Genomic DNA, 57,671 nt, shown 5'->3' with positions numbered 1-57,671 from the left:
GCCGGTCGTGCCGCCCCTCACCGCCCGCGACCTGCAGTCGGCCGGTGACCTCGGCCCGCCGCCGTTCCACGTCCGCGGTCCGCTGCGTCAACGAGTCCACCGCCCGCTTGGCCGTCGCGTAGAGCGCCTCGACGGTGGTCGGGTCGTCGGCCTCCAGCGCGGCGGCCCGCTGCTCGTGGTCGGCCTCGTAGCGGCGGGCGCGCGCGAGTGCGTCGGTGGCCGCCGCGGCCAGGGCGTCGTCGGGGTACTCCGCGCGGGCCTCACGGAGCTCGCCCGTGCGTCGGTCGGCCTCGCTGCGGGCGACCGCGAGGGCGGTCCGGGCCGCCACGACGTCCGCTCCTGCCGTCGTCACCGACGCGTCGAGCCGTCGCCACGCCTCCTCGGCGCCGCGCGCCACCCGATGGGCCTCGTCCGCGGCGTCGAGGGTGCGCACCGCCTCGAGACGCAGCGGTTCGAGGTCCTCCGGCTCCGGGTCGCCGGACGCGTCGTCGAGCAGCCCGGCCTCCTCGAACAGGCCGGGCTCGTCCGGGGCGGGCCGTCTCGCACCCCGCCGGCGGGTGGGCGCGGGCTCGGCGGCCTCGGCCGGGATGCGTTCGGCGAGGGTCGCGATCGCGCCCCGGACGTCGTCGAGCGGCCGGCCGCCGAGCTCCCGCTCGACCACGGCCGCGAGCTCGCGTACCCGCGACGCCGCCTCGCCGGCCGCTCGCGACGCGGCACGGGCGGCGGCGACGTCGGCCACGCCGAGGGCGGCGCACGCCTGCTCGCGGGCCGTGCGGGCGTCGGCGACCCGGCGCCGGGCGGCCTCGCCGTCGAGGCCCGGACGCACCGTCATGCGGACCGCGCCCGGTACGTCGATCGTCACCGCGTCGGCCACCGGCAGGGTGGTGCTCTCCCCGTCGGCGACCTCCCGCGTGGTCCCGTCGACGGCCACGGCGGTCCGGTCGCCGAGTCCGGTCACCTCGACCGTCGCGGCGCCCGCCGCGAGCTCGGCCTCGGCCTGGACCACCGCGCGATCCAGGCCCTCCAGACGCTCGACCGCGGCGGCGTCGGCGCACGGCCCGCCCGCCTCCCGCGCGGCCTCCCGGCGCGCCTCCTCGGCGGTCTCGGCCCGTCGCAGCCGTCCCCGCAGGTCGGCCAGCTCCGCCCGGTCGCGGGCGGCGGCGAGCTCCGCGGCCGCGGTGCGGGCGGCCGCGGTCGCCGCGTCGGACGCCGCGAGGGCACGGTCGGCCTCGGTCCGCCGCTCCGCGAGGTCCTCCCGCCGCGCCTGGTCGCCCGCCTCCAGGCCCTCCAGCGTCTCGCGGGCCCTCGCGGCGCGCTGCTCCGCCGTCGCCGCGGCGGCCACGAGCGCCGCCCGCGCGTCCTGCCGCTCGGTGGCGCGGCCCGCCCGCTCGCGCGCGGCCTCGGCCCGCTCCGCGCTGGTGGTGACCTCCTGCTGCCGGGCCTGGAGGGCCGACCACCGGTCCTCCAGCTCCCGCACGCGGGCGTTCTGCGCACGCCGTTCCTCCGCCAGCCCAGTGGCCTCGCGGTCGAGCTCCGCACGCAGGTCGACGTCGCGTTCCACCTCGGACACGGCTGCGGCCGCCGCGTCCGCCTCCGTCCGCGCGGCGGCGACCCGGTCCCCGGCCTCGCGCAGCGGGCCGACCGGCCGACCGTGCCCGCCGTGGTAGCGCCGCACCTCCGCGAGGGCGCGCTCGACGAGGCCCTCCGCGGCCGCGTCGACCGCCGGGCCGACGGTCTCCCCGCCGGCGGCGCGGTCGAGCGCCCGGGTGAGCGCGTCGTGCCCGCCGAGGTCGACCTGCCCGAGCGGGGTGTGCTGCTCGACCCGCAGCGCGAGCCACAGGTCCCGGTCCATGGTCTCGTCGAGGATCGCCAGCAGCCGGTCGTGCGCCTCGCGACCGGCGAGCTGTTCGGTCGTCGGGCCGGTGACGTGCAGCTCGGTCAGCCGTCGCCGCAGCCACCGCTTGCGGTAGACCACGTGGTAGGGCCCGGTGACGAACTCGGCCTCCACCTCGGGCCCGGCGTCGCGACCGGCCGGCGCGGCGCCGCGCACCGGCGCGGCCTTCGAGTCGTCGCGGAAGTCGATGAGCAGGTCGAGCGCGACGACCGTGGACGTCTTGCCCACCTCGTTCTCGCCCTCGAGCACCGTCACACCGGACTCGGCCAGGTGGACCTCGCGGTCGTGCACCCCGCGGAAGTCGCGCAGGCGGATCCGGAGCAGCCTCACCGCGTCACCGCCAGGCGGTGCAGCAGGGCGAGGGCGTCGAGCGCCGCGGGGTCGGCGTCGTCCCGGGCCGCCGCGGCGAGTTCCTGCGCCGCGTCGGCCGCGAAGCCGCTGAGACCGAGCGCCTCGACGTCCGCGTCGTCGGGCCGGGTGACCACGCCCGACAGGTCGACCTCCAGCGCCGCGAGGACCGGCGCGTGGGCCTCGGTGATCTCGTCGAGCCGAGCGCGCTGGCGCAGCGTGAGGGTGCCCTCGACCGCGAGGCGCAGCGCGGTGCGCTCCGGGGCGTCCAGCGCGTCGAGCCGGGCGTCGAGCGCCGCGAGGTCGTCGTCGGAGTCGGCCAGGGCGTGCTCGCGGGTGAAGGCCCAGCGCCCGACACGCACCGGCCGCACCGACGCCGCGCCGTCGGGGCCCACGTCCACCACCAGGACGTTGCCCGGGTCGGTCTCCTCGTGGGAGGTCACCTCCGGGGCGCCCGAGTAGGCGATCCGCGGCTCGCCGTGCAGCTGCCAGGTCGAGTGCCGGTCGCCGAGCGCGACGTAGTGCACGCGCCCGTCGGCCAGCGCCGCGCGGCACTCGGCCGTGCCGATCACGGCCGGGTTCCGCTCGTCGGGGCTCAGCACGTCGACCGCGCCGTGCCCGGCGAGGACCCGGACCACGCCCTCGGGTGCCGGCTCCAGGGCCCGCAGGCGGTCACCCACCAGGTCGGACAGCGGACGCTTGGTGGCCCACGGAGCGGCGACGACCTCCACCCCCGGCGCCACCGGGTGCACCCCAGGGGTGTCCAGCACCGTGACGTGCGGCGGGCAGCGCCGGACGAAGTCGGCCCGACGCGTCACGAGGGAGGCGTCGGCCGGATCGTGGTTCCCGGGCAGGAGCAGCACCGGCACGGGGACCGAGCGCAGCGCCTCGCACGCCCGCCCGACCACGTCCGGCCCGACGAGGTTCGACTCGAAGACGTCCCCGCACACCACGACGAAGGCGGCCCCCTCGTCGCCCGCGACCCGCCCGAGGGCGGCCACCGCGTCGAGCCGGGCCTGCGCGAACCGGGCCTGCGCCTCACCGACCGCCTGCCCGACCCGACCCGCGCCGAGGAACCGCCGGGTCATCCCCAGCTGCCAGTCGGCGGTGTGGACGAAGCGCATGCTCACCTCCCCGCAGGAGCACCGTAGGCCGCGCCGCCGGTGGCCCTCCCACCGACACCCCGCGCCCACCCATGATCAGCAGAGCACAGGGGTCCGACAGTCACGCCGGGGCGTCGAGATCCAGGGTGGCGCCGAGCTGCAGCGCCGCACTCCCGCGGTGCACCGCGACCTACCGGTACTCACCCTCCACGAGGGAGGACTCCGTCAGCTCCACCGAGCGTGGAACGGTTCCACTCCGGTGGCGGTGGCCGACGGAGCCGACCAGGCTCGTCGTCGTGACCTCCCCGATCCGCGTCGAGACCGGCACCGACCCCGCCCTCGCGGTGGTGACGATCGACCACCCACCGCTGAACCTCTACGACGGCGCGATGCACACCGCGCTCGCCGAGGCCGTCACCCAGCTCGAGGCCGAGCGCCCCCGGGCCGCGCTGTTCCGCGCCGAGGGCAAGGTCGTCAGCGGCGGGGTGGACGTCCGTGACTCCTTCCTGCCGCTCGCGCAGGACGCCGACGTCGAGGGCGGGACCCGCTACTTCGCCGAGCTCGTCGAGCTGGGCGAGCGCGTCCACCGGCTGCCGTTCCCGACCGTCTTCGCCGCCCACGGCCTCACCCTCACCTGGGCCTTCGAGCTCGCCCTCGCGTGCGACCTGATCGTCGCCGCCGAGTCGGCGAGCTTCGGCCTCATCGAGGCCACGGTCGGCCTCACCCCGGCCATGGGCGGCACCCAACGGCTCGCGCAGCGCTGCGGCCAGGGCCGCGCGAAGTACTTCGTCATGACGGCGGGTCGCTTCGGCGCCGCGGAGATGGAGCGCTGGGGCGGGGTCGACCGGGTGGTTCCCGACGACGAGCTCGACGGCTCCGCGCGCACGCTCGCCCGGGAGCTCGCGGCCGGCCCGACCGTGGCCCACGCGGCGACCAAGGAGATCCTCGCGTCGCTCGCCGACGGCGGACTCGACACCGCGAACGCCCGCACCGCAGGGATCGCGGGGAAGCTCTTCGCCACCGAGGACCTGCGCGGCGCGATGGACTCCTTCGTCGAGCGGGGCCACGGGAAGGCCACCTTCCGGGGAGCCTGACGGCGCGCAGCGCACCTCTAGGTCAGCGGCAGCACGCTGATCGGCTCGAGGTTCCCCTCCCGGGTGGAGCGCTCGAACCGGACGCGGGCGCTGCGCCCGGTCAGCTCGAGCGTCGCGATCGCGTTGCCGAAGTACGGCCCGCCGATCGCGTCCCACTCGACCGGCTCGGGCGGCACGCCCCAGCGCCGCCCGATCCGCCGGGCGACACGGGTCGCCGTCCGCGTCCAGCCCGCCGCGAACACGTACTCCATGAACCAGGGCACGGCGTTGCGCACCGGGGACGCGGTGAGCTGGTAGACGTGCGACCGGGTGGGCGTCGGGAACGTCGCCCGGGCCGCGTAGCAGTGGTGGACGTCGCCGGAGAGCACGCACACCGTGGCCGGGCCGGCCGAGGACGCCGCGGCGCGCTCGACGAGGCGGGCGAGCCGGTCGAACGACGCCCGGAACGCGGGCCAGTGCTCGAGGTCGACCGCCTGCCGGAGCCACTCCGCCACCCGGCTGCCCCGCGTGGCGGAGCGTTCGTCCATCGACTGGACCTGGCTGATCGCGGGCGGCATCAGCCAGGGGATCGACGAGCCGATCAGCACGTGGTCGAGGTCGGGCGAGGCCGCCTCCTCCTCGAGCCACGTGAAGGTGTCGTCGTTGATCATGAGGCGCTCGTCGTCGTTGAGCACCCGGCCGCAGCGGGAGTCGACCATGAGCAGCCGGGTGGAGCCGAGGTCCCAGCGGTAGCTCCAGCGGATGCCCGCGGGCTGCCCGACGGCGGCGTCGGCGCGGGCGGCGAACTCCTCGAGCACCGGGTAGGCGTCGCCCTCGCACGCCATGACCTTGCGGTACACGTCGTCGGACTCGAGCGTCGCGGGGTCCATGTTGCCCAGGTGCTGGTAGACCCAGTACGAGGCGAGGCCCGCGCGGATGCGGGTCGGCCACCAGTCGAGCTGCGCCATCTGCTCGCGCCACGCCTGGGAGGTGTTCCAGTCGTCGCGGACGTCGTGGTCGTCGAAGATCATCGCGACGGGGGCGGTGGACAGCAGCCAGCGGACCTCCGGGTCGCGCCACGTCTCGGCGTAGAGGTGGGCGTACTCGGGATAGTCCAGGATCTCGGACCCGTCTCCCACTGCGTCGTTCCCGTCGCCGCGGCGCTCGCGGATCCACTGCTGCGTGCGGGGCGTCGTCTCGTCGGCGTAGACCTGGTCGCCGAGCAGCGCGATGACGTCGGGCAGTTCGGCGGCCGCGGCGTCGTCGTCCGGGGCGGCCACGACGCGCCGGAGCAGACGCGCGGCGTAGGCGTCGAGGGCGTCGACCCCGAGCGTGGCCTCGAGCTCGGGGTCCCCGGTCGGGGGGTACCGGCAGGAGCCGAACACGACGCGCTGGGTGCGCTCGGGGTCCACCGAGCGCGTCCGGATCCGCGAGGGCGGGAAGCCGTCCACCGGCCAGATGCGCTCGCCGTCGAGGCGCACCTCGTAGGAGTACACGCGACCCGGCTCGAGGTCGCGGACCACCACGAGCGCGTAGTGCTCGCCGCACACCGTGAAGGTCGGCGCGCCGACGCCGAGGACCTCCACCGTGCCCGGGTGGTCCACCTCCACCCACACCGTCGCCGTCGTGCTCCCGACGTGGCGCAGGAGCGGTCCCAGGACGAGTGGCGTGCTGTCGGTCACCCCGACAGCCTGCCTCACGACGGGTCGGTGAGCCGCTCCAACCGCCGCTGGACCTCGTCGAGGCGCGCCTGCAGGAGGGTGACCTCGGCGGAGAGCAGCGGGAGCTCGGCCTCCGGCGGGAGGTCGGGGGACCCGTCGTCGGGCAGGGGCGCCAGCGGCGCGAGGACCGAACGCTCCGTCCCCTCGTCGACGGTCACGGGGACGCCCGCGAGGCGGGTCAGGCGGTCGAGGGAGAGCACGGCGCGCCGGCCGGCGCACTCCCGGCACACGGCCTCCAGCCGGCGCCACCCGACGATCCCGCCCCCGACGTCGTCGAGCGCCGCGGCGGACCGCCCGCAACGGCACCGCCCGAGACGGATCGAGCGCACCGTCTGCCGCTGGTAGCGCAGACCCAGTTCGTAGGAGACGTAGCGGCCGGAGGCGAGGACCTCGAGCAGCACGCTCCGCTCGTACTGCTCGTCGCAGGCGAGGGCACGGGCCTGCTCGGCGTCGTGGAAGCAGTAGAAGCCGCAGTCGCACCACGTCGACGGGCACCGGTGGCGGGGCGACTGCACGCACACCGCCTCGGCCACCGTCCCGTAGACCTGGCTGCGGCCCAGCGCGACCCCGTTGAACCCGACCGCGGTCCCGTCCGCGGACAGCATCGGGTACGCGATCTTCCAGCCGGGCAGGGCGGGGCGGGTGCCCGGCCCGGTCCCGTCGGCGGGCTCGGTGCGCCCGCGCCGCGCGAGCGGGCGCAGCTCAGCCCCCGGTGGCGATCGGGTCCGGGGCCGTCTCGACGACGGGTTCGGCCGCCACCGCGACCGGCTCCGGCGTCTCGACCTCGGAGGGTGCGGGCGCGGGCGGGTCCTCGGCGATGCCGGCGGAGAGTCGACGTCCCAGGCGCATGTCTGCCTCCACTGCTCGGGTGCCACCGATGGTCGGCCGACGGTGTGCCGATGTAAAGCGCGGACCCGCGATCGCAACCGAGCCGGAGCCCGGCCCGGACCCGGGGAGCAGGTCCGGGCCGGAGCCGTGCGCTACTCGGCGGCGAGACCGAGGTCGTCCAGGACGGCGCCGACCTCGGCCTCGGTGTCGGCGACGGTGTGGTCCAGGTACTGCGCGACCGGCGTGAGCTCGGCGGCGTTCGCGGCCGGCGCGGCCACGCCGAGGGCGAGGGCCGGCCCGACGAGGGCGGCGAGGCCGAGGCGCAGGGAGCGGGAGGAAGGCATGGGGGAGTCCCTTCGAGGACGGTGCACTGCTCTGACCGACACGCGGCGGTGGGTGTCGATCGGCGCAACGAGGCCCTCCCGGCACGAACACGGCGATCGGGGCAGTCGTAACACGAAGATCATCGGGAAACGTGTCGAAACTGCCGTCACGACCACGTCGTGCCAGCTCGGCGGCGGTACGGGGGAGCGGGTGCCCGGTGATCTCCGCCTGACCGCGGGGAAACGTCCCGGTCATGCGTTCCACGGCGTCGCGGTGGGGCAGGTCGGGCTCGAACCGACGACCTGACGGATTATGAGTCCGCTGCTCTGACCAGCTGAGCTACTGCCCCCGTGCGATCCGCCCGGGAGACCCGCAGCACGCGACCGCGTCGAGCACCCTATCGGGCGACCGGGGACGGGCCGCCCGGCCCGCGCCGGTCGACGCGGACGCGGCGGGTCCCGACGTCGGGTCACCCGGACGGAGCAGCCTCGGAGGCGGACCGACGCGCCACACGTTCGGGTGGTCACGGTCTCGTCCCGGACCCGTTGCGGTCTGCGCCGATGCCCTCGGAATGCTGGTCCACCGGAGTGACGTCGGCTTGCGTCCCGCTCCGATTCTTACGCAGGATCACATCCGAGAACGAGACAATACGAAGATCGGGGGAATCATGAGGGACCGCCGCCGTGGTGATCCGGGGTCGACGCGGATCAAGGTCCCGGCCCGGACGGCCGTCGAGGAGGGCATGACCGTCTCCATCGACCACCTCGCCGTCCCGAGCAGCCGCGAGCCCGCGTCCGGCTCGTTCCCGGCCGTGACGCCGGGCGTCCCCGGTGCGGTCGCCGCGCTCAGGCGCGCCCTCGCCGACGGGAGCGTCCACCACCACGGCACGACGCCCGTCGTCGCCGTCGTGCGCGTCTGGGCCGCGGGGGGCGACCTCGACGCGCAGCGCCGCGCCTGCCCCACCTGCGCCGCCTGACACGAGGGGGCAGGCTCCGGGGGTGTGATCCCCGAGCCCGCCCTCCCCGCGCGTCCGACCCCGCTGGCAGCCCGCCTCCGGGAGCTCGTCGCGGAGGCCCCCGAGGCGCCGGCGGTCTCCGACGGCGACACCCGGCTCACCCGCGACGAGCTCGACCGGCGGACCGACCGGCTCGCCCGCATCCTCGCCGCGCGCGGGGTCGCCCGCGGCGACCTCGTGGCGATCGCCCTGCCGAACACCGTGCACCACGTCGCGACCAGCGTCGCCGCGTGGAAGCTCGGGGCGGTGCCGTTGCCGCTCTCGGCCCGCCTGCCCGCCGCGGAACGGGAGGCGGTCCTCGCGGTCGCGCGACCCGCCGTCGTGATCGAGGAGCCCCTCGAGCCGTCGACGACCGACGACACCCCGCTGCCCGACGTCGTCGGTCCGTCCTGGAAGGCCCCGACCTCCGGCGGGTCGACCGGGACCCCGAAGGTCATCGTGGCCGGCCAGGCCGCGTGCACCGAGCACGTGCTGGCCCGCGCCGACGGCCTGCGGATCGACCGGGACGGGACCTTCCTCACGACCGCCCCGCTGCACCACAACGCGCCCTACATGTTCAGCCTCATGGCGCTCCTGCAGGGCCACCACGTCCTGCTGATGCAGCGCTTCGACGCCGCGCGGACGCTCGAGCTGGTCGCCGAGCACGGCGTCACCTGGCTCTACCTCGTCCCCACGATGATGTCGCGGATCCTCAAGGCCGTTCCCGACGACGCCTGGGGCGGGCTGGGGAGCCTGCGCACGGCCCTGCACGTGGGGGCGCCGTGCCCGCCGGAGGTCAAACGCGCCTGGCTCGCGCGGCTGCCGCGCCCGGAGATCCTGCTCGAGCTGTACTCCGGCACCGAGTCGCAGGCGAGCGCGATGATCGACGGGCGCGACTGGCTCGCGCACCCGGGCTCGGTCGGGCGCGTGACCCGCGGGCGGATGCGGATCACCGACGACGAGGGTCGCGAGGTCCCGCCGGGCGTCGTCGGCGAGATCTGGATGCGGCCCGAGGACGCCCCGACCTACCGCTACCTCGGCGCCGAGCCCCGCGCCCGCGACGGCTGGGAGTCCCTCGGCGACCTCGGCTCGTTCGACGAGGAGGGCTACCTGTACCTCGCCGACCGGCGGGCGGACATGGTCGTCGTCGGCGGCGCGAACGTGTACCCCGCGGAGGTGGAGGCCGTCCTGCTCGGCCACCGGGCGGTCGACGACGCGGTGGTGGTCGGGGTGCCCGACGAGGATCTGGGCCGCGTCGTGCACGCCGTGGTCCGCGCCGATCCGTCGACCGAGACCGCGCTGCGCGCCCACGTCGCGGAGCGGCTGAGCCGGCACAAGCGACCGACCGGCTACACGTTCGTCGACCACCCGCTGCGGGACGACACCGGCAAGGTCAGGCGCGCTGCCGTCGCAGCCGCAGTTCCAGATCGGTCGCCGTGACCGGCGGGCTCCAGTAGTAGCCCTGCCCGAAGCGGCACCCGATCCGCCGCAGCGCGTCGGCCTCACCCGCCGTCTGGACCCCCTCGGCGATCGGCACGAGGTCGAACGCGTGGGCCATGACGAGGATCGCGGTGGTGATCCGCATCTGCTGCTCGTCGACGTCGAGGTCGCTGACCAGCGAGCGGTCGATCTTCACCTCGTCGACGAAGGCCCGCCGGGCGTAGCCGAGCGAGGAGCTCCCGGTGCCGAAGTCGTCGATCGCGACCCCGACGCCCGCGGCCCGCAGCCCCTCGAGCGCCTCGCGGGTGAGGGCGTCGTCCCCGAGCAGCCGGTGCTCGGTGATCTCCACGGTCACGTCCTGCGGCGCGAGCCCGTGCCGGCGGGTGCAGTCCACGACGTCCTCGACGAAGCGCGGTGCCCGCAGCTCGACCGGGGAGACGTTCACGTGGACGGTGAACGGGGCGTCGCCGAGCACGTCCGCCCGCCAGCGCGCGACCTGCGCGGCCGCCGTCTCGAGCACCCAGAGGTCGAGGGCGGTGATGAGGCCGGTGTCCTCGGCGACCGAGAGGAACGTGTCCGGCGTGAGGAACCCGCGCTCGGGGTGCCGCCAGCGGGTGAGCGCCTCGACCGCGACGACGTGGTCGGTCTCCAGGTCGACGATCGGCTGGTAGAGCACCACCAGCTGGCCGGTGAACAGGGCCGAGCGCAGCTCGTCGGCGAGCCGGGTGCGGGCCTGGGCCTCGCGACGCATGGCGGGCGCGAACACGCTGACCCCGCCGCGCGAGCGCGCCTTCGCGTGGTACATCGCGGTGTCGGCGTCGCGCAGGAAGTCGTCGGTGGCCCCGCCGGGGCGGGTGCCGAGCCGGACCCCGACGCTCGCGCTCACCCAGCAGGTCCGCCCCTGCACGACGACGGGTGCGGCCAGGACGGTGCGGATGCGCTCGGCGATGTCGAGGGCCTGCTCGGGCGTGGCGTCGTGGACGAGGATGGCGAACTCGTCCCCGCCGAGACGGGCCACGGTGTCGGTCTCGCGCACCACCGCGCGCAGCCGCTCGGCCACGGCGACGAGCAGCGCGTCGCCGACCTCGTGGCCGAAGCTGTCGTTGACCGCCTTGAACCCGTCCAGGTCGAGCACCAGCACGGCCGGGACGGCGGACGCCCGCTCGACCTCGCGCAGCCGCTCGTGCAGCAGCGTGCGGTTGGCGAGGCCCGTCAGGGGGTCGGAGTGCGCGAGCCGTTCCAGTGCCGCGTGCGCGTCGGCGAGCTCCCGGGTGCGCTCGACGACGCGGCCCTCGAGGTCGTGGGTGAGGCCCTGCAGCTCCTCGGCGAGCATGTTGAGGCCGACGACGATCGCGTCGATCTCGTCGGACTGGTGCGACGGCTCGAGGCGGGCGTCGAGCCGGCCCGCCGCGAGTTCGACGACGAAGCCCGCCAGCTCGTCGAGCCGACGGGCCAGGTCCTCACCCGCGTGCGCGGTCATCGAGCAACCAGTCGAGGGCGGCGGCCTCGTCGGTGAAGAACCGGGTCGGGACCGCGGGCGGGTCGACGAACAGCGAGAAGTTCGCGATCGTGCGGTCGACCGCGGAGCGGCCCACCATGGCGATCCGGGTGACCGAGCACTCGCGGCCGAAGACCTCGCGCGCCGCGCGGGTGGTGGGCGCCGAGCCCATGACGATCATGGGGCGCCGCGCGGGGCCGTTGAGCTCGTCCACCGCCGCCATGGCCTGCTCGGCGATGTCGCCGGTGATCCGCAGGCCCCCGACCCACTCCAGTCGCACCACCCCGAGCGCGTCCACGTGCAGCGACTCGAAGTACCCGAGGGTCGGATCACTGCTCACGGCCCCGAGGATACGGCAACACTGCGATGAACGGGCTAATGTGGTTAACCCTTTCGGTCTACTCGCGGGTGCGTCGAGCCTCGGCTCCGGTCTCCTCCGCGTACGCGGGGTCGTCACCGGCCACCCGCCCGACGAACTCGTCCGAGTCCCCCGTCCCGGTGGTCGACATCTCGTCCCGGCGGCTCTCGGCGTCCGGGTGCTCGCCACCGGTGGCGCGGCTGCTCGCCACCCGCGGGTCCTGCGGCACGTCCTGCTCCGACGGCTCGCCCGCGGCGGGCGGCCCCAGCGGGCCGTCCTCGCCCTTGACCTTGTCGGCGGCCTTCGAGATCGCGTCCTTGATGCCCATGACCGGGGGTGCCCCGGATCGGTCTCAGGCCAACAGGGGACCCAGCTCCGCCGCATGCGCCCGCAGGACCTCGACGAGGTCGTCGTTCGGTGCGGCCACCCGCGCCGCGGGACCGGTGAGCGCGAGGCCCGCCACGAGCCGGCCGTCCCCGGGTGCACGCACCCCGACGGCCAGGCACCCGTGCTCGGCGCGGAACTCCCCGCACTGCCGGGCCAGCCCGGTCGCCCGGACCTCCGCGAGCCGTCCGGCCAGCTCCCGCGGGTCCACGACGGTGTGCGGGGTGAGCCGCGCGGCCCCGGTCGCGGGCTCGTCGTCGTGCTCGGCGAGCAGCAGGCGCCCGAGGGAGCTCGCGTGCAGGTGGCGGGAGAGCTCGCCGGCGTCGACGGGCGGGTGGTCGGGGTCCGGGTCGAGGAACACCAGCCGGTGCCCGAGGTAGCCCGCGAGGTGCGCGCCCCAGCGGACCCGGGAACGCAGCCGCTCCATCACCGCGCGGGCCGCGGTCGGCGTGGTCACGGGGGTCGGCGCGAGGTTCGCCGCGCGGCGCCCGAGCGCGAAGCCGCGCAGGTCGGGCAGCCGCACGAGGTACTCCTCGGCGACGAGGAGGTTGAGCAGCCGGTAGGTCGTCGCGGGCGGGATGCGCAGCTCGGCGGAGATGTCCTTCGCGGTGGTGCCGATCCCGGCCGCCGCGACCGCCTCGAGGATCGCCAGCGCGCTGCGCACGGCCTGGGGCTGGCGTCCGGTGATCGTCCGCGCCGCCTCCGTGGGGCTCATCGCGCGCGGTCCGCGGGGTGCAGGTCGGCCGCGGTCGTCTCGTCGTAGACGCCCATCCCGTCCAGCTGCGCGGCGTGCGTGCGGCGCAGCGCCACCCACCCCGCCCCGGCCGCGAGCACGACGATCCCGACGGTCACCGGCAGCAGCGGCCCGGCCGACCGCCACAGGGCCACGACGATCACGACGGCGAGCACCGGCACCGCGCACCAGGACGTCACGACGACCGCGGGCGTGAGCTCGCCGATCCGGCGCAGGAAGCGCGGGGCGGCGAGGCAGACCAGCAGGTAGGCGGCCAGGAAGCCGACCGTCGCGACGGCGAGCAGGCCCCCGAGCAGGTCCTGCGGCGCCACGCCGGCCAGCGTCCCGACGACCGGTGGCAGCGCCAGGAGCGGCACGCTCAGTCCCACGGCGGCCGCCGGCGTGAGGTGGCGGCGGTGCGTGCGGCCCAGCACGGCCGGGGCGACGCCCTCGCGGGCCAGGGAGAACAGCACCCGCACCAGCGTGTTCAGCGCGGCGAGCGTGCACGCGCCGAACGAGGCGATGATGCCCGCGTCGAGCAGCACCGGCGCCCACGTGCCGATCACGGCCGCGCCGGGCCCGCCGTCGGGGCCGACCACCGTCAGTGCCGGGAGCACGGCCGGCGCCGCGAGGTGGACGACCATCGCGACCAGGTAGAGCAGCGCCGCGCCGCCCGCCGTCACGGCGACCGCGCGGGGCACGCTGGCGAACGGGCGCCGGGCCTCGACCCCGAGCGCGGTGGCCGAGTCGAAGCCGATGAACGCCGCGACGGCCGGCAGGACCCCGGCGGCGACGCCCGTGAGCCCGCCGGGCGGCAGCGGGGGCGGCGGGGGACCGGCCGGGGCCCGGACCGCGAGCGTCACGAGCACGACCAGGATCAGCGCGATCGACGCGCCCTCGACGACGAGCATGACCCGTCCCGCGAGCCGGACCCCGCGCACCGCCAGGGCGGCGATCGCGGCGCTGAGCACGACGACGACCGCCACGCCCACCGCGGTCGTGTCCACCGGCCACAGGCGTTCGACCAGCGCCCGGGCGTACCAGGACGCGCCGACCAGCGCCGCCGCCACGAGCAGGGCGTAGCCGAGCACCATGGACACCGCGCAGGCGTACGCGCCGCCCGGTCCGAGGCCCTTGGCGGTGAAGCTGTAGAGCCCGCCCGCGGCGGCCATCCGGCGGGCGAACACCGCGATCGAGGCGACGACGAGCCCGACCAGCACCGCGGCGATCGCCACCGACCACGGCGCGTCGCGCCCGGCCGCCGCCGTCACGAGCAGCGGCACCGCGGCCATCGCCCCGGCCGGCGCGGTGGTGGCGACGGACTGCGCGAGCACCCCGAGCGGCCCCAGCTCGCGCCGCCGCAGACCGGCCACGGGCGACCGGGCCCGCACCCCGGGCACGCCTCGCGTCGATCGCACGGCCGTACCGTAGGCCCAGCACGGGACCGGGGGAACGGTCGCGAACGAGAATCCGTTCCCGACGATTCTCGTTCGGGACGCCGGGGCGGCCTCCCGTTCCCCGTTCGGAGAATGCGGAGTTCCGCCGCGCGATGTCCGCGGGAATGCGCCGGGGCGTGCTCCCGCAGTTCCGTACCCGTCCTTGACCGCGCGCCCGCGGTCTCGCCAGCGTGACCCGCGACATATCCGTCGTCGGAACAGGAGCGCGCGATGGGCGCACCGGCAGGTCGGTTGTCCGGAACCCTCGGGGCCGGGTCGATCGTGTTCATGGTCGTCGCCGCGGCGGCCCCGCTCACCGTCATCGCGGGAGCCGTCCCGCTCGGGATCGGGGCGGGCAACGGCGCGGCGTTCCCCGCGATGTTCGTGCTCTGCGCGGTGGTGCTCGCGTTCTTCGCGGTCGGCTTCTGCGCGATGAGCCCGCACGTCCCCGACGCCGGCGCCTTCTTCACCTACATCCGCGCCGGGCTCGGCCGTCCGCTCGGGCTCGGCGCCGCGTTCCTCGCGCTCGCCACCTACGCCGCGGTGCAGGCCGCCGTGTTCGGGTACGTCGGCGCGGCGCTGGACGAGCTGGTCACCGGCTTCGGCGGCCCGAGCGTGCCGTGGTGGGGGTGGACCTTCCTGCTGATGGCCCTCGTCGCGGTCCTCGGCTACCGCCACATCGAGCTCTCGAGCCGGGTGCTGGGGGTGCTGCTGGTCGCCGAGATCGCCGTGGTGCTGGTCCTCGACGTCGTCGTCGCGGCCTCCGGCGGCGGCCCCGAGGGCCTCTCGACGGCCTTCCTGCAGCCCGCGCAGATCGGCTCGGGCGCCGTGGGCATCGCGGTGATGTTCGCGATCGCGAGCTTCATCGGCTTCGAGGCGACCGCGGTGTTCCGCGACGAGGCCCGCGACCCCGACCGCACCATCCCGCGCGCCACCTACCTCGCGCTCGCCGTGGTCGGCGTGTTCTACGCGCTGTCGAGCTGGGCGCTGGTCTCGGCGTGGGGCGACACCGCGGTGGTCACCGAGGCCGCCACGAACCCGGGCACGATCCTCGTCTCCACGGTGGACGCCTGGCTCGGCCCGGTCGCGGGCCACGTCGTCGCCGTCCTGCTCGTGACCAGCATCTTCGCGGCGATCCTGTCCTTCCACAACGTCGCCGCCCGGTACTGGTACGCCCTCGGCGGCCACCGCGCGCTGCCGGAGGCCTGCGGGCGGACCCACGCCCGCCACGGCTCGCCGCACGTCGCCTCGCTCGCGCAGTCCGGCCTGTCCTTCGTGATCATCGCGGTCTGCGTGGTCGCCGGTCTCGACCCGGTGGCCCAGGTGTTCGCGTGGGCGGCCGGCGTCGCGACGCTCGGGCTGCTCGTGCTCATGGTCGTCACCTGCGTGGCGGTCCTCGTCTTCTTCGCCCGCACCCGGGCCGACCGCCGGCTCTGGCACACCCGGGTCGCGCCGACCCTGGGCCTCGTCGGGCTCGCGGTCTGCCTGGTGCTGACGATCGCGAACTTCCCGACCCTCATCGGCGGGTCCACCGGCCTCGCCCTCGCCCTCGGCGGCGTGCTCGCGCTGGTCACCGCGGTCGGGATCGTCGTGGCGCTGGTCCGCCGCGACCCCGCCCCGGCCCCCGCACCCGCCGTCGTGACCCCCGACCCGACGTCCGAGAAGGAGCTCGCATGACCGCCACCGTCGCCACGGTGACCCACCCGCTGGAGATGCCGACCGAGGCCGAGTACGCGGCCGTGCGGGAGGTGCTCGTCGAGGCCGGCCTGCTCACCGACCGCGTCCGCTACTGCTTCGCTGACCTCGAGGAGCCCGCCAAGGCCGATGTCCTCGCCTTCACCGCGGGCGACGTCGTCGAGCGACGGTTCCGCGTGGTGCTGCTCGACCTCGACTCCGGCCGGTCCTGGGACACCGTCGTCTCCGCGACCCGCCGCGAGGTCGTCTCCGGCCGCGAGCTGGACCCGGCGCGCGACGGCCAGCCGCCGATCATCGACTCCGAGTTCGAGCCGATGGACGACATCCTGCGCGCCGACGCCCGCTGGACCGACGCGCTCGCGGCCCGCGGCATCGACCCGATGACGGTGCGGGCCGTGCCGCTCTCGGCCGGGGTCTACGACTATCCCGACGAGGTCGGGCGCCGGATGGCGCGCGCGTTCGGCTTCCGGCAGGACGGTCCGGACGACCACCCGTGGGCCCACCCGATCGACGGGCTCGTCGCCTACGTCGACCTCACCAGCCGCACCGTCGACCGCGTCATCGACCAGCAGCACGTCGCCGTGCCGGACGTGTCGGGCAACTTCCAGGACCCCGCCGTGCAGGGCCCGCCGCTGGACTCGCTGAAGCCGATCGAGATCACCCAGCCCGAGGGGCGCAGCTTCACCGTCGAGGGCAACCACGTGCGCTGGGGCAAGTGGGACCTGCGCTACGGGTTCAACGAGCGCGAGGGCCTGACCCTGCACCAGGTCGCGTTCGACGGCCGCCCGATCGTCTACCGGGCGAGCGTCGCCGAGATGGTGGTGCCCTACGCCGATCCCGCCCCCGTGCGGTTCTGGCAGAACTACTTCGACTGCGGCGAGTACATGTTCGCGCGGTACGCGGATTCGCTGCGGCTCGGGTGCGACTGCCTCGGCGACATCCACTACACCGACGCCGTGATCGCGGGCGACGACGGGAATCCCCGCACGATCACGAATGCGATCTGCATGCACGAGGAGGACTACGGGGTGCTGTGGAAGCATTCCGACCTGTTCTTCACGCAGGCCTCCGAGGTCCGTCGGCAGCGCCGGCTCGTCATCTCGTTCTTCGTGCCGATCGGCAACTACGACTACGGGTTCTACTGGTACCTCTACCTCGACGGCACGATCCAGCTCGAGGTGAAGGCGACCGGCATGGTGTTCGCCTCGGCGACGCCGGGGGACTACGCGGCCGAGGTCGCCCCCGGTCTCGGCGCGCCGTTCCACCAGCACCTGTTCTGCGCCCGGCTCGACATGACCGTCGACGGCGTGCACAACGCGGTCGACGAGGTCGAGGCCGAGCGGGTGCCGATGGGGGAGGGCAACCCGTACGGCAACGCCTTCCGGCGCAAGGTCACGCGCCTGTCCACCGAGCAGGGCGCGCAGCGGGACAACGACGGGTCGGTGGTGCGGACCTGGCACATCGTCAACCCGGAGAAGCGCAACGCCGTCGGGCGGCCGGTGGGCTACGCGCTGCACCCGGAGAACAAGGCGACGCTGCTCGCCGACGAGCGCTCCTCGATCCACGCCCGTGCCGGGTTCTCCACCCACAACCTCTGGGTGACGCCCTACGCGGCCGACGAGCGCTATCCCGCCGGGGACTTCGTCAACCAGAACCCGGGCGGGGACGGGCTGCCGCGCTGGACGCAGGCCGACCGGGACGTGGACGGCGGCGACATCGTCGTCTGGCACACGTTCGGCACGACGCACTTCCCGCGCCCGGAGGACTGGCCGGTGATGCCGGTCGAGTACACCGGCTTCACCCTCAAGCCGGTGGGGTTCTTCGACGCCAACCCCGCGCTCGACGTGCCGGGTGCGCGGGGCGCATGTGAGCACTAAGGGTCGCTATAGCGACCCTTAGTGCTCACCTGCGGAGCACCTAGTGGGCCATCGTCGGTCCGTCCGACGGCGCCGGCTTCCCGTGTCGCAGCATCAGGGCGAGCGGGACGCCGAGCGCCGTCAGGATCGCGGTGACGTAGAGCAGGTCGTTCATGGCGGTGACGAACGACAGGCTCTGCAGCCGGGAGTACATCTGGTACTCCATCATCATCCCGCCGGCGCCCGCGCTCCCGTCCGGCATCGAGGCCAGCCCGGTGCGGTCGGCGGAGGCCTGCGCCTGCTGGATCGTCATCATCGCGGTCATGGCGGCGAGGCCGATCGCCGACGAGGCGCGCTGGACCAGCGTGTTCACCGCGCTGCCGTTCTCGGAGAGGAACGAGGGCAGCGAGCCCAGCCCGCCCGTCATGATCGGCATCATCGCGAGCCCGATCCCGGCGGCGCGGGCGGCGAGCAGCAGCTCCAGGTGGCCGTGCGAGACGTCGATCGTCATGCCCGCGAGCTCCCACGTCGTCCACGCGACGATCGCGAGGCCGAGCGCGGCGGGGACGCGGGCGCCGATCTTGTCGTAGATGAAGCCCGCGGCCGGCATCACGAAGGCCATCACCAGCGCCTGCGGCAGCAGGAGCAGGCCGGTCTCGAAGGCCCCCAGGCCCTGGTACTGCTGCAGGAAGACCGGGATGTAGAAGAGCACCCCGAACAGGCCCATCGAGATGATCGCGATGAGCAGCAGCGAGTTGGTGAACGGCCAGTGCGCGAACACCCGCAGGTCGAGCAGCGGCTCGTCGACCTCGAGCTCGATCACCACGAACAGCGCGAGGGCCAGCACGCCGACGGTCAGCAGGATCAGCGTCGGGTAGGACGTCCAGCCCCACTTCGGGCCCTCGTGCAGGGCGAGCAGCATGGAGAAGAGGCCGACCGCGACCGCCGCGAACCCGGGGACGTCGAGCTTCTTGCCCTGCGTCCGGGAGAAGGTCGGCAGGAAGAAGATCGCCGCGAGCACGCCGACCACGCCGATCGGCACATTGATGAAGAAGATCAGCCGCCAGTTGACGTACTCGACGAGGTAGCCGCCGAGGGTCGGGCCGATCGCGGGCGCGAAGATGATGCCCAGGCCGTAGATGCCCATCGCGGCACCCAGCTTGTCCTTCGGCACGATCTTGTAGAGCGCGGCGAGGGCGACCACCGGGATCACGCCGCCGGGGATCGCCTGCAGGATGCGGAACGCGATGATCGAGTTGATGTCCCACGCGAACCCGCACAGCGTGGAGAAGATCGCGAAGAAGATCATCGCGATCGTGTAGACGCGGCCGAGCCCGTAGCGGATGCCCAGCCAGGCGCTCGCGGGGACGACGACGCCCTCGGCGAGCGAGTACGCCGTCGACACCCACTGCATCTCGTCGGTGGTCGCGCCGAAGTCGTTCTGCATCGTCGTGATCGCGACGTTGACGATGCTGATGTCGAGCACCGACATGAACATCCCGGCGACGAGCACCAGGAGCGGGATGATCCACGGGTTCCCGCCGCCGGTCCCCGTGCCCGTTCCCGACGACGGGTCGGGGCGGGTCGGGGAGGCCGGCTCCGGGGAGGCCGCGGGCCGCGCCGGCGCCGATGTGGTGGTCGCCGTCGCCGTCGCGCGCGGGGCGTCCTCGACGGTCGCGGTCCGGGCGTCGAGGCCGGTGTCGGTCGACATGCCGCCTCCTGCGTCAGCGATCTCGGTCGGGGGCCACTGTTCGTGGTACCCGCTCCATCGCGAATGTGGCAGTGAGTGTCAGCAAGTATCGCCGAGAGCTACATCACCGGATGCGGCCGAACGAGTAGTCCCCGAACAGGTTGCCCAGCTTCACGGACTGTCCCGTCTCGGGCGCGGTCCACATCTTGCCGCCGCCCGCGTAGATCGCGACGTGGTAGATGCTGTTCTCCCCGCCCATGAACACGAGGTCGCCGGGCTGGGCCTGGCTCTGCGAGATGTGCTGGGCCTTGTCGTACTGCTGCTGGGCCGTGCGGGGCAGGCTGATGCCCATCTTCCCGAACACGTACTTGGTGAGCCCGGAGCAGTCGAAGCCGCTCGGCGTGGTGCCGCCCCACTCGTAGGGCACGCCCTTGAACTCCGAGGCCTGCGCGACGATGCGCTCGCCGAGCGAGCCGAGGCTCGCCGGGGCGGCCGCGGCACTCTTCTTCTCGGCGGCCTGCTTCTTCGTGGTGGCGGCCTTCTCCTGCGTGGCCTTGTCCTGTGCGGCCTTCTCCTGCGCGGCCGCGGCCTTCTGCGCCGGGGACACCGACTTGACGGCGGGCGCGGCCGCCGGGGCGGCGGCCAGCGACACCGGCGCGACGGTGGCGGCGCGGGGCGCCGGGACCGCCGCGGCGTCGGGGGAGGAGACGGAGAGCAGGTTGGTGCCCGTGCTCGCGACGTCGGTGTCGGACAGCGACGGGAAGGTGCCCGTCGAGCCGGCGACGGCCGCGGCGCTCGCCGTGACCAGCGCGGCGGCGATACCGGCCCGGGTGAGCGAGCCGGTGGTGGTGCGCAGCGGGCGCAGCGACGGATCGACGGTGTCGTGCCCCGGCGCGGTGCGGGGAGCGCGGCGACGGGCCGGGGTGGCCTCGAGGGCGACCGCACCGAGCGGGGCGGTGACCGGACTGCCGGCGACGGCGGCGTGACGTCCCATGGGGAGAACTCCTGGCCGGACACGGTGGTTCGGGGTCCACCGCTCCCGTCCTGCGGCCGCTCGGGCGGACCTCGGGCCGCTGGGGATCGGCTCGGGGGACCGCACGCGGTCGTCCCTCGCTCGTCGCCCGGGGAGCGGGTCACCGGGACGGGTCGGTGACCCGGGCGAGGAGCGCGGTGGCCCACCGGGTGGCGAGCCGGTCGAGACCGTACCGAGACCTTTCCGTGACCTGCAGCCCGCGCGATCCCGGTCGCGGGGCTCCCGTTCGTCGCCCGGTCGCCGCAGGAGGTGACCGTCCGGCGCCGACCCGCCGACACCCGTCGTCGGGAAGTGGGGGTTAACTGGGCCGCGTGGAGCAGGAATCCGGCGAACGGCCCCGTCGTGCTTCGCCGGGTCGCGTCGCTCCTGCCCCGTCTGTCCGGTTCCGTCCGTCGCGCCGGGGGGTCGTCGGGCCGCGCCGAGCGGCAGGCGTGGGGCCCGGGTCTACCGTCGCGGGCGTGAGCGACCCGAACACCGTCACCATCGAGATCGTCGAGCGTGTCGACGACGCCCTGCTGGAGGCGGTCCGGCGCCTGCTGCCGCAGCTGTCGCGCTCGGCGGCCTTCGACGAGCAGACGATCGCCTGGGTGGTGCAGCACGAGGCGTGCACGCTGTTCACGGCGTCCGTCGACGGGACGGTGGTCGGGGCGCTGACGCTCGTGACCTACCCGCTGCCGACCGGGCTGCGGGCGCACGTGGACGACGTGGTCGTCGACGACGCGGCGCGGGGGCGCGGGGTCGGCGAGACGCTGGTGCGGGCGGCGCTCGACCGGGCCGTCGAGGTCGGCGCGCGCACCGTCGACCTCACGTCACGCCCGTCGCGTGAGGCCGCGATCCGGCTCTACGAGCGGTGCGGGTTCGTGCGGCGTGACTCCACCCTCTTCCGGTGGACGCCGCCCGAGGCGGGGTAGTCCGTCGTCGTGAACGATCTCCCCGCGGCGGACGCGCAGGACTGGGGCGGGCGACTGCCCCGCAACGAGTCGATCGACCTGGACGACGACCAGCAGGCCGCCGCCGAGCGGGTCCGGCAACGCCAGAAGGTCTGGGCCGAGCGGTCCGGGTTCGCGGCCACCGACGACCAGGGCGGGCTCATCGGCCCGTTCAACGCCTTCGTGCTGCGTCCGGGGCAGGGCGCCGGGTTCAACCAGTGGGTCGCGAACGACCAGCGGAACTCCTCGCTGCCCGCGCCGATCCGGGAGGTCGTGATCCTCACCGTCGGCGTCGCCTGGAACGCGGCGTACGAGATCTACGCGCACGTGGCGGTCGCCCGGTCGGTCGGGCTCTCCGAGACCGTGATCAAGGGGCTGCGCACCGGGTCGGTGGAGGGCTTCACCGGCGCCGAGCTCGCCGCCCACCGCTTCACCGCCGAACTCGTGCGCGAGCACCGGGTGGCCGACGCGACCTACGCCGCGGCCGCGGCCGCGTTCGGGCGGGACGGGGTGCTCGACATGGTCCACCTCATCGGCATGTACCTCGCGACGTCGGCGCTGCTCAACGCCTTCGAGGTGCCCGCCCCGGAGATCCCGCCGGCCCCGTGAGCGACCCCTACGTCGAGCATGGCGCGGCCTACGCGGCGCACAACGCCGTCGCGCCGTACAACGCGCTCTACGAGCGCCCGGCGCTGCTCGAACTCGCCGGCGACGTGGCCGGGCTCGACGTCCTCGACCTCGGGTGCGGGCCGGGGGTCACGACGGCGGCGCTGGTCGGGCGGGGTGCGCGCGTCACCGGCGTCGACGGGAGCGCCCCGCTGGTGGCGCACGCCCAGGGGCTCTCCGACGCCGCCTTCGTGGTGCACGACCTGGCCGCGCCGCTGCCGTTCCCTCCCACGACCTTCGACCTCGTCGTGTCGGGCCTGGTGCTGCACTACCTGCCGGACTGGTCGGCGGTGCTCGGCGAGGTGGCCCGGGTCCTGCGCCCGGGCGGGCGGCTCGTGGCGAGCGTCCACCACCCGCTCACCGACGTCGACATCCCGAGCCTCGAACCGCACGGCACCTACCTGGAGAGCTATCGGGTGGCGGACACGTGGCGCCTGGGCGACGAGGACGTCGTCGTCCGGTTCTTCCACCACCCGCTCGGCGCGATGACCGCCTGGATCGCGGGGGCGGGGCTCGCCCTGACCGACCTCGTGGAGCCGCGGCCGCAGGCGGTGATGGCCGAGCGCGACCCCGAGGCGTACGCACGGCTCACCGCCCGGCCGGCCTTCCTGCTGCTCGCCGCCCGCCGCGTGGGTTAGGGTCGCCTTACCTTGCCGACTCTGCTGGAGGTCGACGCGCCATGACCAATCCGTTCGACGACGAGGACGGCCGCTTCCGCGTGCTGGTGAACGACGAGGACCAGCACAGCCTGTGGCCGGTGTTCGCCGAGATCCCGAGCGGCTGGACCACCGTGTTCGGCGACGGCCCCGAGGGTGCGGCGCGCTCCGAGTGCCTCGCCTACGTCGAGGAGCACTGGACCGACCTGCGTCCCCGCAGCCTGCGCGAGCGCCTGGCGGCCGACGCGTCCTGACCGCCCCGACCCGTCGTCGGGAAGGGTTCCGGCGACGCGGCACCAGCGGCAGACTCGGCCCGATGGGGACGACCATCGTGGGCGCGCGGGTGTTCGACGGCGAGCGGTCGCTCGGACCGGCGACGGTGGTCGTCGACGACGCCGGGACGATCGGGGCCGTCGAGCCGGGGGAGCGGGAGCCCGCCGAGGGGGAGGTCGACGCCCGCGGGGCGACGCTGCTGCCGGGCCTCATCGACGCGCACGTGCACCTGCGCGGCGCCGGCAACCTGGGCCAGGACCTGCGGCACGGGGTGACCACCGTGCTCGACATGTTCTCGGCCCCGCCGCAGTTCACGGCCATGCTGCGGCGCCGGGCGGCGTCCCGGGACGACGAGGCCGACGTCCGCAGCTCCGGGCTCATGGCGGGCGCGGTCGACGGCTGGCCCGCCGTCATGCTGCCGCCCGACCCGACCGGGTGGCGCATGCCCGGGCTGTCCGGCCCGGACGACGCCGAGCGCTTCGTCGCCGACCGGGAGCGGGAGGGCTCGGACTACCTCAAGGTGTTCGTGGAGAACGCCGCGGACGTCACGCGGCCCACGCTCGCCCCGGAGACGGTCGCGGCGGTGTGCGGGGCGGCGCGCCGGCGCAGGCTCATGACGGTGGCCCACGCCCCGACGCGGTGGGCCTTCGACACCGCCCGCGCCGCCGGGGTCGACGTCCTGACCCACCTGCCGCTCGACGGTCCGGTGGAGGCGGCGGGCGAGCTGACGGTGGTCCCGACGATGACGATGATGGCCGCGCTCACCTCGCACGAGTCGGTGCGCGACCTGCTCGCCGACCCGCGGCTCACCGCGCGGCTGCCCGACGAGGTGGTGGCCGGGCTCGAGGCGGGCGACCGGGGCGGGCTCCCGACGTCGTCGGCCACGGGCGCCTCCTACGCGCACGCGCAGGACAACCTCGCCCGGCTCCTGGAGGCCGGCGCGACGATCGTGGCGGGCACCGACGCCAACGACGTCCCCGGGCGCCCGGCCGCCGTGCTGCACGGTGCGTCGATGCACCTCGAGCTCGAGCTGCTGGTGCGGGCGGGGATGTCGCCGGCTGACGCCCTCGCCGCCGCGACCTCGCGCGCGGCGGACGTCTTCGCCCTGACCGACCGCGGCCGGGTCGCCCCCGGACGGCGGGCCGACCTGCTGCTCGTCGACGGCGACCCGCTCACCGACGTCACCGCGACCCGCTCGCTGCGCACGGTGTGGCGCCGCGGCGTCGCCCACGACCTGTCCTCGCCCACCCACCCCCATCGCCGGGACGTGGTGGGGCCGGCGCGCCGCTAGGTCTCGTCGGTCTCGCTGTCGCCGAACACCAGGGTCGCCTGCCCGTCGCGCACCGAGGTGACGCGGTAGGTCACGTCGTCCAGGGTGTTCGACCCGCCGGCCGTGGAGGTGATCCGCGAGCCCTCGGAGCTCACGGTCACGGTGCGCGACCCGACGTCGGTGACGGTCATCGTGCCCGCGTCACCGAGGTCGACCACGGTGCCGGGCGTGGCCGTCACGGTGCACTGCGCGTCGGGGCACTCGACGGTGCGTGCCTCGTTCCCGACGGCGGGTGCGGGCTCGGCCGCGCAGGCCGTCCCTCCCAGGCCGACCAGACCCGTCGTCAGGAACAGTGCGAGACGTGGCAGGACCCCCATGGCGGCGGAGTCTGGCACCGCCGGTGTCACCGGGCGGACAGCGACCCGCCCGGTGACACCTGTGGGTTAGCGCGGCGCGGTGGGCAGGACCTGGCGGCCCCACGTGGCATTCGTGACGACCGCGAACGAGGCGTACCAGGCCGCGAGCGCGGTGAGGATGCCGACGAAGCCGCCGACCGTGGCGACCCCGTCGAGGCCGGTGAGGTCACCGACGGCGAGCAGCAGGAACGTCAGGAACAGCAGCGCGAACACGGCGATCAGCGCGCCGGTGGTGCGCAGCGAGGCGATGAGCATGTAGCCGGTGAAGATCGCCCAGCCGAGCAGGAACAGGCCCGCGGCCGTGGTCTGCTGTGCCTCGGGGAGGCCCGGCTCGACGAACTCGACGAACGCCGCGAAGGCGAGCCAGAACGAGCCGTAGGACACGAAGGCGGTCGCACCGAACGTGTTGGCCTTGCGGAACTCGAACAGCCCGGCGATCAGCTGCGCCAGCCCACCGTAGAACAGCGCGAGCGGGAGCACCGTCGGCTCCAGCGCCTCGGGGGCGAGGCCCGCGTTGAACAGGCTCAGGAGGAACGTCGTCAGCGCGAACGCCGCGAGACCGAGCGGGCCCGGGTCGGCGAAGGCCCGGGTCGGATCGGCGGCGTGCTCGTCCATCGTGGATGCGTGCACGGCGGCACGGCTCTCACTGGTCGTGGACATGGTGGTCCTCCCCGTCGGCGTGATGAATCGCCTCCGAGTTCCACCCTGCGTGCAATCTCAATCACATCGGTCGACGCTTGATCGAGAAATCGTGCGGGTACGGACGAAGCGGATCAACCTCCCGAGCGTGATCAACGGCGTCGGGCGATCCCCGCGACGTAGGCCGCCTGTCCCGCGTGCTGGATGTCGTCGTCCACGACGCTGATGATCCGGACCCCGCGCGTCACCGGCGGGTCCCAGGCGTCGTCGATGACCTCGTCGAGATCGTCGTCGGTGAGCGTGCGCAGGTAGTCGACCGTGCGGTCGTGCACGGCGTCGTAGTAGTTGAGGAGCATCTGCCCGTCGGTCACGTGGACGGCCGCGACCTGCTCGGTCGTGTGGCCGTAGCCGATCGACGCGGGGTCGAGGTCGAAGCCGAAGGCGTCCGCCCAGCCCTGCGAGGTGTAGGCCTGCTGGTGGCCGGCGAGGTCGGCGATGTGGTCGTCCTGCACGCGGGTCAGGTGCCAGACGAGCCAGCCGATCGGATTGGCCTCGTCGTCGAGCCGCAGGTTCAGGGCGCGCTCGTCCAGACCCTCCACCGCGCGGTGCACGTCGGAGCGGACCCGGCCGAAGGCGTCCACGAGGACGTCGGTGCTGTTCACGCCCCCCGGTCTACCCGCGGGCGCGCCGACGAGCACGGGTCGATCGTCGATGTCCAGCCCGGTCCACGCATCGAGTGGACCCTCGACCTCCCCCGCGCGTCGGGGTAACGACGCTCCGCACCGCCCCCGAGAGCAGCCCGTGCGACGAGAGGGGACGGTCATGACGACGGGGCAGCGGATGGTCAGGCGCTCGGCGGGAGTGCTCGCGGGGCTGGTGCTCGCGGGCGCGACGGTGGGGATCGGGACGGCTCACGCCGACGACATCGTGTGGGGCTGCCCGTCGGGCTACACGCTCGACGGTGACACCTGCCGGGGCGCGAACGGGTCGACGACCGGCGCGCTCGGCCTGCTCCCGGGCGACCTCGATCCCGTCACGGGGCAGGTGCTGCTCCCGCTGACGACCACGCCGGGGTCGTCGGAGCCGTCGAACCCGCCGTCGTCGGGAACCCCGTCGACCTCGCCGTCGTCGACTCCGCCGTCGTCGACTCCGCCGTCGTCGTCGGAGACCCCGTCGTCCGTGCTGCCGTCTGTGCTGCCGTCCTCCACGTCGCCGGCGCCGCGCCCGACCTCGCCGGCCGTCCCGGCGCCGCGGCCGACCTCGCCGGTGATCCCGCCCGTCGTCGTGCCGTGCCCGCGGCCCGGGACCGCCGCCGTCGTCGGGAACGCGGAGGTGGTGCGGACCGCCGCGGCGGTCGACGCGGCCCGGGCGCGTCTCGCGGCCGACATCCGACGTGGTGCACCGCCGGCCACGATCGCCGCGGACGGGCGGGCCCTCGCCGACGCGATCCGTGCGCACGCCGCGGCCCTGTCGGCGCAGCGGTCGACCTGCCCGACCCGCTGAGTCACCCGCCCGGTCCGGCCCGCCGTCCGGGGGCTGGGCCGGGCGGTGTGCGGCGTGGGATGCTCCGCGCCGTGTTCCCGTCCGTCTCGTGCTGGTGGTCGTCGCCCTCCCGGCGGCCCTGACCCCTGCACGCGGCCGCCTCACCGGCGGCCGACGCGCGACCTCCACGACGCGGACGACGACTGGTCGAGGTGGCCTCTCCCCCCGAGAGGACCTCCCATGACCGTCCAGCCCGTCGCCGCCCGCGACCGCACCGATCTGATGGCGCTGGTCGAGGCCGCCCCGCACCGCTACCGGGTGCTCACCGGTGACCGACCGACCGGGCCGCTCCACCTCGGTCACTTCTTCGGCACCCTGGCGCACCGGGTCCGTCTCCAGGACCTGGGCGTCGAGAGCTACATCGTCATCGCCGACTACCAGGTGGTCACCGATCGCGACGTCGCCGGCGACATCCCGGGCCACGTGCGCGAGATGCTGCTCGACCAGTTCGCCGCCGGGATCGACCCGTCCCGGACGACCCTCTTCACACACAGCGCCGTCCCGGCCCTCAACCAGCTGCTCCTGCCGCTGCTCTCGCTCGTCTCGGTCGCCGAACTGCTGCGGAACCCCACCGTGAAGGCCGAGACCGCGGCGACGGGCGACCGCGCCATGAGTGGGCTCATGCTCACCTATCCCGTCCACCAGGCGGCCGACATCCTGTTCTGCGGCGCGAACCTCGTGCCGGTCGGTCAGGACCAGCTCGCCCACCTCGAGATCACCCGCACCCTCGCGCGGCGCTTCAACGACCGGTACGGCCCGACCGCGCCCGTCTTCGTCCTCCCGGAGCCCCTCGTCGGTCGGGTCCCGACCCTGCTCGGCACCGACGGTCGCAAGATGAGCACCTCGCGCGGCAACGCGATCGAACTCCGCGCCACCGCCGACGAGACGCGCACCCTGATCCGTCGGGCGAGGACCGACGGCGACCGGCGGATCGCGTACGACCCCGTCGGACGGCCGGAGGTCGCCAACCTGCTCGAGCTCGCCATCGACGCCGCCTTCGGCGGTCTCGACGACGTGCTGGCCCGAGGGAACGACCACGCCAACCTCATCGCCGACCAGAAGCTGGAGCAGGTCCGCCGCGCGATGAACATGGCCTACACGTGAAGCCAGGGCCGGTTGTGTCGGGGTTGTCGGGTGGGGTCGAGCCATGTGGGGGGTCGGAACCAGGGCATGTGGTCGGTCATGTGGACGTCCCAGCCGCTGTGGTGGACGAGGTCGTGGTGATACCGGCAGAGGCAGACGAGGTTGTCGGGTTCGGTGTGTCCGCCGTTGGCCCAGTGGATGATGTGGTGGATCTCGGAGTGCCGGGCGCGTCGGCGGCAGCCGGGGAAGGCGCAGTGTCGGTCGCGGCGGGTGATGGCGCGGGCGGTGGCGGTGGGGATCGAGCGGGTTTTGCGGCCGACGTCGAGGACTTCGCCTTTGGAGCCGAGCAGCATGGGGATGATGTCGGCGTCGCAGGCCAACCGCCGCGCGGTGTCGGGGCGGATCCAGGTGGAGTCGCCGAGCAGCGCGAGTGCGGTGCTGGTGTCGGCGAGTTGTTGGCGCAGCGTCTCGTAGTCGAGGGTGACGGTGAGGGTGATGCGTTCCCGGCCGGGTAGCGCCATGGTGTCGACGTCCGGCGGGGTCCACGGCCGCTGTGGTGGCGACTCTCCCGGATCGGCCTCAGCCTCGGACCAGGACTCGGACTCGGGCTCGGGTTCGGGGGTGGCGCCGGAGCCGCTGCCGGCGGCACCGGTTCCGGCGTCCTGCTCGGAGGCGCCGGGGCCGAACATCGACGGCTCGTCGGCCTCGGCCGCAGGCTCGTCCGTGGCGGACGCTGCGGGCGCGGTGTTGTCGCCGTCGCCGTCGCCGTCGGGGAACGACATGGCCGCCTGCCCGGGGCCGGGCTCGGGGTCGGGTTCGTTGAGGCCGGCGTGGTGGCTGGCGGAGATCAGGTCCAACAACCCCGAGGCTTGCCGGGCCGGGAGGGAGCGGTCGGCCTCGTCGCGCGGGTCGTGCCCACGGTTCCCGTCGGCGGATTCCGGGGCTTCCCCGGTGTCGGGGTCGGCGACCACCGAGGACGCCGGAGCAGGCGTGGCGGCCCGGATCGCGTCGTCGAACAACGCCGCGGCGGCCCGTTCGCGGAGTACGAGTTTGGCGTGCAGGTCCCCGTTGCGGCGCTTGGTGTAGCGCAATTCGTTGCCCGAGGCGTCGTCGTCCTTCGGGGCCGCCCCGTCGGGGTCGAGCCGGTCCGCGATCACTCTGGCGGCCGAGAACAGTGCTTTCGGGCTGTGGGTGGTGGCCAGCGCGGCGAGCTGCTCCTCGGCCGTCGCCAGCACCGCCGGCTCCAAGCCGGGGACCGTGCCGAGGCGCTGCATGGTCTTGCGGATGATCTCGACGTGGTGCTCGTCGACCAGCCCGTCCTCGACCACCGCCGCGGTCGCCGGCAGATCCGCGGGGGTGGTGGCTCCGGTGGGGGTGACGGTCTCGCGCAGCGCGTCCGCCTGCCGCTCGAGCAGGCGCACCGTGGTGGGGTCCAGGCGCAGGTGGTCCTCGAGCAGCCGTGACATCCGCCGGTAGCCGGTCTCGTCGAGGACATCGCTGTCACGGATGGCGTTGATCGCCCGGTACAACCGGGCCCCCGCCACCCGTCGGGCCCGGACCGCGGCCGCGCCCTCAGCCAGCAGTGTCAGCGACTCCGCCGACACACCCTCCTCGGAGGACGCCTCGGCGTCCGAGACTCCCGGCACCGCCCACCCAGGCTCCACCGGCTCGATTGGCTCGGTGGCGAGTGGCGGCTCCTCCTCGTCATGGAAGGAGTACTCCGAGATCGGCGCGAGGGCGTCCTCGACCGCCCACGCCGCGAGCTCCTCGTCCGAGAGCGGCACGAACGGCGCATCGTCAGGCAGCGGCAGCCCCGTGTCGGGGTCCCACCCTGCCTCGATCGCCATGCACCCATCATCGAACACCAGTTCGACAAGATCCAGACTCCACTCGGAGCAACTTGATCGCGAACGGAGCAACGTCGCAGGTCAGGACCTCGGCGCGGTTCGTGTCCGAAGGCCTACCGAATCGTCACCTGCGACCTCGGCAGCGTGCCTAGCGTGCGGAGTCATGAGCGCGAACCCGTACGAGGTCTCCTGGGGAGCACCGCCGTGGGTGCGGGACCGGGGCCGGCAGCGTCGGCCCGGCGTGCTCATCGCAGCGATGGTCGTGGGCGCCGCACTGTGCACCGTCCTCGTGGGTCTCGCCGTCCTCGGTGGGAGCCCCACCGCGCGGTCGATCCCGGCCGAGCCCCGCCCCGCGCTGGGCATTCCGCTCACCGGACCCGTGTCGGCGGTGCCCGGCGCGCCGACCCCGGGCGAGGTCCTCGCCGACCTCCTCGCGCGATCCGCGCGGTAGCGCCGCGAGGAACCGTCAGGCCAGCCCGTAGCGCCGCTGCGTCGAGCGGCGCACGAAGCCGAGCGCGCCGATCACGGCCAGTCCGAGCTCGACGCCGCCGAGCACCAGGACTCCCGAGCCGGGTCCGCTCACGCCGGCGGAGAGCTGCGGGTCGAGCGCGCCCGCGCCCTGGCTCCCGGCCACCAGCGCGAGCGCGAGCGTCACCTGCATCCCCAGCGCCGCCGGGAAGGCCAGCCACGGCGTCAACCGTTCCCGACCGAGCACCAGGTCCACCACGGGCAGCAACGAGAGCACCCCGAAGGCGACGAGCAGCAGGATCGCCGGCCCGTCGACCAGCGTCAGCATGCTCAGGGCCGCCCCGTTCTCGTCCCGCGCCACGGGCAGGAACATCCCGACGATGCCCAGGAGGCAGAGCGCGAAGGCGGACCACGGCCGGCTCGTCGGACTGCAGGTGAGGAGCCACCACCGTGCCCGCCAGCGCAACCCGCGGGTGCCCTCCACGACGAATCGGTCGTGGGGCACCCGCTCGAGCGGGGACCGGGGACGGCGACGGACGTCGTCGTTCCCGGCGGACTCGTCGCGGGCGAACTCACCGGCCGACATGGGGGACCTCCCGCGGTGCGCACTCCTGGTCGCGCAGCGGCTACCCCGGGTTCACGAAGATCACGCAGACCACACGCGTCATCACACTCCGGCACCGCTGGTCGCTCCCGGGCCACCCGCTCCGGGGCATCGGCGCCAATAGACCGAGCGCACCAACCGCGTGCTCCTGACGGCCACAGCGTCATCCACCGTCTGCAGCCAGATGCAACCGGACGCGACCGCCGGAAGTGTGATGCGCTTCGGATGGACTAGCCGCTCGCGATGTCGCCACTCTCCGCTACCTTTTGGGGTATGGACGAGCTGGATCGTTCCGCGCGGGTGCTGGTGGCCGGGTCGGGTGGCCTGGTCGGTTCGGCGGTGGTGCGGGCGCTGGGGGCGGCGGGGTTCTCGGATGTGGTGGGGGCCCGGTCGGCGCAGGTGGATCTGCGGGACGCGGAGGCGGCACGGGAGTTCGTGACGGCGACCCGGCCCGACGTCGTGGTGGATGCGGCGGCTCGGGTGGGTGGGATCGCGGCGAACAACGCGCGGCCGGTGGAGTTCCTGCACGACAATCTGCGGATTCAGGCGAACCTGTTGGATGCGGCGCACGCGGCGGGGGCGCAGCGTCTGCTGTTCCTGGGGTCGTCGTGCATCTATCCGAAGTTCGCGGAGCAGCCGATCCGGGAGGATTCGCTGCTGACCGGGGCGTTGGAGCCGACCAATGATGCGTATGCGATCGCGAAGATCGCGGGGATCATGGGTGTGCAGTCGTACCGGCGGGAGTACGACCGGCGGTGGATCTCGGCGATGCCGACGAACCTGTACGGGCCGGGCGACAATTTCGACCTGGAGTCGAGCCATGTGCTGCCGGCGTTGATCCGGAAGTTCCACGAGGCCACCGTCGCCGGGGAACCGAGCGTGACGGTGTGGGGGACGGGGACGCCGCGGCGGGAGTTCCTGCACGTCGATGATCTGGCGGCGGCGTGTGTGCATCTGTTGGAGGCCTACGACGACCCGGCGCCGATCAATGTGGGCACGGGGGAGGACGTGACGATCGCGGAGCTGGCGTCGCTGGTCGCGGCGACCGTGGGCTTCACCGGCGAGATCGTCTACGACACGTCGCGTCCGGACGGGACGCCGCGCAAGGTGCTGGACGTCTCGAAGATCGCGGCGACGGGGTGGAAGCCGCGGATCGGGCTCACCGAGGGCCTGGCCTCGACCTATCGCTGGTACCTGGACAACGTTGTGGAGGGGGCTCGATGAAGCGGGCACTGATCACGGGGATCACGGGGCAGGACGGGTCGTATCTGACCGAGTTGCTGCTGTCGAAGGGCTACGAGGTGCACGGCATCATCCGCCGTTCGAGCACCTTCAACACGGGTCGCATCGAGCACCTGTACCAGGACCCGCACGATCCCGACCAGCGACTGGTGCTGCACTACGGGGACCTGACCGACTCGAGCCGTCTGGTGACGTTGATCGAGAAGGTGCGCCCGGACGAGGTGTATCACCTGGCGGCGCAGTCGCACGTGCGTGTGTCGTTCGACGAGCCGGAGTACACCGGGAACACCACCGGCGTCGGCACCGCCCGCCTCCTGGAAGCCATTCGCATGGTGGGGATCGAGACCCGCTACTACCAGGCGTCGAGCTCGGAGATGTTCGGGGCGACGCCGCCGCCGCAGAACGAGGAGACCCCGTTCTACCCGCGCAGCCCTTATGGGGCGGCGAAGGTCTACGGCTATTGGATGGCGCGGAACTACCGTGAGGCGCACGGGATGTTCGCGGTGAACGGGATCCTGTTCAACCACGAGTCCCCGCGGCGCGGGGAGACGTTCGTGACCCGCAAGATCGCTCGGGCGGCGGCGCGAATTGCGCAGGGCAAGGAGCAGTTCGTCTACCTGGGGAACCTGGACGCGGTCCGGGACTGGGGGTACGCCCCGGAGTACGTGGAGGGCATGTGGCGGATGCTGCAGGCCGACCAGGGCGATGACTACGTGCTCGCGACCGGGACCGCGACCACGGTGCGCGAGTGGGTCGAGTACTGCTTCGGCGCGGTCAACCTCGACTGGGACAAGCACGTCCGCTTCGACGAGACCTACCTGCGCCCGACCGAGGTCGACGCCCTGATCGGGGACGCCACCAAGGCCGAGAAGATCCTGGGCTGGAAGGCACAGACCATGCCCGACCAGCTCGCCCGCATCATGGTCGAAGCCGAACTGAAGGATCTCGACGCCGCCCGATGAAGGGTGGGCTGGGGCTCTTCCTGGGGCGCGTCGGGGGTGTGGCGGGCGCGCTCGTCGTCGGGCAGGTCGTGCTCGGGTTGACCTTCGTGGTCGGCGCGCGCTCGATGTCCCCGACGACCCTCGGTCTCATCGCGACGTGCGCCGCCATCGGTCAGGTGGCGGCGACCGTCGTGGACTTCGGGCTGATCAACTACCTGGTCCGCGAGACGGCCTCGGGACGGATCACGAGCGACCGGGCCCGCGCCCTCACGGCGGCCAAGCGGCCCTGGGCCCTGGCCGTGCTGCTCGTCGTCGGGATCGGGTCGAGTCTCCTTCTCGCCCCGTCGCCCGGCGTGGGACTGATCCTCGCGCTCGTCGGCGCGGGGGTGTGGGAGGCCCAGAACGCGAACGGGCTGCTGCGGGCCCGCGAGCTCTTCGCGAAGGCGTCGACGGGGCAGATCGTCGGTCGCGTCGGCGGCCTCGTCGCGGTCCTCGTGCTCGCCCTCGCCGGGGCCGGCGACTACGCGCTCGCGACCGCCATCCCCCTGTCCTTCCTCCTCGAGGCCGTCCTCGACCGCGTGTTCCTGGGCCGGGCGGTCGAGCGTCACCGCGGGACGGCCGGGGAGATGGTCACCGCGCACCGCGAGTCGGTCGGGTACGGCATGGCGACGCTGGCGGTCTCGGCGCAGCAGCTCGACACCCCCCTGGTGACGGCGGGTGGCGGCGCCTACGAGGGCGGTCTCTACGCCGCGGCCGGACGTCTCATCGGTCCGCTGAACTTCCTGGCCAACTCGGTCGGCCTGGTGGCCGGGCCGTGGCTCGCGCGCGCGGGGACCGACCCGGCGGCGCTGCGGGGCGAGGAACGGCGGGTCCTGCGCGTGAGCCTGGCCCTGTGCGTCGCGCCGCTGCTGCTGGCGGTCGTCGGCCCGCCGGTGATCCCGCTGCTGCTGGGGGAGGAGTACCGCAGCTCCGGCACGGTGTTCGCCGTCCTGGCCGTCGGAGCGGTGATCGTGACCCTCAACCAGCCGTTCGCCGTGATCCTGCAGAACCGCGGGCGGCCGCAGACGGTCGCGGTCGGCATCGCGGTCGGTCTCGGTGTCGGCCTGGTGGCGACCTTCGTGCTCTCGACGCTCGGCGGCGCCGTCTGGGCAGCCGTCGGCTACGTGATCAGCCAGTTCGTCATCTTCGTGCTGCTCGGGCTGGGCGCCCGCCGCGCCCGGCGGGACGGGGTCATGGCCGCGGCTCCGGCCACCACGAGGGACGCCCCCGAGACCTCCTGACCGCGGGGCCGGGTGGCCCCGCGGTCGGCGTTCACGAGGAGGTCGGGGTCGGGCGCACCGCGCGGCGGCGGCGACGCCCGGTGGTCGTGTGCCCGTTGGTGCCGGCGGAACCGTTGCCGGTGGAACCGGTGCTGTGGCCGTTGTTGCCGTTGCCGTTCGTCCGCGGCTCCGGCGCGGCCTCGGCGGCCGTGGGCTCCGGAGCCTGCGACGGCAGCTGCCAGGACGAGGTCACCCGGCGGTGCCCGCGCCGCCGGGACCCGTTCCCGACGGCGGGTGCGGCCGGCTCGGGCGCCTCGCGCTCGGCGGGGGTGGGCGCAGCGGAGGTGGGCGCGGCGGGGGAGGGCTCGGCGGGGGTGGCGATCGGCGCCGACCCGTCGCGGGCGGCGGGGACCGAAGGCGCGGTGGGCACGGAAGGCTCGGTGGGCGCGGCGGAGGCGGTAGGCGTCGTCCCCCGGGCGCCGTTGCGCGCCGGGATGCGGCCGGTGACCGAGCCCGCGGCCGACGGGTCGACGAGCGACGCCGGGCGGGCAGGTGCCGCAGCAGGCTCCTCGTGGGTCGGCTCGTCGACGGCCGGCTCCTCGGCGACCGGCGCGGCGTCGGCAGGTTCGCCCTCGGCAGGCTCGACCCGGGTGGTCTCAGTGGTGGACCCGGAGGCGGCGACCGGCTCGGACGTCGCGGGCTCGGACGTCCCGGGCTCGGACGTCGCAGGCTCGGACGTCGCGGGCTCAGTGACGGCGACCGACTCGGACTCTGCCGGCCTCGACCCCGCCGACTCCGGCACCTCGGGCTCCGACGCCGCGGCGGCCGGGCGCTCGACCGGCGGCTCCGGCGTCGTCCTCGCGGCCGCGGCGGGGAGGGCCTTGCGGGTCTCGACCGGGGTCTCCGGGACGTCCACCGCGAAGGTGAACACCGCGCCCACGGTCTCGGCCTCCACGGTGCGCAGGCCGGCCGCGGCGGCGTCGAGGTCGTCCGGGCGGGCGGACCCGCGGCGCGCGACGACGACCACGCCGTCGGCGAGACGGGCCAGGTCGAGCGTGGCCGGGCTGCCGCTCAGCGGCGAGGCGTCGAGGAGGACCCAGCCGTAGGTCGAGCGCAGTGCGGCCAGCACCGCGGCACCGGCGGCGGAGCCCCACACCTCGCCCGGGCGCTCGACGGCGGACCCGGCGGTGATGACGTCGAAGGACCCGGCGGCGAAGCGCTGCACGCCGACCACCCCGCCCGAGGCCCGCTTCGCACGCAGCGTGTCCGACAGCCCCGGCTCCTCCGGCAGGCCCAGCGCTGCGGCGACGGCCGGACGCTGCAGGTCGGCGTCCACCAGCACGACCGACTCGCCGGCCAGCGCCAGCGCGACCGCGAGGTCCACGGCCACCGTCGTCGTGCCCTGCTCGGAGCGGACGCCGGTGACGACGAGGCAGCGCCGGTCGCCCGCCCCCGCCACGAGCGCGGTGCGCAGGCGCCGCACGGCGGCGGCGCGGTCGCGGGCCCGGGCAGCGGCCCGCCCCCGTCGTCCCGCGACCGGCTCCGCGAGCAGCGCGGGCCGTTCCGGACGACGGGCGAGCGCGGGCACCGAGGCGAGCACCGGGGTGTCGAGCCCCTCGCCCAGGACCTCGGCGGAGTCGACGGCCCGCCGCAGCGCGCGGCGCCCGAGGGCCGCGCCGACCCCCAGCACCACCCCCGCGAGCACGCCGGCGGCCAGCAGCATCGTCGTGCCCGGGCCCGCCGGGTAGACCGGCAGCGTCGGCGGGTAGATCAGCTCGGTCGAGACCACCGGGCGGTTCACGGCCTGGCCGGTCGACTCGATGCTGTTGACCAGGCGCGTGAACGCCGTGGTCACGGCGGTGCCGACGAGCTGGGCGTCCTCGGGCGTGGGCCGGGTGATCCCGACGTTGAGCACGACGGTCTCCGCCACCGCGTCCGCGCTGACCGAGTTCTGGATCTCGTCCGCGGTGGGAGTGCCGCCCAGCAGGGCGGAGGCGTCCGCCGCGACCCGGGGCCCGGTGATCAGCTCGGTGTAGGACTTGACGCGCTCGGTGGAGAGCTGGGCGCCCTGGTAGGACTCGGTCGAGCTCGACGCCGTCTGCTGCGCGGCCACGTAGAACACCGCGTTCGACGTGTAGGTGCGCGGCAGCAGCAGCGCCACGGCGGCGGCGATCGCCACGCAGACGACGACGATGCCGCCGATGAGCAGGCGGTCCTCACGCAGCACGGTCCAGTACTCGCGGGCATTCACGATGCGGCTCCACTGGTGTCGCGGATCCCGAGCCGGCGCTGGAGCCGGCGGGGCAGGAGGTCACCGGGCGCGTGGCGCTCGGCCTCGGTCAGGTCGTCGCAGGCGAGGGCCAGGGCGACGAGGACGAAGACCCACGTCGACGCGGCCGCGGGCTGCGAGAGCAGGAGCGTCGCGAACACCACGAACGCGACGGGGGCGGCCCGCCCGCGGGTCCCGCGGGCCGGGCGGACGAGCAGGAGCGGCACGAGCAGCGCCGCGGTCACGAGCAGGACGAAGGGCAGGCCGTTCACGGCGATGTCGGAGATCAGGTTGATGCCGGCCTGCTTCTCGGTGCCCTGGCCGCCCCAGGGCTTCGTGGTGAGCGCGCGGATGCCGGCCTCGGTGGCGTCCGAGCGCTCGTCGAGCGAGGCCTCGTTGGAGGTCTGCTTGGCCTGCAGCCCGAACACCGGGGCGTAGAGGGCGATCCACGCCGCTCCGACGATGGCCCCCAGCCCGCCCACCTGGCGGAGGAACCCGCCCAACCCGATGCCGCCGCGCGGGCGCAGGAAGCCCTCGACGGCGAGAACCACGACGAAGACGCCGAAGCCCGCCGTCGAGAGGGTGCCGATGAGGCCGGCGAGGATCAGGCCCCGGACGAGCCACGACCGGTAGCCGACGGCCTCGGCGAGGAACCAGCCCGCGGCGCAGTACATGGCCATCCAGCCCGACTCGCGCCCGATGCCGGTCAGCCGCGGCACGTCCATCCCGAACACCGAGGAGGTCGAGTAGCTGACGGTGAACGGGAGGTAGACCGGCTGGGGTCCGACGGTGCCCACCGGGATCATCCCGATCTGCCCCGTGCCGACGCCCGCCACCGCCCACCACAGGGCCGTGACCAGCCACAGCGCACCGATCGCGCACAGCACCAGCACGAAGCCGCGCCCGAGCGCGAGGCGGGCCCGCGGGTCGTTGAGCACGAGCACCGCGGCCACGACCGAGCCGACGGTGAGCGCGAAGTCCTGGAACTGGCTGCGGATGCGGATCAGGTCCTCGACCCACACCGTGTGCAGCACGAGCCACAGGTAGGCGGCGACGAGGAGCGCGAGGAACACCGAGACGGCCCGCACCGGGCGGGTCGGGGCGGTCTCCCGGCGCAGCATGGCCGCGACCCCGGCGGCGAGGGCGACCCCGGCGCCGATCAGGGCCGTGTACTCCCCGAGGGTGCCGGGACGCAGGAGCGGCAGCGTGGCCAGCAGCAGCCCGGCGGGCACGGCGGCGGGGACCCGGGGGGTCGTCGCGCTGCCCCGGGGATTCCGGACGACAGGTGCCCGTCCCGTCGCGAGCGTGGTCACCCGTCGTCACCTCCCCCTGGTGGGCACGGTGGGTCATCTTCCGCCGAACAGACTAACGAACGGGTGAAGAAACGCCCACTTCTCGGGGTGCCCGGTCACAACACGTCGCCGAGCAGCCCCCGGACGAAGTCGGCCGTCCCGAGCCGGGTCCGCGCCCGGCGCGCCGCGGCGGCGCGCCGTTCACGGCTCGTGACCAGGCGGCGGAGCGCGTCGGCGACGCCGGCCGCCGCGTCGGGCCCCGTGACCTCGGCGACCTCGCCGATCCCGGTACCGGTGATCATGCTCGAGGCCCACCCGCGCGCGGGGCCGAGCACCGGGACGCCCCGGGCGGCGGCCTCCGCGACGATCCCGCTCGGCGCGTCGTTGTCGTGCAGCACCGCGACCGCGTCGACCCCGGCGACGGCGGCGTCGAACTCGGCCTCGGTGAGCAGGCGGTCGTCGACGTGGAGCCGGTCGGGGTGCAGGCCGGAGGCGGCGAGCGCGGCGGTGACGTCGGGGTCGCAGCGTCCGGCCAGCACCAGGTGCACGTCGGGGACCTGCTCGAGGGCCGCCAGCAGCAGCGGGACGTTCTTGCGGGCGCTGATCACCCCGAACACGCCGAGGCGGAACGGGGCGTCGGGCTCGCGGGCCGGGGCGCCGCGGTCGTCCGGGACGACGGGATCGCGGACCGGCTCGATGCCGGGGAAGCCGCGTCGGCGCACGACGACGCCGAACGCGTCGGTCAGGAAGCGCACGCGCACCCCGGGCAGCCGGGCGAGCAGCCACGCCAGCGGCGGCTTCAGGGCCATGCCCGGGGTGGTGCGTTCCGACCCGCCGGGCAGCACCGTGCGCATGAGCAGCACCGACACCGCGGGCGGCCGGGTCCGGGCGAGGGCGAGCAGGAGCGGGGCGACGTTCTTGTCGCCGTCCGGCACCACGAGGCGGGCCCCGACGGCGGCCGCGGTCTCCACCGCGACCCGCACCGCCGCGCGGCGCTCGTCCGGGACCTCGACGACCTCGGCGGGGACGTCGGCGAGGTGCTCGGCGAACTCGGGCGAGGTCCGCACGGCGGGCGGGACGAGCAGCAGCGGCCGGGCGTCGGAGCCCGCGGCGGCCACCAGCAGCAGACGCACGTAGCGCAGCCGGTGCCCGAGCGGGTCGAGTTCCAGGACGGCGACCCGCTCGCGCCCGGTCGGTGACGCTCCGTCCGATCTCGGAGGATCTACAGCCATCTGTGCCACATCCCGATGGTCAGCTCCCTCGGTTGAACGATAATCAACCGGTGACGGACACCGTAGGTCACGACGACGGGGACATGAGCATGAAGATCGCGTGGCTCACGGACGCCCAGGCGCCGTACCGCGAACCGCTGTTCTGCGAGCTCGCGGACCGCTGCGACTTCCGGGTGCACTTCCTGTTCGCCGAGGAGCCCGAGCGCCACTTCCGGTTCCGGCCGCACCCGGGCTACTCCTCCGGCGTCCTCCCGTCCGTGCCGATCCCGCTGCCGCGACCCCTCGCGCGCCGGCTCGACTCCTACCAGGCGGCCCTGCGTCCGGGGATCACCCGGCGGGTGCTCGACGCCGCGGACGTCGTCGTGATCCCCACGTGGGCCCAGGTCGCGAGCGCGTGGACGATGCTGCGCGCGCACCGGCGCGGCGTGCCCTACGTGATCTTCTCCGAGTCGACGCTGGAGTCGCGCCAGTTCGACCGCGGCCCGGTGGCGTGGTTGCGGCGGCGTCTGTTCACCCGGGCCGGGGCCGTCGTCGTGCCCGGTCCCTCGGCGCGTGACGCCGCGCTGCACACGGGCGTGGCCCGCGACCGCATCGTCGAGTCGGTCAACTCGATCGACCTGGAGGCCTTCGGGACGCGACCGCGCGCCCTGCGCCGGGCCGCGGGTGCCGGCCGGGGCCCGGCGGCCGCGCGGCACCGCTTCGCGGTGATCGGCCAGCTGATCCCGCGCAAGAACGTCCACACGCTGCTCGACGCGTTCTCCCGGCTCGACGGCGAGCCCACCCTCGACGTCGCCGGGGACGGGGTCGAGCGCGCGGCGCTCGAGGACCAGGCCCGCGCGCTCGGCGTCCTCGACCGGGTGCGGTTCCTGGGCTTCCTCGACGAGCCCGGCGTCGTCGAGGTCCTGGCGCAGGCCCAGACGCTCGTGCTGCCCTCCACCGAGGAGGTCTACGGGTTCACCGCGCTCGAGGCGCAGGTGGCCGGGCTGCAGGTGGTGGTCTCGGCCCGCGCGGGCATCGCCGAGAACCTGACCGGCGTCGAGGGGGCGTGGGTCGTCGAGCCCGACACGGACGGGCTCCTGGGCGGGCTCCGAGCCGCCCGGGAGGCATGGACGGGGTGGACCGAGGACGTCCCGGCCGACGCCGCCTCACCCAAGCGCTCGGCCGACGACGTGCTCGCCGCCGCCGCGCGCGCGACCCGCTAGGGGCCGCACTCAGACCGCGGCGTTCGACCCCACCGCCACCCGGGTCGCGCCCTCGAGGTCGAGGGCGTCGTCGAGGGCGAGACCGGAGATGCGGTTCCCGGTGATCGACCCGCCGTCGACCCCGAGGAAGGCGACGGCCGTGACGTCGGGGGAGCAGCGGAAGTCGTTGCCGGTGACCGTCACCGCGGTCGGCGGGACGACGGGGCGGCCGCCCGCGGAGCTGCCGCGGCCGCCGGCGAGCGCGTTCACCACGGCGATCTCGGCGGTGTTGGCGGTCGCGTCGAAGACGTTGCCGCGTACCACCACGCGGGTGCAGCCCTGGATGATCTGCACGAAGGCGTACTCGGAGAGCCCGCAGGCCGTCATGCGGTTGTCGGTCACGGCGACGTCGGAGGACCAGTCCTCGACGTGCACGGCCTCCATCCGGTAGTTCGTCATCGTGCAGCCGGAGATGGCGACGTCGGCGCAGTAGGCGACCCCCACGGCGAAACCGGGGGAGTCGTTGTCGCGGAAGGTGCACCCGCGCACCCGGACCCGGCGGAAGGAACCGCTCGGGCTGTTGAACTCCAGGTCGGTGTTCGCGTTGCGGGCGAACGTGCACCCGCCGACCTCCACCCCCGTCGTCACGGCCGGGGAGTCGTTGGCCTGGTACAGCCCGTAGGTGAGCCGGTGGAACAGCGAGTCGGTCAGCGTCAGCGCGGTCGAGGTGTCGCCGTCGACGCCGAGCTGGATCCCGTGGCAGAACGAGGCGTACACGTCCGCCGCGCCGGAGAACACGAGGCGGGAGAGCGTGAGGCGGTCGACCTGCCCCACGCGCAGCAGCACCGTCTCGACGTCGCCGGCGCGGGCGAGCTCGAGCCCGTCGAGCGCGCAGTCGGCGCCGCGGACCTCGATGGCGGCCGTCGCCCGGGGCGTCATCCGCAGCACCGAGCGGCCGGGCTCGCCGGCGAACAGGACGCCGGGCGGGACGACGAGGGGCCGGGTCGGCACGAGGTGGTAGGTGCCGGCCGGGACGAACACGGTGTCGCCGGCGCGGGCCTGCGTCATCGCGCGGGCGAAGGCGGCGGCGTCGTCGGTCACGCCGTCGCCGGTCGCGCCGACGGCCCGGACGTCCACCACCGTCCCCTGCCGCCGCGGGGGGCCGGCGGGACGCGGCAGGTCGGGATCGGCGGCGGGCGGACCGGCGCGCCGGGACCCGAACACCGAGGCACAGGCCGCGGTCCCGACGACGGCCGCGCCCGCGGCCGCCGCCGTCGTCAGCACCCGTCGTCGGGACGCAGTCACCGTCCCTTGGCGAACAGGACCTCGGAGACCGTGCGCAGCAGCACCTTCGCGTCGAGCCACAGGGACCAGTTCTCGATGTAGTAGTTGTCGAAGCGCGCCCGGTCGGAGATCGGGGTGTCGCCGCGCAGGCCGGACACCTGCGCGAGCCCGGTGAGACCCGCGGGCACGCGGTGCCGGTGACCGTAGCGCGGATGCTCCGCGGAGAAGCGCTCGACGAAGTGCGGTCGCTCCGGTCGCGGGCCGACGATCGTCATCTCCCCGCGCAGGATGTTGACCAGCTGGGGCAGCTCGTCGAGCGACGTCGCCCGCAGCACCCGTCCGACCGGGCCCACGCGGTCGTCCTGCGCGATCGACCAGCGGGTGTCGCCCTCGGCCGACGTCGCCGGCCGCATGGAGCGGAACTTCAGGCACTCGAAGCGCCGGCCGTCGCGGCCGACCCGCACCTGGCGGAACAGGACGCCCGGCCCGCCCTCCCAGCGGACGGCGAGCGCGCAGGTCAGCAGCACGGGGGAGAGGAGCAGCAGTGCCAGCGAGGAGGCGACCACGTCCACCGCGCGCTTGAGGGCCCAGGCCGGACCGTCGAGGGCGGGCGTGCGGATCCGCATCACCGGGAGCGACCCGATGTGGTCGGTGTGCCCGGTGGCGGTGGCGAACGCGTGCAGGCGGGGGACGACCAGCAGGTCGCAGCCACGGGTGGCGGGGGTGCGCACGCGGTCGAGCAGGTCCTCCTCCCGGAAGGTGCCGTCGCCGACGAGCAGGACGTCGACACCGTGCTCGGCGACGAGCGTGTCCAGGTCGCCCAGCGTGCCCAGCCACGGCACCCGGGCGGAGGCCGGTCCCGGGAGGGTGTCGACGTAGCCGGCCACGGCCAGGCCGTAGCGGGAGTAGCGGTCGAGCAGCGTCGCGACCTCGCCGGTGAGCTCGCCGCCGCCGACGAGCAGGGTGCGGTGGGCGACGATCCGACGGCGCCGCGCGGTGAGCACCACGGCCGTCGAGACCGCGCGTCCCGCCACGACCAGCCCCACCGAGGCGAGCGAGGTGAGGACGAACTCCGTCACGCCCCCGTTGTCGTGGCGCACGGCGAACACGGCGGCGACCAGCGCGATCGCCACCAGCAGCCGACCCAGCAGGGCCGGCAGCTCGTCGAGCACCGACAGGTGCAGGCGGGCCCGGTAGCGCCCGCCGCCGCAGACCAGGGCGACGGTGATCACCGAGAGGGCGGCGAACGCCTTCCAGTAGTGCGGGTTCCAGGCCATCGGCAGCGCGGTCATCGCCGCGTCGAGGGGGAGGACCAGCATCCACGCCTGGATCGATCCCGCCCGGCGGACGCCGAGGAGCGGTCGGACCTGCGGCCGGTCCAGTGGGCGCTCGCGTCCGGGGGAGCGACGTACGGGCAGGTCGCGGCGCAGCACCTCCGGCGAGGTGCTGCTCACACTGGTGCGTTCGGACGCAGGCCAGGCGGGCCCGACGGTCCCGCGGACAGCGGCCATTCGTACCGTGCCTCCCCTGGCGTGATCACTCACTGCGACTGCCGAGACAAATCGTGGGCGATCGATCGGCGCAGGACCCTGGGAACTCTTCCCAGGGTTCCACCGTGTGCCTCACTCACTCGGGGAGACATCCGAGTGAGAATCGTCCGTTAGAGTGAGGCTCAGCTACGCGTTGCTGTCGCTGGATCTCGGTACCCGGGTTCTGATGCAATCGGGGCATCGTTCGGACGGGTGGCGACGGAACGGACCGTACTGGGAGGTTCTGCGGTGTCGAGGACGACGGAGGATCACGAGTCGTCACCGAGCGTGTCTGTCTTCGGCGTGCGGGCCCCGGTCGGGCGCGGCGTGGAGATCGCCCGTCTGCACGAGACCCTCGACCGCGTCCGCCGCGGCCGGTCCGCACGGGTCCTGCTGACCGGGGAGTCCGGGGTCGGGACGACGACCCTCGCGGACGCCTTCTGCGCGCAGGTCGTCGACGGTCCCGACGGGGCGGTGGTCGTGCGCGTGGCCGCACCCGAGCCGGTCGGGGCGCCCGTCGCGTACGCCACGACCGAGCTGCTGGCCCGGGCCCTCGACGACCTCGTGGCCCCGGAGCAGGCGACGTCCGCCCGCTCCGCACTCGCGCTGCACGACGTCCTCGCGGCGGCCCGGCGGACCGCGGCACCCCGACCCGTGGTCCTCGCCCTGCACGACCTGCACCACGTCGACCCGGCCTCCGCGACCGTCCTGGCGGACCTGCTGCGCCGGCTGCACGGCGGGGGCGTGCTGGTCCTGGCGTCCGCCACCGACCCGTCGCGCCTCGCCGTCCGGGGCCGGGCGTGGTGGCCGCGGCTGTTCGCCGACGGCGGGTCCGGGGCGGGCCCGGACGGCACCGCCCTGGCCGGCGTGGCGACCGAGGTGCGCACCGTCCTGGTCGGCGGGCTCGACGCGGCGTCGGTCGCCGCGTTCGCCGCGACCCGGCGTCCCGCGGCCCCCGCCCTCGGATCGGCGGCGGCCGCCCGCCTCGTCGCGGCCACCGGGGGCCACCCGGTGCACCTGGAGCTGCTGCTGCGCACGGTGCCCGACGACGTCCTCGCCGGGGACGGGTCGCCCGCCGCGCGCCGGTCGCTCGCCACCCGCGTCGGGCACGCCGTCGCCGTGCTCTCGCCCCGGACCCGCGACCTGGTCGCGGCGCTGGCCGTGCTCGGTGGGTCGGCGCCGATCGCGCTGCTCGAACAGGTCGCCGCCGTGACGCCGGGGAGCACCCCGCCCACCGCCGCGGCCGAGGCGGCGACGGCCGGCCTGGTCGACGTCCACGCCCGCGGGCCGCGGGTCGAGCTCCGCTTCCCCCACCGCCTGATCCGGGACGCCGTCTACCGCGGCCTCCCGCCCGAGACCGCGGCGGCCCTGCACTGCACGGCGGCGGCGGCGACCGGCGGACGCACCGGGTTCGCGCACGCCGTGGCGAGCGCCGCGGGCACCCCGTCACCCGAGGTCGCGGGCGCCCTCGCGGCCGCGGCGGCGGCCGAGAGCGACCACGACGAGGCCGCCACCCTGCGCCTGTGGGCCGCCGAGCTGGCCGTCTCCGGCGTCGACCGCGAGGCGTACCTGCTCGACGCGGCCGTCCACCTCGTCTCCGCCGGCAGCCTCGCGCGGCTGCGCGCGGTCGAGGGGCCGCTGCGCACCGCCCGGGCGTGCGGCGCGCGCGACCTCGCCCTCGGCACGCTCGCGTTCGAGTCGGGCGACCCGGACGCGTACGTCCCCCTCGCCGCCGCGCTCGCCGACGAGGAGGCCGGTGCCACGGTGCGGGCCCTCGCGGCCCTCAAGCTGGGGGCCCACCACGTGCTGCACGGGCGGGGCGCCCGCGCGGTGGAGGTCGCCGCGCACGTCGCCGAGCTGACCGACGACCCCGGGCTCCGGGAGGGGGCGCGCACCCTCGAGGTGGTCGGCAGTGCCCTGCGCTGGGGACCCGACACCGCGCTCGACGTCCTGGGGGAGCACCTCGACGGCGTGTACGGCGCCGACCTGCTCGTGGTCTGCGGCCGGCTGTACCTCGCCGCGGGCGACCCGGCGTCGGCGTACGTCCACCTGCACCGCGGCCTCGACCGCATCCGGGCCGGGTCCGCCACGACCATGGGACGTCTCGTCCACCTGTTCCTCGCCGAGGCCGCCTTCCGCACGGGGCGGTGGGACGAGGCCGAGACCGAGGCCCGGGTGGGCGCGACGGCCGCGCCGGAGGCGGGCAGCACGTGGATCGCCCCCGCGGCGCGGGGCATGTGGTCGGTGGTCCGGGCCGCGCGCGGCGGGCTGGGCGACGCCGAGGCGGACCTCCGCGCGACCCGCGGCCCGCACCTCGCGCCGAACGCCCTCGGGGCCTTCACCCGCGACCTCGCCGAGGCGTTCGTCGCGCAGGTCCGCGGCGACGTCGAGCGGGCCTACCGGGTGCTCAGCGACCTCGCCGACGGCCCCGTGCCCGCCCTCGAGGCCGCGCCCCTGGCGCTCTGGCGGGTGCTGCTCGCCGACGTGGCCGTCGACGCGGGTCGGCTCGCGATGGCGGGGGCGGTGCTGCAGGGCTTCCCGGCGGCCGGGACCCCGCTGTGGTTCCAGCTCTCCCGGCACCGGTTGCTGGGCCGGCTCGCCGACCGCAGCGGGAACGTCCCGGCCGCCCGGCAGCACTACCGGGACGGCCTCGACCTCGTCGCCGCCCGCCCGGCCGACGCGGCCGAGTGCCCCGTCGAGGTCGCGGCCCTGCACGCGGCGGCGGGCCGTCTGGGTCGGCGGCAGGGCTGGGCCAGCGCGGCCGAGGACCTCGCCACCGCCCGGCGCGGGTTCGCCGGGCTGGGGGCGACGCCGTGGGTGGCCCGGGTCGACGCCGAGATCGACCTCGGCGTGCCCGGTGTGACGTCGTCGGCCCCGCCCGCCCCGACGGTGCCCGAGCCCAGCTGGGCGGCGACCGGCCCGATCGCGGTGCACGACGGGTCACCGGCGGTGCGGACCGCACCCGACGCCGTCCCCGACACGCTGCCCGCGGCCGCCGCCACGGTGCTCCCCGAGTCCTCGGCGGAGCACGCCTCGCTCACGCCGCGTGAGCGCGAGGTGGTCCGCCTCGTCGCGCAGGGGCTGACGAGCCGCGAGGTGGCCGCCGCCCTCTACGTCACGCCCAAGGCCATCAGCTACCACCTCGGGAACGTCTTCGCGAAGCTCGGCGTGACCTCCCGCCGCCAGCTCTGGGGCCGCACCTTCGACTGATCCCGGTGCGCCACATAGGTGACGCCCGTCCGGGGTACTGGTCCCGCATGGCAGAGCGTTCCCGACGACGGGTGTGGTGGGTCGTGGGCGGCGCCGCGGCGGCGCTGGTCGTCGCGGTGGGTGCGGTCGGCGTCGTCGGTGTCCGGGAGGCCGTCGCCGACCCCGGCACGGGCATGCTCCGCCTGGCGCACCTCTCGCCGACCACGCCGGCGGTCGACATGTACGCCCAGGGACCCGACCTGCCGCTGACCGAGGTGGCGGGGGACGTCTCCTACCGCGCGGTGAGCCCGTACCTCACCGAGCCGGCGGGCACCTACCGCATCCAGGGGCGCCCGGCCGGTGCGCCGCAGACCGCGCCGCCACTGTTCGACGTGGCCGTCGACATCCCTGCGGGCTCCGCGCAGACCGCGACGTTCGTGGACATCGGACCCGACGGCGCGACCCAGGCGCAGGTCCTCGACGACGAGACCGCTCCCGCCCCGGCCGGCTCCGGTGGTCTGCGCATCGTGCAGGCGGCCGCCGAGGTCGGGCCGGTCGACGTCACCGGCACCGACCCGTCGGGCGACTCCCCGCCCGTCCCGCTGGCCCGCAGCCTGTTCTACGGCTCCGCCACGCCCTACGCGACGGTGCCGGCGAAGCCGTGGCAGCTGCAGGTGACGAGCCGCAGCGGGAAGTCCTCGAGCGTCGAGGTGCCGGTGACCAGCACCTCGGTGGCCACCCTCGTCGTCACGCGGGCCGCCGACGGCGGGCTCGCCACCCAGGTGGTCGCCGACGCCGCGTCGGCCGCCGCGGCGCCGACCCCCGCGCCCGGGCAGCCCGCGCCCGCCCCGAGCCAGGCGCCCCGCACCGCCGAGTCGTCGGTCCCGCCGGTGGCACCCGGGACGCCCGCCCCGCCGCAGCCGTCGAGCGCCGAGACCACCTCGGCCGCACCGCCCGCGCCGAAGGCCCCGAGCCCGCCGTCGGGAGGGATCGGCGCCGGCCTCGGCGGGCTCAGCCACTCCGGGCTCGCCGCCGGCGGCATCTGGGACACGATCTCGGGCTGGTTCGGCGACGACCCGACCGAGGGGGTTCCGGCGGCGGTCAGGATGCCGCTCGCCATCGCGACCGCGCCGCCGCCCGGCGGCCCGCACCCGACGTCGTTGTCGATCCCCGCGATCAACCTCGACGTCGACGACCCGGTCGACCTGCGCGTCGACTACCGCGGCGCGCTGCAGGTGCCGACCGACTTCTCCAAGGTCGGCTGGTTCAGCTCGTCGGCCGTTCCCGGGGACCCGGGGTCGTCGGTGATGGTCGGCCACGTCGACACCCGGCGCGGCCCCGCCGTGTTCGGCGCGCTGGACGACCTGAAGCCCGGCGACGTCATCGAGGTCGGACGCTCCGACGGCGGCACCGCCCGGTTCGGGGTCGACTCGGTGGAGACGTTCGCCAAGGACGGCGTCCCGACCGAGCGGGTCTACGGCCCGACGACGACGCCGACGCTGCGCCTCATGACCTGCGGCGGCCCGTTCGACGACGCGACGCTGAACTACCGCGACAACATCGTCGTGTTCGCCACCCCGCGCTGACCGGGGGGCACCGGGCGGCGGCCGAGCGCGGCCGACGCCACCCGGTGCCGCCGGGACGCCGGGTCGGTCGACGCGGCGGCGATGAGCTGGGAGCGCAGCCAGGTCAGCGGCTCGCGCACCATCCCGTACGCGACGTCGCGGCGGCGCACGACGCCGCGGTGCTCGCGGCGCAGGGTGCGCAGGAACGCGTGCTGGGTGGCGGTGTTGGCCCGGCGGTGCGACGACGTCAGCGAACCGGTCGCCAGCCGGAACTGCGAGAGGCTCTCCGGCATGCCGTAGAAGCGGCCCTGGGTGACGAGCCGGGCGGCGAGACCGACGTCGAGCACGTAGGTGTCGGCGGGGAAGCCGCCGCAGGCGTCGTAGGCGTCGCGGCGGAACAGCATGTTGCCCGGCGCGCCGATGGGGTTGCCGCGGTGGCGCACGATGCGGCGCAGCACGGTCGCCCCGTCCCGCGGTCCGATCAGGTCCGGTGAGCCCAGCGCGCGGCCCGTGACGATGACGCGGTCGTCGTCGTCGACGAGGTCGTGGCGGCACGACACCAGCGCGAGGGACGGGTCGGCCTCCATCAGCGGGACCTGCTCGGCGAGCAGGGTGGGCGCGAGGAGGTCGTCGGCCATGAGGACCTTGACCAGCGGGGCGCGGGCCAGCCGGACGGCGCGGTCGAAGTTCTCGGGGGCCGGCACCGTGGCGTCGTTGTGCTCGAGGCGCACGCGCGGGTCGCGGAAGGACGCGACGATCTCGGCCGAGGCGTCGGTGCACGCGTTGTCCAGGACGACGAGCTCGAAGTCGTCGAAGGTCTGCCCGAGCACGCTCGCGACGGTGCGGCCGATGTAGCGCTCCTTCTGGAACAGCGGTACGACCACCGACACCCGCGGCGCCCGGGTGCGGTCACCCGGTGTGGTGGAGACCGGCCTCGTCGCGCGTTCGGGGGACACCGCGCCATCCTCTGCGTCGCACCCGGCCACCGTCAACGGGCGAATCGGACACCGGGGGTGGTTTCGCCACCCGTGTGGCGTGGGTCCGCCGAACCTGGGATCTGTTTCCAGGGTGGTCGTCGGGCGCCAGGTCGACCATTGAACGTCGGACGATCTCGTCGACGTGGAGGAGCCGACCGATGGTGATGGCGCCCAACCGCCCTCGGCCGGGCGGGGCGGACGACGCGCCCGGGTCCTCGTCGGGCAGCCTCGACGTCTGCGTGATCGGCATGCACTACGCGCCCGAGCACACGGGCAACGCGCCGTACACCACGGGCATGGTCGGGGCGCTGCACGCGGCCGGGCACCAGGTGCGGGTCGTCACGGGCTACCCGCACTACCCGGCGTGGGAGGTCACCGCCGGCTACTCGGGGCTGCGCCGCCGTGAACGCATCGACGGCGTGCCGGTCACCCGGGTGCGCCACCCGGTCCCCGCCGTGCCCGACGCGCGCCGCCGCATCGTCATGGACGCCGCGTTCACCGCGCACGCCGCGCTGGTCCGCGGCCCGCGGCCCGACGTCGTCGTCGCGGTCAGCCCCGTCCTGCTCACCGTGCTCGCCGGGCTGCGGTGGCGCCGGGAGGGCCGGACCGCGCTGGGCGTCGTGACCCAGGACCTCTACTCCCGGGCGCTGACCGAGACGCGCATGACGTCGTCCCGGATGGCGTCGCTCGGTGCGCGGCTGGAGGGCGGCCTGCTCGCGCGGGCCGACGGGGTGGCGGTGGTGCACCCGTCGTTCGTCCCGACCCTCACCGGGCTCGGCGTCGACCCCACGCGCGTGACCACGATCCCGAACTGGTCGCACATCGCCCCGCCGACCCGCGACCGGACCGCGGTGCGCCGCGAGCTCGGGTGGCGCGAGGACGAGGTCATCGCGCTGCACGCCGGGAACATGGGCGTGAAGCAGGGCCTCGGGAACGTCGTCGAGGCCGCGCGGCACGCGGACCTGGCGGGCTCCAAGGTGCGGTTCGTCCTCCTCGGCGACGGCAACCAGCGGGCGCGCCTGGCCGAGCTGGGGGCGGACGTCGAGCGCCTCACCTTCCTCGACCCGCTGCCCGGCGACCGGTTCCCCGACGCCCTGGCGGCGGCCGACGTCCTCGTCGTGAACGAGGCCGAGACCGTGGCCGAGATGAGCGCGCCGTCCAAGCTGACCTCGTACTTCGCGGCCGGTCGGCCGGTGGTCGCGGCGTCCTGGGCACGGTCGGCGGCCTCCGCCGAGCTGGTCCGCGCGGACGCGGGGCGGCGCCTCGACCCCGGCGACCCCGAGGCACTGCACGCCGCCGTGCTCGCGACCGCGGGCGACGACGAGGCGGGGGAGCGCGGTCGCGCCTACGCCGCCGACGCGCTGGGCGCCGGACGCGCCCACGCGGCGTACGTGGCGTGGGTCGAGGGACTAGCGGCTTCACGGGGTGCAGCGCGGTAGTCCGCGCCCGCCCCGGTCGCCGCGCACCACGTAGACCTCGGAGAGGTAGCCGGTGCGGCCGTCGGGGAAGCTGACGCGGTACCAGAGGTCGGACTGGGCGCGCTCCGGGTTGCGGCCCTGGTCGGGGTCGGCGAGGTCGACGTTCCACATCATCTGGCCCTGCGTCCAGCAGTTCGCGACGACCGCGGCGCCCGAGGCCATCTCCGTCCCCGGCACCTTGCACGAGCGGCTCGGCGACGCGCAGTACGACAGGGCCTCGGTGGACAGGTAGGCCGGCGTGCGGTCCTCGACGAGCCGGTCGGCTCCCAGGGCGACCTTGTTCTGCACCTCGATGGCCTCGACGGTCTGCGGTACGACCGGTGGGTCCGGGACCGTGACCCGACCCAGCAGGAACCCCAGCGCGAGCGCCACGACCACGATTCCGGCCGCGACGAGGAGGGGCCGGCGGGGAGTGCGGGTGGTCCGGGGTGGGTCGGCGGACGTCAGCGGTGGCACACGGCTGCCGCTCGACGTGAGCAGGTCGCCACGCTCGACGGGGTCGGAGTCGGGGTCGGGGCCCGGTGTCAGGTCGGCGCCCGGTGTCGGGTCGGCGCCCGGTGTCAGCGGTGGCACACGGCTGTCGCTCGACGTCAGCAGGTCGCCACGCTCGGCGGACTCGGCGGCTTCGGCGGGCTCGGCGGGCTCGGCGGGCTCGTCGGGCGCGACCGGCTCCGGCAACGCCGGGGGAGCGCCGAGCGTCGCGCGGAGGGCGTCCCACCGGGCGCGCCACGGTGCGGGGTCGGCGTCGCAGGCCCGGACGTAGTCCTCGACGGTCTCCCAGCGCGGCAGATGCCGGCCCGCCGAGGCGTCGGCGAGGGCGGTCTTCGAGCGTCCCGTGCGCCGGGCCATCGTCGCGAACTTGGGGCTCCCGGCCTGTTCGCGCAGGGCGCGCAGGTCGCGGGCGAACTCGACGAGCGGACCGCCGGCGGGGTCGAGCTCACGCTGCGGTCGGGGCACGGTCGTCCCTCCGGGAGTCGTCGGTGGTCCTCCCGGATCCCATCGACCGGACCGCCCGCGCAGTTACCCGATCGGGTGACCACTCCCGCCCCGGCCGAACGCTCCGGGGTGCCCCTCGAGACCCCGGATCGGCGGCCCCGACTCGAGCGCGGGAGTGGTCACGCGGAGCAGCTTCGCGGGCCTCGGATCTCCCCGGAAGTGAACCGGACAACGGCCTGGTCCGGCGGACAACCCCGCAGCGTCGCCGGACAACTCGATGTGTGACCACCGCGTGCCGCCGTTCAGGGCGGAGGAGGCAACGGCGCGCCGGCACCCCGGATCAACTCCACGTGGTCGGCCGTCCACGGGGCGTCGAGCAACATCCGCGGTGTGACCAGGGAGAACGGCAGGCGCGGCGCGCGCCCGTCGTCGTCGGGAACGGTCCGTGGGGTGCGTCGACCCTGCGACAGCGCCGGTCCGTCGCCGCGCAGGAACGGGCTCAGCAGGATGTCGACGGCGGCCTGGTCGAGGAAGGTCGGCATGGCCTCCTCGACGGCGGCGAGCAGGCGGTCGTAGGGCGCCTGGAGGTCGTCGTCGGTGAGCCAGCCGAGGGTCCGGACGAGCAGCGAGTCGAGGAACCCCTCCTGGACCGGTGGGCCCGAGGCGGGGCGCTGCGGGTCGGGCGGTGCGAGCACCTCGTGGGAGAACGGGCGGTCGTAGAGCCGCGTGACGAGTTCGGCGCAGTAGAACTGCCGGCGCTCCGGCACGCCCTCCCAGGCCGAGGCCGCCTCGACGGCGAGCGCTCGCACGCGACGGGCCTGCACCGGGTCGAGGTCGGGGGCGAACGTGGCGAGGGCGATGGCCACGATGACGAGCTTCGGCACCGAGAAGGTCCCGTCGTCCTCCGGGGTGTGCCACGACGCGAGCCGCTCCAGCGCCGGGCCCCGGGGCACCTCGGGGCGCACGGCGAGGCGGTACACCGACTGGCCGAGGTCCCAGAAGTGCGAGACGTGGTCGCCGCGGATCCCGCCGAGGTCGAACGGGCGGGTGCGGCAGAACGACATGTGCACGGAGGCGACGCGGCCCTCGCCGTCGGCGACGGCGATCGCGGAGTGCGAGAAGCCGGACCCGTCGAGCCGGGTGATCATGTCCCCCAGCGGTTCGCCCGGGATGGGAGTCACCAGGAGTATGTCGCCTGCCCGGATGTGGTCTACTCCGATGACCGTCTCGGACGTATGGTCGGCGTAAGAGGTCACTGGCGGTCACTCCTGGGGGAGCGTTGACGGAGATCCGTCTGCTGGGCGAGGTGGCGGTGGAGGGCGCGCCGCCGGTGCGGAGCCCCGTGCTGCGGTCGCTGCTGGCCCAGCTCGCGTGCGACCCGGGACGGCCCGTCGCGACGACGACGCTCATCGACGAGCTCTACGACGACGCGCTGCCGCAGAACCCCTCGGCGGCCCTGCAGGTCCAGATCACGCGGCTGCGGAAGTGGGTGGCCCCCGCGGCCGTCACGAGCACCCGTGGCGGGTACGTGCTCGAGGTCGGACGCGCGGACGTCGACCTCACGCGCTTCGTCGACGCCGCGCCGAGCCGTGCGGCCGTGGCCCTCGCCGCCTACGGCGGTGAACCCTTCCCGGGCTGCCGGCTCGGGCGGCGGCTCGACGCCGAGCGCCGGCGGGTGCTGCGATGTCGCGACGACGCCGTCGAGTCGCACGCCCGCGCGCTGCTCGCGGCGGGGTCCGCGCGGGAGGTCGTGGCGCTGACCGCGGAGGTGCTCGACGCCGACCCGACGCACGAGGGGATCGTCGCCGTCGCCGCGCTCGCCCTGCACGCCGAGGGACGCACCGGCGAGGCCCTGCGCCTGCTGGCCGACACCCGTCGTCGGGTGCGCGTCGAGCACGGCGTCGATCCCGGCGAGGTCCTGCGGGAGGCCGAGCGGGCCGTCCTGGACACCGAGCAGCGGCGTCGTCGCGACGTCGTCGGCCGCTCCGCCCCGCTCGCCACCCTCCGCGAGGCGCTCGACGACACGCGGGCCGGCCGGATCGTGGTCGTCGCCGGCGAGGCGGGCATCGGGAAGTCGACGCTGCTGCGCGCCGCCGCCGAGGAGGCCGAGCGGCGCGGCGCCACCGTCGGCCGCGGGCTCTGGGAGCACGACCAGGCGCCGTTCGCCGCGTGGGTGCAGGCGCTGCACGCGGTCGGCGTCGCCCCGCCGTCGCTGCGCGACCCGACCCCGGGCCGGACGTTGCGTCGCCGCCTGGCGGCCGCCTCGGCGGACGGGCTGGTGCTCGTCGTGCTCGACGACGCCCACCGGGCCGACCCCGCGTCGCTGCACGTCCTGCGCGGGCTGGGCGGGGCGGGCCTGCCCTCCGGCGTGGTCGTGCTCGTCGCGGCCCGCGAGCCGGACACCACCGCGCACCCCGCCTGGAGCGACACCGCGGCCGACCTCGCCCTGCTCGACGGCGTGCTCCGCCTCCCGCTCGGCGAGCTCGACGAGGCCGCCACGCGCGCGATGGTCGAGGACTCGGTGGGCGGGGGAGCGACCGGGGAGCGACTCGTCGCCACCCTCTGGGCGCGGACCGCCGGACACCCGCTGCACCTCTCGGCCCTGCTGGCCGAGCTGCGCGACCTTCCCGACGACGAGGCGCGCGAGGCCGCGACCCGCCGGGTCCCCGCCCGGTTGCGGCCCCTGCTCACCCACCAGCTCGGGGGTCTGCCCGAACGCTGCCGGGTGGCGCTGGAGGCCATGGCCGTCCTCGGCCCGTCGCCGCTGAGCGAGCTCGCCGACGCCGTCGGCACCGACGAGCGCACCCTCGCGCGGGACCTCCGACCCGCCGTCGGGATGACCCTCGTGGAGCCCACCTCCGACGGGTTCGCCTTCCGCCACGACCTCACCGCGGCGGCCGTCCTGGACACGGTGCCCGCCGTCGAGCGCGCCCAGCTGCACCGCGCGCGCCTCGCCGGGCTGGGCACGGACGCCGAGCCCTTCACCGTCCTGCGGCACACCGTGGGGGCCGCGGCGCTGCTGCCCGCGGCGGACGTCGCCGACGCCCACCTGCCGGCCGCGCTCGCCGCCTACCGGGACGGTGCGCTGTCGAGCGCCCTGCAGCTGCTCGACACCGCCGCGCCCGCGACGTCGCGGCCCGCCCACGCGCGCCTGCTCCGCGGCCTGGTGCTCGAGGGACTGGGCCGGGTCGACGAGGCGGCGGACGACTTCGACGCGGTCGTCGCCGACCCGGACGCCGACGTGGGCGACGCCGTCGCGGCCGCCCTGGGCGACGACGCGCAGGGGCCGTCGATCGCAGGCCGGCCGCGTCGGCTCGACCGGCTCCGGCGCGTGCACGCGCTGCCGCTGACCGACGTGCAGCGGGTCCGGGTGCTGCGCGGGCTCGTCGTCGAGGAGCAGCAGCTCGACATCGAGAGCAGCGCCTCGCTCCTGGACGAGCTGCTCGCCCTGGGCGGCGCCGCCGACGAGCCGGTCCTCGCGGCCGAGGTGGCGGTGACGGAGGCCTACCTGCAGCTCGGCGTCTCCGTGCCTGCGGCCGAGCGGGTGGTCACCGCCCGGCGCGCGGCCCGGCTCGCCCGCGCGGCCGACCGGGCCGCGCTGCGCTTCGAGGCCGACGAGCTGCTGGTCGCGGCCCTCGTCGGCAGCGGCGACCTCGGCGAGGCGCTGGACCTGCACGCCGTGCTCGCGCCCGAGGCCGAACGCCGGCACCGCCCCCGCACGATGTGGGCGGTGCGGCTCGTCGAGGCGTCGGCGATGCTGGCCGAGGGAAAGATCGACGCGGCCGACCAGGCGGCGCAGGAGGCGTTCCAGCGCGGTCTCGAGCTCGGCATCGCCGACGCCCTCGGCGCCTTCGGGGCCCACCTCGTCATCCGCCACCTGCTCACCGGCAGCCTGCCGGTCCTCGGCGGTCTGCCCGCCCGCACCGCCGCCGACTACCCGAACGTGCCCGCGTGGGCGGCGTGCGCGGCCGTCGACGCGGTGCAGGGCGGCGACCCTCCGACGGCCGCCGCCCACCTCGTCGAGTTCCACCGGCGCCGCGAGGGGCGCGAGTCGGGCCTCTTCGACCGCGTCGGCCTCTGCCTCGCCGCGTGCGCCGCCTTCGCGCTCGACGACCGCTCGACCGCCGACCTCGTGCTCAAGGCCCTGCCCGAGGACCCGGGCGCCACCGTGGTGGTGGGGATCGGTGCGGCGTTCCTCGGCCCGGTCGACCTCTACCGCGGCCTGGCGCTCGCCGCCCGCGGCGACCCCGAGACCGCCCACCGGCACTTCCGCGGCGCCGCCGACACGGCCCGCGCGCTGGGCTGGACGCCCTGGGCGCAGGCGGCGGAGGGCTTCGCGGAGGAGACGGCCCCGGGGCGGCCCTCCGACACCCCGGGACCCCCGCTTCCCCTGGGACTCCGCCGGGCGCTCTGAGAGCGTCCCGTCCCGACCGGCGTCCACCGGTCACATGGAAGCCCGTCCGCCTTTCCAGAACCTTTCCTCGACGGTCCGCCCGTTCCCGACGGCGGGTGCGGCGGCCGGCGTGGGCGGGTGCCGGAATCGAGCGCGGCATTCGCGCATGAGTCCGACGACCTTCGGGTACTTGTGACGGCCTGCCTGCCGGTGACAGATCGTCAGAACCCGGATAACGCGGTGTCGGACCCGTTCGTGCTGCTCAGAGCCGGTCCTGCGCGATTTCTGCATTTCCCCGCGATTACTCCGTCACCCGTCCGTGATCGCCTCGTTATCCGTATTCAGCGACGGTCGGTGACCGCCGCTTCCCGGTTCGGGGGACACCGGGTCCTCCTGCCGTGCGATGTCCACGGACGATCGAGGAGGACCTCATGGGTGCACACAGCGCTCCCCGCCGTCGTGACGGCCGGCTCGCCACCATCGCCGGACGCGGCGCCTTCGCCGCCGTCGCGGCGGTCACGGTCGCCGGTGGCGGCAGCGGTGTCGCGCTCGCCGGCGAGATGCCGGCCGAGCACGTCACGTCGACGCACGACCAGAAGCAGGACCACGGGCACGACGGCCACGAGTGCGGCTGCGGCCACGGGCACGGTGGCAAGCACGAGCACGGTGGCAAGCACGAGGGCCACAGCAAGCACGAGCACGGTGGTAAGCACGAGCACGGTGGCAAGCACGAGCACCCGAAGGCCGAGGAGCCCGACACGGGCGCGCCGGGTCTGCCGCTCCCCGACCTGGGCGAGATGCTGCCGGGGACCGAGACGCCGGAGGCCGAGACGCCGGAGGCCGAGTCGCCCGAGGTCGAGTCGCCGGAGGTCGAGTCGCCGGAGGTCGAGTCGCCGGAGGCCGAGTCGCCGGAGGCCGAGTCGCCGGAGGCCGAGACGCCGGAGGCCGAGACGCCGGAGGTCGAGACGCCGGAGGCCGAGACGCCGGAGGTCGAGGCGCCGGAGACCACGCCCATCACCCCGCCCACCGGTGAGGCCGAGGAGGGGTCGGGCCCGGAGGAGAACGACGCTCCCGAGGACAACGAGGCTCCCGAGACCATCCCGATGCTCGACGGCGACGAGCCGACCACGGGCGAGGGCGGTCAGACGTCCGAGGACGCGTCGGAAGAGGCATCGATGGAGCAGGCCGACGGCCCGACGCCGGACGTGATCGCCGACAGCATCTTCTGAGCCCGGCGGGCCGGCGCGAGGGGGACGGCCCGCCGATGGAGCCGGACTCGTGCGGCACCGGGCATGTCCCGTGTCGCACGAGTCCGGTGCCCGCACAGCACAGCACGGTCCGTCGACGGGACGGCCGCGTCGAGAGTCAGTGGCACCGGGCGCCCCAGAGGTCGCTCCGTGCCACTGACATCTGGTCGGCCGCGCGGGCGCTCACCCGATCCGCTGCCACGTCCCGGGGGTCGTCTCGGTCCACACCGACGCGGACGTGTCGGTGACGGCGTCCGGCACCGGGGTGGACAGCACGGTGCCGCGCGCCTGTTCCTCCGGGCCGAGCGTCGTGATCCCGCCCGAGCCCGACGTCCGGGCCTCCAGCACGCAGGCGCCCGCCGGCAGGCCGGGGTAGGACGCCGATCCCGAGCCGAGCGGCGACACCGCGGGACGGTTCGCGCACAGCACCGCCGACGGCCCCGTCGTCACCGACTCCGGCAGCGACGCCAGCGCGACGCGCACCCGCAGCGACGCCAGCGGGTTCGGCGCCGGCGCGCCGGAGGTGTTCCGGACGATCAACGGTGCCAGCAGCAGGTGCGAGCCCGCCGTCGAGCCGCGGGCACTCGCCGCGAACGGGCCGACCCCGAGCGCGAAGGAGTACCCGCCGAGCTGCACCGGGGTCCCCGGCGCGACACCTTCGCTCGCGAGCACCGGCGGCGGGGGACCGCCGACCGCGGCCGCGCCCGAGCCGGCGTCCGAGTCGGACAGGAACGTCAGCGCCAGCACCACGACCAGCACGGCCCCGAACACGCCCAGCACCACGAGCACCGGCACCCGGCCCCGCCCGCCCCAGGCGGTGCGGTCGCCCGGCCAGTACCCCGACCCGGCGTCGTGC

General features: G+C 75.0%; 49 protein-coding genes and 1 tRNA gene (2 of these 50 cut by a window edge). 22 read left to right on the top strand and 28 right to left on the bottom strand.

Annotated elements, in window-relative coordinates:
- Positions 1-2,224, bottom strand: the 5' portion of a protein-coding gene (locus tag LN037_RS12640) for an AAA family ATPase (RefSeq protein ID WP_230752890.1). 617 nt of this gene lie to the left of the window's left edge; 2,224 of the gene's 2,841 nt are visible here — the first part of the coding sequence; it begins with the start codon at positions 2,222-2,224; the stop codon falls past the left edge of the window.
- Positions 2,221-3,366 (bottom strand): metallophosphoesterase family protein, encoded by a 1,146-nt coding sequence (locus LN037_RS12635; protein WP_230752887.1) that lies wholly within the window; start codon positions 3,364-3,366, stop codon positions 2,221-2,223. Before LN037_RS12635 ends, LN037_RS12640 begins: the two co-directional genes overlap by 4 nt.
- Before the next feature lie 275 nt (positions 3,367-3,641).
- Between LN037_RS12635 and LN037_RS12630 the strand changes: the two genes are divergently transcribed.
- Positions 3,642-4,439, top strand: a complete 798-nt coding sequence (locus LN037_RS12630) for an enoyl-CoA hydratase/isomerase family protein (RefSeq protein WP_230752884.1) — start codon at positions 3,642-3,644, stop codon at positions 4,437-4,439.
- A 17-nt stretch (positions 4,440-4,456) separates the two neighbouring features.
- On the opposite strand, the gene LN037_RS12625 is transcribed toward LN037_RS12630, so the two are convergent.
- From LN037_RS12625 to LN037_RS12605, 5 genes are all read right to left on the bottom strand, one after another.
- Positions 4,457-6,100 (bottom strand): alkaline phosphatase D family protein, encoded by a 1,644-nt coding sequence (locus LN037_RS12625; RefSeq protein WP_230752881.1) that lies wholly within the window; start codon positions 6,098-6,100, stop codon positions 4,457-4,459.
- Positions 6,101-6,114: 14 nt separating this feature from the next.
- A complete protein-coding gene (locus LN037_RS12620; protein ID WP_230752879.1) occupies positions 6,115-6,744 on the bottom strand; it encodes a hypothetical protein in 630 nt (209 codons plus the stop codon).
- A gap of 97 nt (positions 6,745-6,841) precedes the next feature.
- Complete coding sequence (locus tag LN037_RS12615; protein WP_230752877.1) at positions 6,842-6,988, bottom strand: hypothetical protein; 147 nt, start codon at positions 6,986-6,988, stop codon at positions 6,842-6,844.
- Between the two features lie 131 nt (positions 6,989-7,119).
- A complete protein-coding gene (locus LN037_RS12610; protein WP_230752875.1) occupies positions 7,120-7,311 on the bottom strand; it encodes a hypothetical protein in 192 nt (63 codons plus the stop codon).
- Positions 7,312-7,565: 254 nt separating this feature from the next.
- Positions 7,566-7,640, bottom strand: a tRNA-Ile gene (locus LN037_RS12605).
- Between the two features lie 393 nt (positions 7,641-8,033).
- On the opposite strand from LN037_RS12605, the gene LN037_RS12600 reads away from it, so the two are divergent.
- Positions 8,034-8,267 (top strand): hypothetical protein, encoded by a 234-nt coding sequence (locus LN037_RS12600; protein WP_230752873.1) that lies wholly within the window; start codon positions 8,034-8,036, stop codon positions 8,265-8,267.
- Positions 8,268-8,291: 24 nt separating this feature from the next.
- Positions 8,292-9,725, top strand: coding sequence for an AMP-binding protein (locus LN037_RS12595; RefSeq protein ID WP_230752871.1), 1,434 nt, complete (start codon positions 8,292-8,294; stop codon positions 9,723-9,725).
- Here LN037_RS12595 and LN037_RS12590 read toward each other — a convergent pair.
- Genes LN037_RS12590 through LN037_RS12570 form a run of 5 tightly spaced genes read right to left on the bottom strand, consistent with a single transcriptional unit; the run spans position 9,679 to position 14,116 of the window.
- Positions 9,679-11,205 (bottom strand): putative bifunctional diguanylate cyclase/phosphodiesterase, encoded by a 1,527-nt coding sequence (locus tag LN037_RS12590; RefSeq protein ID WP_230752869.1) that lies wholly within the window; start codon positions 11,203-11,205, stop codon positions 9,679-9,681. The two genes, LN037_RS12595 and LN037_RS12590, sit on opposite strands and share 47 nt — an antisense overlap.
- A complete protein-coding gene (locus tag LN037_RS12585) occupies positions 11,186-11,563 on the bottom strand; it encodes a DUF7793 family protein (protein WP_230752866.1) in 378 nt (125 codons plus the stop codon). The genes LN037_RS12590 and LN037_RS12585 overlap by 20 nt, the downstream gene beginning before the upstream one ends.
- 58 nt (positions 11,564-11,621) lie before the next feature.
- A complete protein-coding gene (locus LN037_RS12580) occupies positions 11,622-11,909 on the bottom strand; it encodes a hypothetical protein (protein WP_230752865.1) in 288 nt (95 codons plus the stop codon).
- Between the two features lie 24 nt (positions 11,910-11,933).
- The gene (locus tag LN037_RS12575) at positions 11,934-12,680 is read right to left on the bottom strand and encodes an IclR family transcriptional regulator (protein ID WP_230752861.1); all 747 of its coding nucleotides are present in this window, start codon (positions 12,678-12,680) and stop codon (positions 11,934-11,936) included.
- Positions 12,677-14,116, bottom strand: a complete 1,440-nt coding sequence (locus LN037_RS12570; protein ID WP_230752859.1) for an APC family permease — start codon at positions 14,114-14,116, stop codon at positions 12,677-12,679. Before LN037_RS12570 ends, LN037_RS12575 begins: the two co-directional genes overlap by 4 nt.
- 249 nt (positions 14,117-14,365) lie before the next feature.
- Between LN037_RS12570 and LN037_RS12565 the strand changes: the two genes are divergently transcribed.
- Together LN037_RS12565 and LN037_RS12560 are read left to right on the top strand one after the other, a co-directional pair.
- On the top strand, positions 14,366-15,811 hold the full coding sequence (locus LN037_RS12565) for an APC family permease (RefSeq protein WP_230752856.1): 1,446 nt from the start codon (positions 14,366-14,368) through the stop codon (positions 15,809-15,811).
- Complete coding sequence (locus LN037_RS12560) at positions 15,808-17,706, top strand: primary-amine oxidase (RefSeq protein WP_230752854.1); 1,899 nt, start codon at positions 15,808-15,810, stop codon at positions 17,704-17,706. The genes LN037_RS12565 and LN037_RS12560 overlap by 4 nt, the downstream gene beginning before the upstream one ends.
- A gap of 40 nt (positions 17,707-17,746) precedes the next feature.
- On the opposite strand, the gene LN037_RS12555 is transcribed toward LN037_RS12560, so the two are convergent.
- Complete coding sequence (locus LN037_RS12555) at positions 17,747-19,396, bottom strand: DHA2 family efflux MFS transporter permease subunit (protein WP_230752853.1); 1,650 nt, start codon at positions 19,394-19,396, stop codon at positions 17,747-17,749.
- Between the two features lie 103 nt (positions 19,397-19,499).
- Positions 19,500-20,369: a C40 family peptidase gene (locus LN037_RS12550; protein WP_230752851.1), complete on the bottom strand. Its 870-nt coding sequence runs from the start codon at positions 20,367-20,369 to the stop codon at positions 19,500-19,502.
- Between the two features lie 497 nt (positions 20,370-20,866).
- Here LN037_RS12550 and LN037_RS12545 point away from each other — a divergent pair, with 497 nt between their 5' ends.
- The 5 genes from LN037_RS12545 to LN037_RS12525 all read left to right on the top strand — a co-directional run bounded on the left by LN037_RS12545 (position 20,867) and on the right by LN037_RS12525 (position 24,223).
- Positions 20,867-21,319 carry a GNAT family N-acetyltransferase gene (locus LN037_RS12545; RefSeq protein WP_230752849.1) on the top strand — a complete coding sequence of 151 codons (453 nt, stop codon included), beginning with the start codon at positions 20,867-20,869 and terminating at the stop codon, positions 21,317-21,319.
- A gap of 9 nt (positions 21,320-21,328) precedes the next feature.
- A complete protein-coding gene (locus tag LN037_RS33540) occupies positions 21,329-21,946 on the top strand; it encodes a carboxymuconolactone decarboxylase family protein (RefSeq protein ID WP_230752847.1) in 618 nt (205 codons plus the stop codon).
- Positions 21,943-22,641 carry a class I SAM-dependent methyltransferase gene (locus tag LN037_RS12535; RefSeq protein WP_230752844.1) on the top strand — a complete coding sequence of 233 codons (699 nt, stop codon included), beginning with the start codon at positions 21,943-21,945 and terminating at the stop codon, positions 22,639-22,641. Before LN037_RS33540 ends, LN037_RS12535 begins: the two co-directional genes overlap by 4 nt.
- 41 nt (positions 22,642-22,682) lie before the next feature.
- Positions 22,683-22,913, top strand: a complete 231-nt coding sequence (locus LN037_RS12530; protein WP_230752842.1) for an MbtH family protein — start codon at positions 22,683-22,685, stop codon at positions 22,911-22,913.
- 62 nt (positions 22,914-22,975) lie between these two features.
- On the top strand, positions 22,976-24,223 hold the full coding sequence (locus tag LN037_RS12525) for an amidohydrolase family protein (protein ID WP_230752840.1): 1,248 nt from the start codon (positions 22,976-22,978) through the stop codon (positions 24,221-24,223).
- On the opposite strand, the gene LN037_RS12520 is transcribed toward LN037_RS12525, so the two are convergent.
- The 3 genes from LN037_RS12520 to LN037_RS12510 form a co-directional block, all read right to left on the bottom strand.
- Positions 24,220-24,579, bottom strand: a complete 360-nt coding sequence (locus tag LN037_RS12520) for a hypothetical protein (protein WP_230752836.1) — start codon at positions 24,577-24,579, stop codon at positions 24,220-24,222. The genes LN037_RS12525 and LN037_RS12520 overlap by 4 nt on opposite strands.
- A 66-nt stretch (positions 24,580-24,645) precedes the next feature.
- Positions 24,646-25,278, bottom strand: a complete 633-nt coding sequence (locus LN037_RS12515; protein WP_230752833.1) for an acetate uptake transporter — start codon at positions 25,276-25,278, stop codon at positions 24,646-24,648.
- 131 nt (positions 25,279-25,409) lie between these two features.
- Positions 25,410-25,919 (bottom strand): mycothiol transferase, encoded by a 510-nt coding sequence (locus LN037_RS12510; protein WP_230752830.1) that lies wholly within the window; start codon positions 25,917-25,919, stop codon positions 25,410-25,412.
- 160 nt (positions 25,920-26,079) lie between these two features.
- Between LN037_RS12510 and LN037_RS12505 the strand changes: the two genes are divergently transcribed.
- Complete coding sequence (locus LN037_RS12505) at positions 26,080-26,760, top strand: hypothetical protein (protein ID WP_230752828.1); 681 nt, start codon at positions 26,080-26,082, stop codon at positions 26,758-26,760.
- Positions 26,761-26,979: 219 nt separating this feature from the next.
- A complete protein-coding gene (gene trpS, locus LN037_RS12500) occupies positions 26,980-27,903 on the top strand; it encodes a tryptophan--tRNA ligase (protein WP_255693998.1) in 924 nt (307 codons plus the stop codon).
- Here trpS and LN037_RS12495 read toward each other — a convergent pair.
- A complete protein-coding gene (locus LN037_RS12495) occupies positions 27,894-29,729 on the bottom strand; it encodes a DUF222 domain-containing protein (protein ID WP_230752825.1) in 1,836 nt (611 codons plus the stop codon). The two genes, trpS and LN037_RS12495, sit on opposite strands and share 10 nt — an antisense overlap.
- Positions 29,730-29,892: 163 nt before the next feature.
- Between LN037_RS12495 and LN037_RS12490 the strand changes: the two genes are divergently transcribed.
- Positions 29,893-30,180, top strand: a complete 288-nt coding sequence (locus LN037_RS12490) for a hypothetical protein (protein WP_230752824.1) — start codon at positions 29,893-29,895, stop codon at positions 30,178-30,180.
- A 15-nt stretch (positions 30,181-30,195) separates the two neighbouring features.
- On the opposite strand, the gene LN037_RS12485 is transcribed toward LN037_RS12490, so the two are convergent.
- Positions 30,196-30,783, bottom strand: a complete 588-nt coding sequence (locus LN037_RS12485; protein WP_230752823.1) for a hypothetical protein — start codon at positions 30,781-30,783, stop codon at positions 30,196-30,198.
- 291 nt (positions 30,784-31,074) lie between these two features.
- Here LN037_RS12485 and LN037_RS12480 point away from each other — a divergent pair, with 291 nt between their 5' ends.
- Genes LN037_RS12480 through LN037_RS12470 form a run of 3 tightly spaced genes read left to right on the top strand, consistent with a single transcriptional unit; the run spans position 31,075 to position 34,264 of the window.
- Complete coding sequence (locus tag LN037_RS12480) at positions 31,075-32,025, top strand: GDP-L-fucose synthase family protein (RefSeq protein ID WP_230752821.1); 951 nt, start codon at positions 31,075-31,077, stop codon at positions 32,023-32,025.
- Positions 32,022-33,005: a GDP-mannose 4,6-dehydratase gene (gene gmd / locus LN037_RS12475; RefSeq protein WP_230752820.1), complete on the top strand. Its 984-nt coding sequence runs from the start codon at positions 32,022-32,024 to the stop codon at positions 33,003-33,005. The genes LN037_RS12480 and gmd overlap by 4 nt, the downstream gene beginning before the upstream one ends.
- On the top strand, positions 33,002-34,264 hold the full coding sequence (locus LN037_RS12470) for a lipopolysaccharide biosynthesis protein (protein WP_230752818.1): 1,263 nt from the start codon (positions 33,002-33,004) through the stop codon (positions 34,262-34,264). The genes gmd and LN037_RS12470 overlap by 4 nt, the downstream gene beginning before the upstream one ends.
- Positions 34,265-34,295: 31 nt before the next feature.
- Here LN037_RS12470 and LN037_RS12465 read toward each other — a convergent pair whose 3' ends face one another.
- From LN037_RS12465 to LN037_RS12455, 3 genes are all read right to left on the bottom strand, one after another.
- On the bottom strand, positions 34,296-36,494 hold the full coding sequence (locus LN037_RS12465; RefSeq protein WP_230752817.1) for a Wzz/FepE/Etk N-terminal domain-containing protein: 2,199 nt from the start codon (positions 36,492-36,494) through the stop codon (positions 34,296-34,298).
- Positions 36,491-37,825, bottom strand: coding sequence for a hypothetical protein (locus LN037_RS12460; protein WP_230752815.1), 1,335 nt, complete (start codon positions 37,823-37,825; stop codon positions 36,491-36,493). The genes LN037_RS12465 and LN037_RS12460 overlap by 4 nt, the downstream gene beginning before the upstream one ends.
- A 95-nt stretch (positions 37,826-37,920) precedes the next feature.
- A complete protein-coding gene (locus LN037_RS12455) occupies positions 37,921-39,036 on the bottom strand; it encodes a glycosyltransferase family protein (RefSeq protein ID WP_230752812.1) in 1,116 nt (371 codons plus the stop codon).
- A gap of 83 nt (positions 39,037-39,119) precedes the next feature.
- Here LN037_RS12455 and LN037_RS12450 point away from each other — a divergent pair, with 83 nt between their 5' ends.
- Positions 39,120-40,238, top strand: coding sequence for a glycosyltransferase family 1 protein (locus tag LN037_RS12450; protein ID WP_230752810.1), 1,119 nt, complete (start codon positions 39,120-39,122; stop codon positions 40,236-40,238).
- 9 nt (positions 40,239-40,247) lie between these two features.
- Here the strand turns inward: LN037_RS12450 and LN037_RS12445 are convergent, their stop codons facing one another.
- On the bottom strand, positions 40,248-41,522 hold the full coding sequence (locus LN037_RS12445) for a glycosyl hydrolase family 28-related protein (protein ID WP_230752807.1): 1,275 nt from the start codon (positions 41,520-41,522) through the stop codon (positions 40,248-40,250).
- A complete protein-coding gene (locus LN037_RS12440) occupies positions 41,519-42,955 on the bottom strand; it encodes a sugar transferase (protein WP_230752805.1) in 1,437 nt (478 codons plus the stop codon). The genes LN037_RS12445 and LN037_RS12440 overlap by 4 nt, the downstream gene beginning before the upstream one ends.
- 363 nt (positions 42,956-43,318) lie before the next feature.
- Here LN037_RS12440 and LN037_RS12435 point away from each other — a divergent pair, with 363 nt between their 5' ends.
- The gene (locus tag LN037_RS12435) at positions 43,319-46,240 is read left to right on the top strand and encodes a helix-turn-helix transcriptional regulator (RefSeq protein WP_230752803.1); all 2,922 of its coding nucleotides are present in this window, start codon (positions 43,319-43,321) and stop codon (positions 46,238-46,240) included.
- Positions 46,241-46,287: 47 nt separating this feature from the next.
- Positions 46,288-47,805: a DUF4397 domain-containing protein gene (locus tag LN037_RS33170; protein WP_305058405.1), complete on the top strand. Its 1,518-nt coding sequence runs from the start codon at positions 46,288-46,290 to the stop codon at positions 47,803-47,805.
- Here LN037_RS33170 and LN037_RS12420 read toward each other — a convergent pair.
- The gene (locus LN037_RS12420; RefSeq protein WP_230752801.1) at positions 47,766-48,740 is read right to left on the bottom strand and encodes a glycosyltransferase family 2 protein; all 975 of its coding nucleotides are present in this window, start codon (positions 48,738-48,740) and stop codon (positions 47,766-47,768) included. The genes LN037_RS33170 and LN037_RS12420 overlap by 40 nt on opposite strands.
- Before the next feature lie 179 nt (positions 48,741-48,919).
- Here LN037_RS12420 and LN037_RS12415 point away from each other — a divergent pair, with 179 nt between their 5' ends.
- On the top strand, positions 48,920-50,200 hold the full coding sequence (locus LN037_RS12415) for a glycosyltransferase family 4 protein (protein WP_230752799.1): 1,281 nt from the start codon (positions 48,920-48,922) through the stop codon (positions 50,198-50,200).
- Here the strand turns inward: LN037_RS12415 and LN037_RS12410 are convergent.
- A complete protein-coding gene (locus LN037_RS12410) occupies positions 50,180-51,196 on the bottom strand; it encodes a helix-turn-helix domain-containing protein (protein ID WP_230752798.1) in 1,017 nt (338 codons plus the stop codon). The two genes, LN037_RS12415 and LN037_RS12410, sit on opposite strands and share 21 nt — an antisense overlap.
- 281 nt (positions 51,197-51,477) lie before the next feature.
- Positions 51,478-52,356: a hypothetical protein gene (locus LN037_RS12405; RefSeq protein WP_230752796.1), complete on the bottom strand. Its 879-nt coding sequence runs from the start codon at positions 52,354-52,356 to the stop codon at positions 51,478-51,480.
- Between the two features lie 98 nt (positions 52,357-52,454).
- Here LN037_RS12405 and LN037_RS12400 point away from each other — a divergent pair, with 98 nt between their 5' ends.
- Together LN037_RS12400 and LN037_RS12395 are read left to right on the top strand one after the other, a co-directional pair.
- Positions 52,455-55,589 (top strand): ATP-binding protein, encoded by a 3,135-nt coding sequence (locus LN037_RS12400; protein ID WP_230752795.1) that lies wholly within the window; start codon positions 52,455-52,457, stop codon positions 55,587-55,589.
- 410 nt (positions 55,590-55,999) lie between these two features.
- Positions 56,000-56,797, top strand: a complete 798-nt coding sequence (locus LN037_RS12395) for a hypothetical protein (protein ID WP_230752792.1) — start codon at positions 56,000-56,002, stop codon at positions 56,795-56,797.
- A gap of 201 nt (positions 56,798-56,998) precedes the next feature.
- Here LN037_RS12395 and LN037_RS12390 read toward each other — a convergent pair whose 3' ends face one another.
- On the bottom strand, positions 56,999-57,671 hold the 3' portion of the coding sequence (locus LN037_RS12390; RefSeq protein ID WP_230752790.1) for a hypothetical protein. 41 nt of this gene lie beyond the right edge of the window; 673 of the gene's 714 nt are visible here — the last part of the coding sequence; its start codon lies beyond the right edge, outside the window — the gene reads right to left on this strand; the stop codon is at positions 56,999-57,001.

This window comes from Actinomycetospora soli (assembly GCF_021026295.1).
Lineage (GTDB): Bacteria > Actinomycetota > Actinomycetes > Mycobacteriales > Pseudonocardiaceae > Actinomycetospora > Actinomycetospora soli.
This window is presented reverse-complemented; position numbering and strand designations above follow the sequence as displayed.

Excerpts from the sequence above, each read along its gene's own strand:
- LN037_RS12635 (WP_230752887.1), bottom strand. The coding sequence starts at position 3,366 with ATGCGCTTCGTCCACACCGCCGACTGGCAGCTGGGGATGACCCGGCGG.
- LN037_RS12620 (WP_230752879.1), bottom strand. The coding sequence starts at position 6,744 with ATGCTGTCCGCGGACGGGACCGCGGTCGGGTTCAACGGGGTCGCGCTG.
- LN037_RS12615 (WP_230752877.1), bottom strand. The coding sequence starts at position 6,988 with ATGCGCCTGGGACGTCGACTCTCCGCCGGCATCGCCGAGGACCCGCCC.
- LN037_RS12610 (WP_230752875.1), bottom strand. The coding sequence starts at position 7,311 with ATGCCTTCCTCCCGCTCCCTGCGCCTCGGCCTCGCCGCCCTCGTCGGG.
- LN037_RS12600 (WP_230752873.1), top strand. The coding sequence starts at position 8,034 with ATGACCGTCTCCATCGACCACCTCGCCGTCCCGAGCAGCCGCGAGCCC.
- LN037_RS12590 (WP_230752869.1), bottom strand. The coding sequence starts at position 11,205 with ATGACCGCGCACGCGGGTGAGGACCTGGCCCGTCGGCTCGACGAGCTG.
- LN037_RS12580 (WP_230752865.1), bottom strand. The coding sequence starts at position 11,909 with ATGGGCATCAAGGACGCGATCTCGAAGGCCGCCGACAAGGTCAAGGGC.
- LN037_RS12575 (WP_230752861.1), bottom strand. The coding sequence starts at position 12,680 with ATGAGCCCCACGGAGGCGGCGCGGACGATCACCGGACGCCAGCCCCAG.
- LN037_RS12565 (WP_230752856.1), top strand. The coding sequence starts at position 14,366 with ATGGGCGCACCGGCAGGTCGGTTGTCCGGAACCCTCGGGGCCGGGTCG.
- LN037_RS12560 (WP_230752854.1), top strand. The coding sequence starts at position 15,808 with ATGACCGCCACCGTCGCCACGGTGACCCACCCGCTGGAGATGCCGACC.
- LN037_RS12555 (WP_230752853.1), bottom strand. The coding sequence starts at position 19,396 with ATGTCGACCGACACCGGCCTCGACGCCCGGACCGCGACCGTCGAGGAC.
- LN037_RS12550 (WP_230752851.1), bottom strand. The coding sequence starts at position 20,369 with ATGGGACGTCACGCCGCCGTCGCCGGCAGTCCGGTCACCGCCCCGCTC.
- LN037_RS12530 (WP_230752842.1), top strand. The coding sequence starts at position 22,683 with ATGACCAATCCGTTCGACGACGAGGACGGCCGCTTCCGCGTGCTGGTG.
- LN037_RS12525 (WP_230752840.1), top strand. The coding sequence starts at position 22,976 with ATGGGGACGACCATCGTGGGCGCGCGGGTGTTCGACGGCGAGCGGTCG.
- LN037_RS12520 (WP_230752836.1), bottom strand. The coding sequence starts at position 24,579 with ATGGGGGTCCTGCCACGTCTCGCACTGTTCCTGACGACGGGTCTGGTC.
- LN037_RS12515 (WP_230752833.1), bottom strand. The coding sequence starts at position 25,278 with ATGTCCACGACCAGTGAGAGCCGTGCCGCCGTGCACGCATCCACGATG.
- LN037_RS12505 (WP_230752828.1), top strand. The coding sequence starts at position 26,080 with ATGACGACGGGGCAGCGGATGGTCAGGCGCTCGGCGGGAGTGCTCGCG.
- trpS (WP_255693998.1), top strand. The coding sequence starts at position 26,980 with ATGACCGTCCAGCCCGTCGCCGCCCGCGACCGCACCGATCTGATGGCG.
- LN037_RS12495 (WP_230752825.1), bottom strand. The coding sequence starts at position 29,729 with ATGGCGATCGAGGCAGGGTGGGACCCCGACACGGGGCTGCCGCTGCCT.
- LN037_RS12490 (WP_230752824.1), top strand. The coding sequence starts at position 29,893 with ATGAGCGCGAACCCGTACGAGGTCTCCTGGGGAGCACCGCCGTGGGTG.
- LN037_RS12485 (WP_230752823.1), bottom strand. The coding sequence starts at position 30,783 with ATGTCGGCCGGTGAGTTCGCCCGCGACGAGTCCGCCGGGAACGACGAC.
- LN037_RS12480 (WP_230752821.1), top strand. The coding sequence starts at position 31,075 with ATGGACGAGCTGGATCGTTCCGCGCGGGTGCTGGTGGCCGGGTCGGGT.
- gmd (WP_230752820.1), top strand. The coding sequence starts at position 32,022 with ATGAAGCGGGCACTGATCACGGGGATCACGGGGCAGGACGGGTCGTAT.
- LN037_RS12470 (WP_230752818.1), top strand. The coding sequence starts at position 33,002 with ATGAAGGGTGGGCTGGGGCTCTTCCTGGGGCGCGTCGGGGGTGTGGCG.
- LN037_RS12455 (WP_230752812.1), bottom strand. The coding sequence starts at position 39,036 with ATGGCTGTAGATCCTCCGAGATCGGACGGAGCGTCACCGACCGGGCGC.
- LN037_RS12450 (WP_230752810.1), top strand. The coding sequence starts at position 39,120 with ATGAGCATGAAGATCGCGTGGCTCACGGACGCCCAGGCGCCGTACCGC.
- LN037_RS33170 (WP_305058405.1), top strand. The coding sequence starts at position 46,288 with ATGGCAGAGCGTTCCCGACGACGGGTGTGGTGGGTCGTGGGCGGCGCC.
- LN037_RS12415 (WP_230752799.1), top strand. The coding sequence starts at position 48,920 with ATGGTGATGGCGCCCAACCGCCCTCGGCCGGGCGGGGCGGACGACGCG.
- LN037_RS12395 (WP_230752792.1), top strand. The coding sequence starts at position 56,000 with ATGGGTGCACACAGCGCTCCCCGCCGTCGTGACGGCCGGCTCGCCACC.